Annotated in this window: 55 protein-coding genes (1 of these 55 cut by a window edge); 25 read left to right on the top strand and 30 right to left on the bottom strand. The window is 65.9% G+C overall.

Annotated features, from left to right (window positions below):
* From DMB80_RS12305 to DMB80_RS12275, 7 genes are all read right to left on the bottom strand, one after another.
* Positions 1-446, bottom strand: the beginning of a protein-coding gene (locus DMB80_RS12305; RefSeq protein WP_111510110.1) for an aromatic ring-hydroxylating oxygenase subunit alpha. Its footprint begins 847 nt before the window's first position; only the first 446 of its 1,293 coding nucleotides appear in the window; the start codon lies at positions 444-446; its stop codon lies beyond the left edge, outside the window.
* Positions 447-654: 208 nt separating this feature from the next.
* Positions 655-1,212: a nuclear transport factor 2 family protein gene (locus DMB80_RS12300; protein WP_111510109.1), complete on the bottom strand. Its 558-nt coding sequence runs from the start codon at positions 1,210-1,212 to the stop codon at positions 655-657.
* Positions 1,213-1,247: 35 nt separating this feature from the next.
* Entirely contained in the window at positions 1,248-2,771 is a 1,524-nt protein-coding gene (locus tag DMB80_RS12295) for an APC family permease (RefSeq protein WP_162938510.1), read from the bottom strand.
* Positions 2,738-3,046: a hypothetical protein gene (locus DMB80_RS12290; protein ID WP_111510107.1), complete on the bottom strand. Its 309-nt coding sequence runs from the start codon at positions 3,044-3,046 to the stop codon at positions 2,738-2,740. Before DMB80_RS12290 ends, DMB80_RS12295 begins: the two co-directional genes overlap by 34 nt.
* Before the next feature lie 69 nt (positions 3,047-3,115).
* Positions 3,116-4,417, bottom strand: coding sequence for a flavin monoamine oxidase family protein (locus DMB80_RS12285; RefSeq protein ID WP_111510106.1), 1,302 nt, complete (start codon positions 4,415-4,417; stop codon positions 3,116-3,118).
* A 200-nt stretch (positions 4,418-4,617) separates the two neighbouring features.
* A complete protein-coding gene (locus DMB80_RS12280; RefSeq protein WP_111510105.1) occupies positions 4,618-5,625 on the bottom strand; it encodes a cyclase family protein in 1,008 nt (335 codons plus the stop codon).
* 67 nt (positions 5,626-5,692) lie between these two features.
* A complete protein-coding gene (locus DMB80_RS12275) occupies positions 5,693-6,481 on the bottom strand; it encodes an IclR family transcriptional regulator domain-containing protein (protein WP_205538642.1) in 789 nt (262 codons plus the stop codon).
* A gap of 139 nt (positions 6,482-6,620) precedes the next feature.
* Between DMB80_RS12275 and DMB80_RS12270 the strand changes: the two genes are divergently transcribed.
* Together DMB80_RS12270 and DMB80_RS12265 are read left to right on the top strand one after the other, a co-directional pair.
* Positions 6,621-7,379, top strand: coding sequence for a dioxygenase family protein (locus tag DMB80_RS12270; protein WP_162938509.1), 759 nt, complete (start codon positions 6,621-6,623; stop codon positions 7,377-7,379).
* Positions 7,380-7,402: 23 nt separating this feature from the next.
* Positions 7,403-8,527, top strand: a complete 1,125-nt coding sequence (locus DMB80_RS12265; RefSeq protein WP_111510103.1) for a muconate cycloisomerase family protein — start codon at positions 7,403-7,405, stop codon at positions 8,525-8,527.
* A 27-nt stretch (positions 8,528-8,554) separates the two neighbouring features.
* Here the strand turns inward: DMB80_RS12265 and DMB80_RS12260 are convergent, their stop codons facing one another.
* From DMB80_RS12260 to DMB80_RS12250, 3 genes are all read right to left on the bottom strand, one after another.
* Positions 8,555-9,826 (bottom strand): amidase family protein, encoded by a 1,272-nt coding sequence (locus DMB80_RS12260; protein ID WP_111510102.1) that lies wholly within the window; start codon positions 9,824-9,826, stop codon positions 8,555-8,557.
* A gap of 38 nt (positions 9,827-9,864) precedes the next feature.
* On the bottom strand, positions 9,865-10,188 hold the full coding sequence (locus DMB80_RS12255; protein WP_111510101.1) for a cupin domain-containing protein: 324 nt from the start codon (positions 10,186-10,188) through the stop codon (positions 9,865-9,867).
* 120 nt (positions 10,189-10,308) lie between these two features.
* Positions 10,309-11,742, bottom strand: a complete 1,434-nt coding sequence (locus DMB80_RS12250) for an aldehyde dehydrogenase family protein (RefSeq protein ID WP_338043867.1) — start codon at positions 11,740-11,742, stop codon at positions 10,309-10,311.
* A 207-nt stretch (positions 11,743-11,949) separates the two neighbouring features.
* On the opposite strand from DMB80_RS12250, the gene DMB80_RS12245 reads away from it, so the two are divergent.
* Positions 11,950-13,263 (top strand): flavin monoamine oxidase family protein, encoded by a 1,314-nt coding sequence (locus DMB80_RS12245; protein WP_111510099.1) that lies wholly within the window; start codon positions 11,950-11,952, stop codon positions 13,261-13,263.
* Complete coding sequence (locus tag DMB80_RS12240; RefSeq protein ID WP_162938508.1) at positions 13,260-14,786, top strand: APC family permease; 1,527 nt, start codon at positions 13,260-13,262, stop codon at positions 14,784-14,786. Before DMB80_RS12245 ends, DMB80_RS12240 begins: the two co-directional genes overlap by 4 nt.
* 14 nt (positions 14,787-14,800) lie before the next feature.
* On the opposite strand, the gene DMB80_RS12235 is transcribed toward DMB80_RS12240, so the two are convergent.
* The gene (locus DMB80_RS12235; protein WP_111510097.1) at positions 14,801-15,385 is read right to left on the bottom strand and encodes a TetR/AcrR family transcriptional regulator; all 585 of its coding nucleotides are present in this window, start codon (positions 15,383-15,385) and stop codon (positions 14,801-14,803) included.
* 275 nt (positions 15,386-15,660) lie between these two features.
* Between DMB80_RS12235 and DMB80_RS12230 the strand changes: the two genes are divergently transcribed.
* Together DMB80_RS12230 and DMB80_RS12225 are read left to right on the top strand one after the other, a co-directional pair.
* Complete coding sequence (locus DMB80_RS12230; RefSeq protein ID WP_111510096.1) at positions 15,661-16,767, top strand: aromatic ring-hydroxylating oxygenase subunit alpha; 1,107 nt, start codon at positions 15,661-15,663, stop codon at positions 16,765-16,767.
* The gene (locus tag DMB80_RS12225) at positions 16,764-18,254 is read left to right on the top strand and encodes an APC family permease (protein ID WP_111510095.1); all 1,491 of its coding nucleotides are present in this window, start codon (positions 16,764-16,766) and stop codon (positions 18,252-18,254) included. The genes DMB80_RS12230 and DMB80_RS12225 overlap by 4 nt, the downstream gene beginning before the upstream one ends.
* Before the next feature lie 368 nt (positions 18,255-18,622).
* Here the strand turns inward: DMB80_RS12225 and DMB80_RS12220 are convergent, their stop codons facing one another.
* Positions 18,623-19,033, bottom strand: coding sequence for a YybH family protein (locus DMB80_RS12220; protein ID WP_111510094.1), 411 nt, complete (start codon positions 19,031-19,033; stop codon positions 18,623-18,625).
* A 275-nt stretch (positions 19,034-19,308) separates the two neighbouring features.
* On the opposite strand from DMB80_RS12220, the gene DMB80_RS12215 reads away from it, so the two are divergent.
* Positions 19,309-20,148, top strand: a complete 840-nt coding sequence (locus tag DMB80_RS12215) for an IclR family transcriptional regulator (protein ID WP_162938507.1) — start codon at positions 19,309-19,311, stop codon at positions 20,146-20,148.
* An 87-nt stretch (positions 20,149-20,235) separates the two neighbouring features.
* Positions 20,236-21,138 carry an alpha/beta fold hydrolase gene (locus DMB80_RS12210; RefSeq protein ID WP_111510092.1) on the top strand — a complete coding sequence of 301 codons (903 nt, stop codon included), beginning with the start codon at positions 20,236-20,238 and terminating at the stop codon, positions 21,136-21,138.
* 28 nt (positions 21,139-21,166) lie between these two features.
* Here DMB80_RS12210 and DMB80_RS12205 read toward each other — a convergent pair whose 3' ends face one another.
* The 8 genes from DMB80_RS12205 to DMB80_RS12170 all read right to left on the bottom strand — a co-directional run bounded on the left by DMB80_RS12205 (position 21,167) and on the right by DMB80_RS12170 (position 27,771).
* Entirely contained in the window at positions 21,167-22,189 is a 1,023-nt protein-coding gene (locus tag DMB80_RS12205; protein WP_111510156.1) for an LLM class flavin-dependent oxidoreductase, read from the bottom strand.
* A gap of 49 nt (positions 22,190-22,238) precedes the next feature.
* Positions 22,239-22,736, bottom strand: coding sequence for a GAF domain-containing protein (locus DMB80_RS12200; RefSeq protein WP_111510091.1), 498 nt, complete (start codon positions 22,734-22,736; stop codon positions 22,239-22,241).
* Between the two features lie 69 nt (positions 22,737-22,805).
* Positions 22,806-23,162 (bottom strand): VOC family protein, encoded by a 357-nt coding sequence (locus tag DMB80_RS12195; protein ID WP_111510090.1) that lies wholly within the window; start codon positions 23,160-23,162, stop codon positions 22,806-22,808.
* Between the two features lie 112 nt (positions 23,163-23,274).
* Complete coding sequence (locus tag DMB80_RS12190; protein ID WP_111510089.1) at positions 23,275-25,512, bottom strand: catalase; 2,238 nt, start codon at positions 25,510-25,512, stop codon at positions 23,275-23,277.
* A 102-nt stretch (positions 25,513-25,614) separates the two neighbouring features.
* A complete protein-coding gene (locus tag DMB80_RS12185) occupies positions 25,615-26,016 on the bottom strand; it encodes a VOC family protein (protein WP_111510088.1) in 402 nt (133 codons plus the stop codon).
* The gene (locus DMB80_RS12180) at positions 25,970-26,821 is read right to left on the bottom strand and encodes an AraC family transcriptional regulator (RefSeq protein WP_111510155.1); all 852 of its coding nucleotides are present in this window, start codon (positions 26,819-26,821) and stop codon (positions 25,970-25,972) included. Before DMB80_RS12180 ends, DMB80_RS12185 begins: the two co-directional genes overlap by 47 nt.
* 109 nt (positions 26,822-26,930) lie before the next feature.
* Complete coding sequence (locus tag DMB80_RS12175; protein WP_276131538.1) at positions 26,931-27,347, bottom strand: helix-turn-helix transcriptional regulator; 417 nt, start codon at positions 27,345-27,347, stop codon at positions 26,931-26,933.
* 19 nt (positions 27,348-27,366) lie between these two features.
* Positions 27,367-27,771, bottom strand: a complete 405-nt coding sequence (locus DMB80_RS12170; protein WP_111510087.1) for a nuclear transport factor 2 family protein — start codon at positions 27,769-27,771, stop codon at positions 27,367-27,369.
* Positions 27,772-27,856: 85 nt separating this feature from the next.
* Here DMB80_RS12170 and DMB80_RS12165 point away from each other — a divergent pair, with 85 nt between their 5' ends.
* From DMB80_RS12165 to DMB80_RS12140, 6 genes are all read left to right on the top strand, one after another.
* Complete coding sequence (locus DMB80_RS12165; protein ID WP_111510086.1) at positions 27,857-28,576, top strand: VOC family protein; 720 nt, start codon at positions 27,857-27,859, stop codon at positions 28,574-28,576.
* Positions 28,577-28,607: 31 nt separating this feature from the next.
* Positions 28,608-28,958: a nuclear transport factor 2 family protein gene (locus DMB80_RS12160; RefSeq protein ID WP_111510085.1), complete on the top strand. Its 351-nt coding sequence runs from the start codon at positions 28,608-28,610 to the stop codon at positions 28,956-28,958.
* A gap of 337 nt (positions 28,959-29,295) precedes the next feature.
* On the top strand, positions 29,296-30,105 hold the full coding sequence (locus tag DMB80_RS12155; protein ID WP_111510084.1) for an LLM class F420-dependent oxidoreductase: 810 nt from the start codon (positions 29,296-29,298) through the stop codon (positions 30,103-30,105).
* Positions 30,106-30,249: 144 nt separating this feature from the next.
* Positions 30,250-31,527 carry a sensor domain-containing phosphodiesterase gene (locus tag DMB80_RS12150; protein WP_111510083.1) on the top strand — a complete coding sequence of 426 codons (1,278 nt, stop codon included), beginning with the start codon at positions 30,250-30,252 and terminating at the stop codon, positions 31,525-31,527.
* Positions 31,528-31,567: 40 nt separating this feature from the next.
* Complete coding sequence (thiD, locus tag DMB80_RS12145; RefSeq protein WP_111510082.1) at positions 31,568-32,407, top strand: bifunctional hydroxymethylpyrimidine kinase/phosphomethylpyrimidine kinase; 840 nt, start codon at positions 31,568-31,570, stop codon at positions 32,405-32,407.
* A 120-nt stretch (positions 32,408-32,527) separates the two neighbouring features.
* The gene (locus DMB80_RS12140) at positions 32,528-33,814 is read left to right on the top strand and encodes a S1C family serine protease (RefSeq protein WP_111510081.1); all 1,287 of its coding nucleotides are present in this window, start codon (positions 32,528-32,530) and stop codon (positions 33,812-33,814) included.
* A gap of 2 nt (positions 33,815-33,816) precedes the next feature.
* On the opposite strand, the gene DMB80_RS12135 is transcribed toward DMB80_RS12140, so the two are convergent.
* The gene (locus DMB80_RS12135) at positions 33,817-34,866 is read right to left on the bottom strand and encodes a zinc-dependent alcohol dehydrogenase family protein (protein WP_111510080.1); all 1,050 of its coding nucleotides are present in this window, start codon (positions 34,864-34,866) and stop codon (positions 33,817-33,819) included.
* A 31-nt stretch (positions 34,867-34,897) separates the two neighbouring features.
* Entirely contained in the window at positions 34,898-35,362 is a 465-nt protein-coding gene (locus DMB80_RS12130) for an SRPBCC family protein (protein WP_111510079.1), read from the bottom strand.
* Positions 35,363-35,423: 61 nt separating this feature from the next.
* Between DMB80_RS12130 and DMB80_RS12125 the strand changes: the two genes are divergently transcribed.
* Positions 35,424-35,981 carry an FKBP-type peptidyl-prolyl cis-trans isomerase gene (locus DMB80_RS12125; protein ID WP_240431149.1) on the top strand — a complete coding sequence of 186 codons (558 nt, stop codon included), beginning with the start codon at positions 35,424-35,426 and terminating at the stop codon, positions 35,979-35,981.
* Positions 35,982-35,993: 12 nt separating this feature from the next.
* Here DMB80_RS12125 and DMB80_RS12120 read toward each other — a convergent pair whose 3' ends face one another.
* Complete coding sequence (locus DMB80_RS12120; RefSeq protein ID WP_111510077.1) at positions 35,994-36,287, bottom strand: DUF1905 domain-containing protein; 294 nt, start codon at positions 36,285-36,287, stop codon at positions 35,994-35,996.
* A gap of 9 nt (positions 36,288-36,296) precedes the next feature.
* Positions 36,297-37,028 carry a TetR/AcrR family transcriptional regulator gene (locus tag DMB80_RS12115; RefSeq protein WP_111510076.1) on the bottom strand — a complete coding sequence of 244 codons (732 nt, stop codon included), beginning with the start codon at positions 37,026-37,028 and terminating at the stop codon, positions 36,297-36,299.
* Between DMB80_RS12115 and DMB80_RS12110 the strand changes: the two genes are divergently transcribed.
* Both DMB80_RS12110 and DMB80_RS12105 read left to right on the top strand, forming a co-directional pair.
* Positions 37,022-39,043, top strand: coding sequence for an amidase (locus DMB80_RS12110; protein ID WP_111510075.1), 2,022 nt, complete (start codon positions 37,022-37,024; stop codon positions 39,041-39,043). The genes DMB80_RS12115 and DMB80_RS12110 overlap by 7 nt on opposite strands.
* A gap of 100 nt (positions 39,044-39,143) precedes the next feature.
* Positions 39,144-42,026: an aminotransferase gene (locus DMB80_RS12105; RefSeq protein ID WP_111510074.1), complete on the top strand. Its 2,883-nt coding sequence runs from the start codon at positions 39,144-39,146 to the stop codon at positions 42,024-42,026.
* A 15-nt stretch (positions 42,027-42,041) separates the two neighbouring features.
* Here the strand turns inward: DMB80_RS12105 and DMB80_RS12100 are convergent, their stop codons facing one another.
* Positions 42,042-42,908, bottom strand: coding sequence for a MurR/RpiR family transcriptional regulator (locus DMB80_RS12100; RefSeq protein ID WP_048422435.1), 867 nt, complete (start codon positions 42,906-42,908; stop codon positions 42,042-42,044).
* Positions 42,909-42,913: 5 nt separating this feature from the next.
* Positions 42,914-43,708, bottom strand: a complete 795-nt coding sequence (locus DMB80_RS12095) for a class II glutamine amidotransferase (RefSeq protein ID WP_046362611.1) — start codon at positions 43,706-43,708, stop codon at positions 42,914-42,916.
* A gap of 124 nt (positions 43,709-43,832) precedes the next feature.
* Here DMB80_RS12095 and DMB80_RS12090 point away from each other — a divergent pair, with 124 nt between their 5' ends.
* From DMB80_RS12090 to DMB80_RS12065, 6 genes are read left to right on the top strand one after another with little or no spacing between them, the layout of a single operon-like run.
* Positions 43,833-45,158, top strand: a complete 1,326-nt coding sequence (locus DMB80_RS12090) for a type I glutamate--ammonia ligase (RefSeq protein ID WP_111510073.1) — start codon at positions 43,833-43,835, stop codon at positions 45,156-45,158.
* Between the two features lie 16 nt (positions 45,159-45,174).
* Positions 45,175-46,680, top strand: coding sequence for an APC family permease (locus tag DMB80_RS12085; RefSeq protein ID WP_240431147.1), 1,506 nt, complete (start codon positions 45,175-45,177; stop codon positions 46,678-46,680).
* A complete protein-coding gene (locus tag DMB80_RS12080) occupies positions 46,677-47,984 on the top strand; it encodes an aspartate aminotransferase family protein (protein ID WP_111510071.1) in 1,308 nt (435 codons plus the stop codon). The genes DMB80_RS12085 and DMB80_RS12080 overlap by 4 nt, the downstream gene beginning before the upstream one ends.
* Complete coding sequence (locus DMB80_RS12075; protein ID WP_111510070.1) at positions 47,971-49,146, top strand: amidohydrolase family protein; 1,176 nt, start codon at positions 47,971-47,973, stop codon at positions 49,144-49,146. The genes DMB80_RS12080 and DMB80_RS12075 overlap by 14 nt, the downstream gene beginning before the upstream one ends.
* A 4-nt stretch (positions 49,147-49,150) precedes the next feature.
* On the top strand, positions 49,151-50,605 hold the full coding sequence (locus DMB80_RS12070; protein WP_111510153.1) for an aminotransferase class I/II-fold pyridoxal phosphate-dependent enzyme: 1,455 nt from the start codon (positions 49,151-49,153) through the stop codon (positions 50,603-50,605).
* 3 nt (positions 50,606-50,608) lie between these two features.
* The gene (locus DMB80_RS12065) at positions 50,609-51,094 is read left to right on the top strand and encodes an AAA family ATPase (protein WP_240431146.1); all 486 of its coding nucleotides are present in this window, start codon (positions 50,609-50,611) and stop codon (positions 51,092-51,094) included.
* On the opposite strand, the gene DMB80_RS12060 is transcribed toward DMB80_RS12065, so the two are convergent.
* Positions 51,081-51,518, bottom strand: coding sequence for a VOC family protein (locus DMB80_RS12060; protein WP_111510069.1), 438 nt, complete (start codon positions 51,516-51,518; stop codon positions 51,081-51,083). The genes DMB80_RS12065 and DMB80_RS12060 overlap by 14 nt on opposite strands.
* 37 nt (positions 51,519-51,555) lie before the next feature.
* Between DMB80_RS12060 and DMB80_RS12055 the strand changes: the two genes are divergently transcribed.
* Positions 51,556-52,326 (top strand): hypothetical protein, encoded by a 771-nt coding sequence (locus DMB80_RS12055; RefSeq protein ID WP_111510068.1) that lies wholly within the window; start codon positions 51,556-51,558, stop codon positions 52,324-52,326.
* On the opposite strand, the gene DMB80_RS12050 is transcribed toward DMB80_RS12055, so the two are convergent.
* Both DMB80_RS12050 and DMB80_RS12045 read right to left on the bottom strand, forming a co-directional pair.
* Positions 52,313-52,930 carry a dihydrofolate reductase family protein gene (locus DMB80_RS12050; protein ID WP_111510067.1) on the bottom strand — a complete coding sequence of 206 codons (618 nt, stop codon included), beginning with the start codon at positions 52,928-52,930 and terminating at the stop codon, positions 52,313-52,315. The genes DMB80_RS12055 and DMB80_RS12050 overlap by 14 nt on opposite strands.
* Before the next feature lie 70 nt (positions 52,931-53,000).
* Positions 53,001-54,014: a permease gene (locus DMB80_RS12045; protein WP_240431145.1), complete on the bottom strand. Its 1,014-nt coding sequence runs from the start codon at positions 54,012-54,014 to the stop codon at positions 53,001-53,003.
* 157 nt (positions 54,015-54,171) lie between these two features.
* Between DMB80_RS12045 and DMB80_RS12040 the strand changes: the two genes are divergently transcribed.
* Entirely contained in the window at positions 54,172-55,356 is a 1,185-nt protein-coding gene (locus tag DMB80_RS12040; protein ID WP_240431144.1) for a lycopene cyclase family protein, read from the top strand.
* A gap of 6 nt (positions 55,357-55,362) precedes the next feature.
* Here the strand turns inward: DMB80_RS12040 and DMB80_RS12035 are convergent, their stop codons facing one another.
* The gene (locus DMB80_RS12035; RefSeq protein ID WP_111510064.1) at positions 55,363-56,850 is read right to left on the bottom strand and encodes an HNH endonuclease signature motif containing protein; all 1,488 of its coding nucleotides are present in this window, start codon (positions 56,848-56,850) and stop codon (positions 55,363-55,365) included.
* Positions 56,851-56,992 lie beyond the last annotated feature (142 nt).

Genomic DNA, 56,992 nt, shown 5'->3' with positions numbered 1-56,992 from the left:
GACTCGGTGCGGACCTGACGAAGCCCCATGCCCTCTTTCGTCATCACCCCCTCGTAACCATCGGGGTACGGGATCCCGCGCAGACGACCGTCCAACGCATAGGACCACGCGTGATAGGGACAGGTGAAGCCGTTGGCGGTGCCCTGCCGTTGCTCGCAGACGCTCGCACCGCGGTGCCGGCACCGGTTCAGCAGCGTTCGAACCTCACCCTTGCGGTCACGCACCACGATGACCGGCTGACGCCCGACATGCGTCGACTTGAACTGTCCGGGCGCGGCAACCTCCGATACGTGTGCCACGAAAACCCACGCCTTCTCGAAGATCTTCGTCATCTCTTCTTCGAAGATCGTCGGGTCGGTGTACATCCGACCGGCCACCCGGTCCGGTTGCACCAGCTCGGCGGGAGACAGCTCGTAGATATTCTTACGGTCGAATACAGCGGTCATCGATACTCCACGGTCGACTGGAAACTCCAGATGGGTTGGGAGACATCGAAGCTGGTGTACAGTTCGACGGCTGGAGGTCTCCCAACGTTGCGGTTACTGCGTCATTCGAGCTTAGGGCCACCAGCAGCGCTCGCATATCGGCAATCACCGACCACTTCGTAGGTATTACCTTTAGTTCACTCACCTTGTGCGACGGCGCGGGAGTCGGTCACGGCTTCATGAGATCCATGCGGGCAGGGTATGCGCGAGCGAAACTGTCCGGCAGATCGGCGACGAAGACGTTTTCGGTACGGGTACGTGTGATCAACCAGCGTCCTTCGACGTTTCGGAACGTGTTGTTGAGCCGGCTGGAACGCAACAGAGCGCTGCCGTCTGAAAACAGCCAGGGCTGCATGTGAATCCACTGCCCGCTGGCGGTGTCTCCTTCGACATGGATCTGTTCGGACGTGAGGTAGTGCGCGTTGAGCACCAACGCTGGGTCCGTCTTGTCGCCCCAGAACCGTTGGAAGTGCTGCCGTAGCTCGCCCTTGCCTTCGGCGCGGCCAAACTGATTCTCGTAGTACTCGCCGACGCCTTCCCAGACCGCGTCGTCGGTGTACAGCTCGAGTACCAGCTCGATGCGCCGCGAGTCGTCTGTGACGGCGAACTCGGGACACGGTGTGTCGCACAGGAACATGTATCGTGCCTGGAGCCGACGAATGTCGGCTTCGGCCTCCAGAACACGGATTCGCGCTGCCAGCTGCGCCAGAGTTGGCTCGTCACCCATGGAAATCCCCTCTCGGATCGAACATTCCGCGCCGGTCAATCGACCGAGGCCATCGAGGTGTCGGTTGCCGCGGCCACATGCTCCGTGGTGTGCACGTCGCGGCCCGCCAGATATCCGACCCCCGCCGCGATCGGCACCGTTGCGATCAGTGCCCACATGAGTGGCCCCTGGTTACCGACCAGCGACTCGAAGTTGGTGACGACCGCGACGAGGATTCCTGCCATCGCCACGACCGACAGCGTGGGGGCGACCACACTGTTCCACCGGCGGCCGACATGCGGGTTCTGGCGGAAGTAGCACACAATCGCGACCGAGGTCAGCACATAGAGCGCCACCAGCGCGAGGACCGATACGCCGCTGGCCCAGGTGAAGAGCGTGGTCATCGGGTTCAGTGCGCCAACGGCAAAGATCGTCAGCGTGAGTAGCGCGAATGCGCTCTGTGTCAATGAGGCGACCCAGGGTGCCTTCCACCGATTGGTGAGGGCGGTACGTGACGGTAGGATGCGGTCCTCCCCCAACGCGTGTAGGTACCGGGCCACCATGTTGTGGAAGGCGAGGACACCGGCGAAAAGCGACGTGCACAGCAGTACCTGCGCGATTATCGCCGACCATCCACCGAGAACATCGGCCATCGGGACCAGTACGAACTGCGCGGGGTCTCCTGCTAATGCTTGAGCCGCCGCGTCACGAACACCATCACTCCCGTAGTAGCTCACAAGCATCCACACAATCAGCGTGAAGAACAGCGCGATGATCGACACCGACAAGTACGTGGCCCGCGGCACGGTCTTCTCGGGGTTCTTTGCTTCCGGGGCATAGACTGCGGTCGACTCGAAGCCGAACATCGAAGCGATGGCAAACATGATGCCGATGCCAGGCGCTCCAACGAGCACAGAATGCACGCCGAAGCTCGCTTCGACGTTCAGACCGCTGAGCCCGACCCGGGCCAGGATGCCTACGGCCATGGCAATGAGCAGGGCGAACTCGACCGTCACGAGAGCGGCGAGAATCTTGGCGCCCAGCTCGATGTTGAATGATCCCAATGTCCAGACCAACACCGTGGACACAACCGCGCCCAGCCACCAAGGAACACTCATTGCCAGATCTGACTCGACGAGGTAGCTGATGCTGACGCCGAGTAGTGCATACATGCCGAACTGCACCACGTTGTAGGACAGCAGGGCCAGCATCGACGCGCTCGTCCCGATGGGCCGGCCCAGGCCGGCCCGGACGACCGCGAAGAATCCGCCACGGGTGTTGATGGATCTCGCGATCGTGGTGAAGCCGACGGCGAACAGGATGATGCTCGCACCGACGAGAAGGTAGATGCCCGGGGTTCCTGCGCCGACTCCCATTGCGATGGTGAGCGCTGCAGTGCCGACGATGCCCGTCAGGGGGGCTTGTGCCGAGAAGACGAAGAACAAGATCGTCGGCACGCCGAATGCGTTCTGCCTCAATTGGGTTCGCGAATCGACGTGCGCGACCGTCGGCGGCTGCTGTGATTGGCTCGACTCGACCATGGCGGCTAAGCCATCGGGGTGACGGTGCGCGGCGCGCACATGGTGGTCTCGACGTCGACGTCGGTCAGGACTTTGGCCATCCCCAGGAAGTCGCTCAGACTGCCCGCGTCGGCATTGGCGGTGTCGGCGGCATCTACGGACTCGTAGATCCAGACGTCGATCCACGACCCGTCCGCGCGCTCGCCGCAGAAGGGTACGGCCACCAGCCCGGGATGGGCCGCCTTCACCTGCTTGATCGCCGCGTCCCTCAACTCGAGGAATTCTTCGGCCGGCACAGTGAGGCGAAAGGTGACGAGCTCAGCACAGTACGACATCTGGTTTCATTCCTTCAGTTCGGCGGTTCGTGGTTGCTTGGGGTGGCTCTGTGGAGCTGGTGTGAGATATCAGCTCAGGGCTGTGAAGGCTCGCGCTGCGGCGGTCTTGCCTGATTCGATGGCTCCGTCGATGAATCCGGCCCAGCCCTGCGCGTAGTCGCTACCGGCCAGGCGCACCCTGCCGTGGGCGCGGCCACTGGCGTCCTGAATCGCGGCTAGCTGATTGGGCCGCAGCATCGGCCAGGTCTGTCCGGCGAATTCGTCAGCTACCCAATCGTGCGCGTCGATGGCCAGCACCTCGACATCAGGCAGCCATTCCCGCAGTGCTGCCTCGACAGCGCCGCGGTCGCAGACATCGAGTCGTGAGGCGTCAGAACCGAATGCGACGACGATACTGTCACCGTCGAGTTCGAACTCGGGCAGGAAAAAATTGAGCACCGAACTGCTCGGCCCGAGCGCGCAGGTGCCATCGATGCTTCCCCTGACACGGGCCCACACCTTCAGCCCGGCAGAGGCCTGCCCCTCGCCAGCGACAGACATGAGGTCAGCGGGCAACCCGGGTTCGAACTCGATGGTGGTGAGCACGTTGACCGGCACGGTCACGATCACCTGGCGCGCTGTGAGCATGCGGCCGTTGTCGAGGGTCACAGTCGCTGCCTCAGTCGTCTGCTCGATCCGCCGGACGCGCGTGTTCAGTCGGATGTCGGCCGTGCATTGAGCTGCGATGGCTTCGAGCAGCATCCGGGTTCCGCCGACGATCTTGTAGGTACCGCAGGCTTCGAACATCAGCGACCAATTGCCGCCGGCCAACGCGCCCCACCGCAGGGCTTGGGTGAAGGCCCCTACCGTGGGCCGTCCGCTGAAGTTCAGGCCCCACAGGCCTTCGACGAGATCGTGCTGCTCGGCGTCGAGGCCCAGTCGACCGATCATCTCGTCGACCGTGATTTGGTCCAGCAGCTTCTGCTCGTCGGTGACCGGGGTGAAATCGAACGGATTGGGGAAGACTTCGCGGGAACGCTCCAGCAGCCTGGTCATTCCGTCGTCCAGGAGCCCGAACATCTCGTCCGGCGTTCCGGCATGTACTGATCCATCGACCATCCACAGCGCTCGTTGCGGTTCCGGGCTTGTCACGAGCTCCAAGTCGTAGCGGCCGATCTCGGCCCACACATGCGGCTGGCTCCAATGCACCCACGTCCCGCCCATCTCCAGGTAGTGGCCGAGATGGCTGTCTTTGGTCCAGGTTCGGCCGCCCAAGCGATCACGAGCCTCCACCAGCACGACGCCGGCGCCACGTTGGGTGAGCTCTCGCGCAGCGGTGACGCCGGCGAATCCGCCACCGATCACGACGACATCAGTATCGAAATTGACCACGGGCGCACCTTTCGCGAAAAACCAATGGCGACACCGGATCGGTGTCAGCGATGAGAGAGAACAGCCGGGGCTGACCGTGCTGATGTGGCTCTACTCACATGTCCAGGTGCATACGCTACTGCGCCGCGGCCGCAGGTCAAGGGTAGTAAAGGTTCCCGTACCGGTGTCCGACGCCGTTGCGCCCGAACGACTGTGACGTGTCAGCGGATCGCTGTCGCATTCGCGGGTGATCCTGCGCCGCCCGTCAGATTCATCGGTGAAGCGACGAGCAAGCAGTCCCACTGTCCGTCGGCCGCGCAGCGCTCCGCCAGCGAATCGAGGCTCCACAACTCGCCGAGAACGAAGCCCAACAGTGGTATGAGCACTCGGTGCATCAATCCGCTGTGAGAACTGCGTGCGATGGCCCCAGCGCGTTCGGATTCGGTCACGAAAGGCGAATTCGGATCGGCCGGCCACGCCTCGACCGCGATGTTGTCGGTCGCCACCAGTGAAAACTTGTTGTCCCACAGCCACGCGACGGTATCCGGCTCTGCCTTGAGCCCCGAACAGCGCAGCGGATTGGTGTTGCGCTGCCGTTGCTCTGGCGTCGACTCCACGAGGTGGTGGTGCAGCCATCCGGTTCTGATCATCAGGATGTCGCCGTGGCGTAGCTCCACACGCTGGTGACGAGCAGCCTCCGCGACAATACTGATCGGAATCGCCTCGCCACCAGCGTGATCGAGGCTCCTGTCGATCGACCTCAGGTAACGATCCACGTCGATCAGAACGCCTCGCCCGACGATCCCCCGCTCGGCGAAGCGATTGATTCCCAAGAAGGGGTCGCCTGCGACAAAACGACTCGGGTCTGCGCCGTTGTAGAACCCCGTCTCGGGATGCCCGATGTGTCGGAAGCCGTCGATCTGGGAGGTGTTCTGGGTGTAGAAGCTGTCGAGGTACTCATCCCTGTGATACGGGTTTCCTGCAAAGAGAGTGTGCTGCAGTGATTTCCGAGTCGGTATCAGAGCGGGGTCGAAGGCGTCCAGCGGCAGATCGAGATTGAACGTCTCCCCGGTTCGCACACAGCCGGCCGCTGCGAGAACGCGCTCGGGGGTCAGATGATTCAACGTGCCCAGCTCGTCATCGGGCCCGAAAACGCCCCAGGCTGAACCTGCCGGAGCATCTGTTCTGTCGCAGAGCTCCGCGTAGGTCGGAATCGGTGATCTTCTCATCGGGATTCTCTCCTCACAGTGATCCCGCAGGGGGACAGCGCTATTCGGTCAGAATCCGAGCACGATGTCAACTAGGTCGCGCCAGAGCGCCTGACCCGAGCTCGCTGCTGATGTTCGCCGCTGCCTGCTTCAGCGCCGGTACATACGTGTCGCGGATCGTCGTCATGGCGGTATCCGTGGTCGTCGACATCCCCAGTGCCGCGATGACATGACCATGCGCATCCACCACCGGCGCCGAGGCAGATCGGATACCGTCCTCGAGTTCCTGGTCCACGATGGCCCAACCTTGTTGCCGCACCTGCGCCAACCGGTCTGCGAGTTTCTCGGCTGTGACAATGGTACGAGCGGTAACGCGAATCAGGCTGGCGGCCTCGAGATATGTGCGCAGCGAGGCCGCCCCCAGTCCCGCCAAGAGCACGTGACCCATCGACGTGGCATGTGCGGGCAGTCGACTGCCTGTCGCCAACGTGAGATTGGCGATGCGGTGGGTCGGCACACGGCTGATGTACACGACTTCCGAACCGTCCAGCACGGACAGTGAGCACCCGTGGCCCGTGGCCTCAGCGACTTTCTCCATGTGTGGCTGCGCAATCTCGGTCAGGTTGAGGGAGCTCAGGTAGGCGTAACCCAGCCCCAGAATTTTCGGCGTCAAGCTAAAGGTTTTGCCATCTGATTCCACGTAGCCCGCCTGCTGCAGCGTCAACAGGAGCCGCCTGGCGGTCGGCTTGCTCAGCGCCGCCCCCGCCGCCACCTGGGTCAACGACATTCTCGAACGACGGTTCGAGAACGCCAGGATCACGTCCAAGCCCCTGGTCAGAGCGCGGACGATATCGCGATCCTCAGGGGGTTTGGTCACGTGACGTCCTTGACATGAGATGTGGCGCAGGCTACACAGTGAGTACGCATTACGGACAGAGTGTACGCATAGCGTACGAATTCGCAACCGTAGCCGTACCGGGTCTGACGTACCGGACCCCAGACGAAAGAGAAAGCCCATGACAAACGATCGAGTCGTGGAAGTTGTCGAGGACCTCGAACGGACGCTTGTCGAGTTCATTCGGAAACACCGGATCAATCATCGCGAGTACCGCGCTGCCACGTCACTGGTGATCGACAGCATCAAACAGGGCGAGGAATCTCTGCTGCCCGATGTCTTCTTCGAAGCAGAGGCCACCGATATCGGCAACGAGGATCACGTCGGTAGCAGCGCTGCCATCGAAGGCCCGTTTTACATCGCCGGGGCGCCGCTGCTCGAGGCCCCTTGTGTCATGCCGCAACGCGACGACGAACGCGGCACCCCGATGGTGTTCACCGGAACGGTGACCGGTACTGACGGGAATGCCCTGGGCGGTGCCATCATCGACATGTGGCACGCCGACGCCGACGGCCTCTACTCGGGCATCCATCCGGGGATTCCGGACTGGAACCTGCGCGGCAGGTTCGCCACCGGACCCGACGGAGGGTTCTCGGTGTCATCGATCCTCCCGCCTCCCTATGAGATCCCCAAGAATGGTCCCACGGGTATCGTGTTGTCCGCGTTGGGAAGACATTTCTTCAGGCCCGCTCACATTCACTTGAAGGTGACCGCGGACGGTTACGAGCCGCTGACCTCCCAGCTCTATTTTCCCGGTGGCGACTACGTCGACAACGATGTCGCCAATGCGGTACGCGACGGCCTGATGTTGAAAGTCGAACAGACTGATCGCGATGTGCGGGTGACGTACGACTTCGTTCTGGTTCCGGAAACCCGCTGAATCCACATCGCAGAGGAATTGCCATGGGCGATATGACAATCAGATCCATACAAACGACACTCGTCGACATCCCCTTGATCCGGCCTCATCGCTTCTCGGTGACCTCGATCGATCACCAGAGTGTGCTGATCGTCCGGCTCCTTGTCGACGGTGGTGTCCTCGGCCTTGGCGAAGCGGTGGTGCCCGGTGGCCCTTGGTGGGGAGGCGAGTCGATCGAGGGCATCGAGGCGCTGATCAACAGGTACCTCGCTCCGGCGCTGATCGGACGCGACGCGGCGCGCGTCGAGGAGCTGAGCCGCTACCTGGAGAAGACTGTTGCAGGAGCGGAATTCGCGAAGGCCGCCATCGAAATGGCGTTGTGGGACGTTCGCGGCAAGGCTCTGTCGGTGCCGCTGTACGACCTGCTCGGCGGCCTCAGCCGGGACTCCATTCCCGTCACCTGGGCGATTGGAGTAGAACCCGCGCCCACGGTAATCGACGAGATCGAAGCGAAGCTGGCATCGGGTGAGCACAGCAGCTTCAAACTGAAAATGGGCTCGTCTGAGCCGGCCGAGGATGTGCGGCGCATCGTCGCGGTTGCCGACGCCCTCGCCGAACGAACAAGCCTCCGCGTCGATCTCAACGGATCATGGTCGGAACTGACCGCAACTCGCTGGTTGCCTGTGCTCCAGGAATCGGGGATCGAGCTGATCGAACAGCCGATCAGGGCCTCGAACCTCGACGGTCAGGCACGCCTGGCTGCGTTGCTGTCCATCCCCGTGATGGCGGACGAGTCGTTGCGGACACCTGAGGATGCCTTGAAGCTCTCGCGCGCCGCGGCCGCAGACCTGTTCGCCGTCAAAGTCGCCAAGTCGGGCGGGATCTCGGCGGTGCAGCGGATCAGCCACATAGCCGAAGCCGCCGGCATCGGCTGTCACGGAGGTACCACCATCGAGACCTCCATCGGTGCATCGGCCAGTGCTCATCTGTTCTGTTCGGCACCGGGCATCATCGCAGGATCGGAGCTGTTCGGTCCTCTCCTGCTCGCCGACGACATCGCCATCACTCCGATCAGCTACCGGGACGGCCACATCAGTCCACCCGAAGGCCCTGGTTTGGGGATGGACCTGGACGAGGAGAAGGTCGCAAAGTACGCCCGCTCAAGCTGACCGGGCACTTACGGCCGCGGTCCGAGATCAGTGGTCCGGTATCGGGTCCATACGGCGGAAGACCTCCTCGAGAGCCACGCCGAGGTCAAGCATGTCGAGTTCACGCCCGGGCAGTCCGACGATCTGGATGCCCACGGGGAGCCCGGCCACCGTCCGCACACCGGGAACGACCACTGCGGCGAGCCCGAGAAGCTGCCATGGGTCGCTGGGAGTCGATGCTCCCGAGGACGCCGGGCAGCGCCGGTCCGATCGCAGGGTCGCGGGTCCGACGATGAGCGCGTCACGGCCGAGAAGTTCTTCGAGCATGACTCGAGATCGGTCTCGGCGGACGAGCGCTCCGTGATGATCTCCGCTGTCGAGCCGCAAACCGCGGCGGTAGTGCGTCCGCAACGGTGGGCTCAGCGGGTGGTGATGCCGCCGGAACTCAGGGGCCGGCCGATTGCGGGCCAGCTCGTAGGCCAGTACGACACGGTGATCCTCGGCGAGAGAGTGGACGTGGTCGTCCCACTGCAGAGGCCGGCAGTCGATGTCGATCTCTTCCAGCAGCCCGGGAAGTCGATCCAGAAGCCGGCTGCTCGCCGTCGAGAGCTCGCCGAGACCGCTACCGCGCCACACGAGTGCGCTGCTGACAGTCGGCCGTCGGGTGGGGACGGCAGGTCCGGAAAAGGCGCGATAGACATGGCGGAGATCGTCCACCGTTCGAGTGAAAAAGCCCAAGGAGTCCAGTGATTCGCTGAGTCTCTCCACACCGTCTAGGTCCGCCTCGCCATGTGCCAGCACCATTGCTGCCGAACCACTGGAGGACGCTGGTCGAGTGAGTGCCGCCGAGGTCTGTGTTCCGATTGCAACTGGTACGACATTGGCGCTCACCGCGGTTGCGGATCCGCTGGACAGCTCCCGTCGGCGATCCTGCTCCAGTCGGGGCGAGATCGTCGAGTTGTGGCCGTACTCGGCGGTGACGGTCTTGCCCTGGATCACAGCGCCGAGCTCCCGCAACCGCGCCACGCACCGTGCGTCCGAGACGGTCACCTGCCCGGGGTCAGTGGTGGGGGAAGCCACATCGACTAGATCCTTGACTCCGACCGACACTCCCCGCAGTGGCATCGGTGCCGACGCCGTTTCGATGCGGTTCGCCTGGTGTTCGATATCGGTCGTCAATTCCACCCATGCGTGAAGGCGCGGCTCGAGTCGGATGATTCGATCTCGGACAGATTGAGACAGCGAGATGGCGCTGAGCCGCGACTGCGCAATGGCGCAGACCTGTTCGTAGATCGACAGGTTGCAAGGGTTCGCGGTCACCTCATCCCCGTTCCAGTGGCTTCACGTTGCGGCCACACTCAGCTGTAGACGAAGAATTCGAGAACGGGCTCGATCACACGCCAGCGGCCTACCGTTCCTTTGACGAAGGATGCAGAATCGCCGGCCGCAAGATCGAGAACCGGACCTCCGACGACTTCGACCTCGACCCTGCCCTCGATGATGTAGACCGTTTCGTTAGTCGCAAACGTCGCTTCGTAGACATCGGGCTGCTCCTCTGGTGTGCAGCGCCAGAACCCACTCACAACTTGGTCGTCTTGACGGAGCCAGTTCACCACCCCCGCGTCGAATTCGCCGTACTTTCCTGAGACGGTGGTGTGGTGGGCAATGGGATCCAACGTCATCGGTCCTCTCCTCGGGAAGCTATCGCACTGTGCGGCGACCGAATGGTGCCAGGCCACGGAGCCGGTGCACAACGCTGCAGTCTGTTGAGCGGACCGGCGTTTCCGCGTCTCGACGAGACTTCAGCCCGTGCGGATCCACACACCTTTGGTTTCCGTGAATTCGTCGATGGCGAAGCTACCCATCTCCCTCCCCCAGCCCGACATCCCGATTCCACCCCAACAACCCGCAGGGTCGATCAGAGGTAGCTGATTGACGAACACCGTTCCCGCGCGCAAGCGTTCGGTCAGGGTGTGGGCCACCACGAGGTCACGCGTCCAGACCACCGCCGCCAACCCGAACCGGGAGTCGTTGGCTCGAACCACAGCTTCGTCGATGTCGTCATAGGTCATGATGGACAGAACAGGCCCGAAGATCTCCTCCTGTGCTATGGCCATGTCGTCGGATACCCCGGTGAAGACCGTCGGCCCCAGGTACCAGCCTTCGTCGAGATGGTCGCCCTTGGGTAACCGGCCGTCAAGGACCAGTTCCGCTCCCGCTTCGACGCCCGAATCGATGTAGCCGGTCACCCGCTGCAAGTGTTCGCCGGAAATCAGCGGTCCGAGATCGTTGCCTTCCAACATGCCTGGGCCGATGGTGATCGATCGGGCGGCATCGCTGATCTTGGACACGAACTCGTCCGCCTTGGTGCGGTGCACGAAGAACCGCGTGTAGGCGCCACATGCTTGGCCCGTATTGAACAAGGCTCCCTGAAGGTTGCCGACCACCGCGGCATCGATGTCAGCTTCCGGCGTGATGATGCTGGGCGCTTTGCCGCCCAGTTCCAGGCTCACCTTCTTCAAGTTCGTCTGCGCGGATACCGCACCGATCTGTTGGCCGACCTCAGTGGAACCGGTGAACGACACCTTGTCGACATCGGTATGGGCGACCAACGCCTGTCCGACGTCCGGGCCCCCGGTCAACACGTTGACCACACCCGGCGGGACACCTGCCTCGAGGCAGAGCTGAACCAGGCGGACTGTCGTGAAAGGCGTCTGCTCAGCAGGTTTGACGACCACTGTGTTTCCCGCGGCGAGTGCAGGTGCGATCTTCCAGGCTGCGATTGCCAGCGGCATGTTCCACGGCGTGATCAATGCGCACACGCCAACCGGTTCGCGTCGGGTGTAGTGCAGTGCATTTGGCGCAGACACCGCAGAGACCTTGCCCTCGATTTTGGTGGCCCAGCCCGCGTAGTACCGGAACACCTGGGCCGCCATGGGTACGTTCACTTCGCGTGACATCGCCAAGGGCTGCCCCTGGTCGAGCGTCTCCATGGTCGCCAGTTCGTCCTGATGTCGTTCCAGCAGCTCGGCCACCCGCCACAGGACGCGGCCACGTTCGTCGTTCGACATGGCTCGCCAGACACCGGCCTCGAAGGCCCGCCGCGCCGCCGCGACGGCGCTGTCGACATCCGCAGCTGTAGCTTCGGCGAACTCCGCCAGGATCCCCTTGGTTGCGGGGTTGCGACTGATGCTCGTGCCACCGTCAGAGGCATCGACCAGTTGCCCGTCGATCACCAACTTCGACGAGCGGACAGCAGAATTGATTGCGACGTCGGTCTGTGGTGCGGCGGTCATCCATCCAGAATCACCGAGAAGAGAAGAACCTGGAAGTCCTCGGATCGGTGAGCGAACTCGTGGCCTGATTTCTCCTCAGTCCGGGGTTAGCGTCACGTGATCTACGTAGAACGTCGATGTTGTCGGCAAGGAACCGCAGAGGACCACATGACCCACTTTCACGCACCGTTGCCCGCCACCGCTGACGCCATCGTCGTCGGCGGTGGGATCGCAGGCCTCGTCGCTGCGCGCGATCTCGCCGCGTCCGGAAGAACTGTCCAGGTTCTGGAGGCGCGGCCCCGCCTCGGCGGACGAACTGAGTATCGGACGTTTCCGGGGACGACGCGCAAGGTGGAACTCGGAGGCACATGGGTGTCGTCGAGGAATCATCCGCTGGTCATGGACGAAGTGAATCGATACGGTCTGTCGCTCGTGTCTGAGGCGGAGGCATCGTTTCGCTGGGCGCTGACCGGCGCGCCGTTCACGCCGGCGTTCCCCATCGAAGGTGACGATCTGTATGAACTGGAACGAGCGTGGGTGGACATCGCCATGGCCAGCCGGCGGATCGATCCCACCGTACGGCGGGACGTCCAAGGCGGGCTCGAAGACCTGGACGTGTCACTCGCGCAATGGGTCAGCCAGCTGAAGCTCCCACACCCGGTAGAAGAGTTCATCTTCATGATGGCCTCGCTGGGGATGGGTGCCGACGAAAGTGAGTGGTCGGCCCTGGACGCCTTCTCGCTTCTTGCCGGCATGGGAAACAGCCCCTACGGATGGCTGGCCGTGGCCTCGCAGAAGTTCGCAGACGGCACAGCCTCGCTGGTGGACGGCCTGGCAGCGACGGAATCGGTCGTGATCCATCTGGACACGCCGGTGCACAAGATCGAGTCGTTCGTCGATTCGGTCGAAGTCCAGACCAGTCGTGGAAGCATGCGCGCTTCTGACGTCGTCTTCGCTACGCCCGTGAACACCTGGCATGACGTGGATTTCGGACCGACCCTGTTCGGCGCCAAGCGTGCGCTGGCCGAGCAGGGGCACCAGGGGCGCATGGTCAAATTCTGGATTCTGGTCGATGACGCGCCCGACGGCTTCTTCGGCCTCGGGCGCGGCACCGACCTTCTGTGCCTCAACACCCAGTACCGGGTGCCCGAGGGTGTGATCATGGTGGCTTTTGCCTCGCCCCCCAGCACGTTCCGACCCGTCGACCGCACCGCGGTGGCCACCGCGCTACGCCAGGTTCTGCCGGAGGCAACGCTGATCGACTACGTGGCCCACGACTGGAAGGAAGACCCCTGGTCGCAGGGATCGTGGATCGGCTATCCCCCCGGCTATCTCAGCGCCTCGGCATCCGAGATCAGCGCACCGGTGGGACGTATCGCATTCGCGAACGCGGATCTGGCCACCACCTGGATCGGATGGATAGAAGGCGCGCTCGAATCCGGACGGGCGGCAGCGCGCTCGATCATGGAGGCGCGAGCATGACCTTCAAGGACGACGTTTCCATCCCGGCATCATCTGAAGGGGAACCCGCGCACAGCGCGAATCCGAAAACCGATGGCGAACCGCCGACGTTCCTGCGCACGTTGCGGTGGCATCACACTCTGATCTTCGCGTTCTCCGCTGCCGGCGGACTCTTCATCTCGATGGGATACAGCTACGTCGGGTTGGGAGTCCTCGGCGCTGGAATTCTCTGGGGATTGTCGTCGCTGATCGGAGGTCTGCAGGCGTTCATCTTTTCCGAATTGGCTGCGATGTTTCCGAACAAGGCCGGCGGTGTCGCGATGTACTCACACGAGGCGTTCAAGAAGTACTTCGCCCCCATCGGCGTACTCGCGGCGTTCGGATACTGGTTCGGCTGGTCCATCACTCTGTCGATCACCGGATTGACGGTCGGCTCGCTGATCGAAGCGACCTGGTTGCCCGGTCTGGCATGGCGTGCGGATCTCGGTTTCATCCATCTGTCCAGCGGTGCCATCATCGGTGCTCTGCTCATCGTCCTCGTGTGGCTGTTCAACGTCACAGGCATCAAGACAGCGGTGTGGTTCGGTTACCTCACGGGTACGCTGCTGATCGTCCCCATCGTCGCGGCAGGAGTCGGTTTCTTCATGTCCGACTGGCACGCCACAAACCTGGTCTGGCAGATACCCCCGTTGTCCAGCTTCGATGGCTGGAAGGTGATTCTCGTGTGGCTTTTCGTCATGGGCTGGACCTCATACGGCGCCGAACTGTGTGCTGCATTCGCGCCGGAGTACGTCAACCGACGTGAATCCACGAAAGCGTTGCGTGCGTCGGCTGTCCTCGGCCTGTCGGTGTATCTCGTACTCCCACTCGGACTTGGTGGTATGCAGTCAGTTTCGGATATTGCCGAGGATCCGTCCGGGTTCTATGCGGGCGCTTACGAGCAACTGTTCGACTCGTCGGCGATGGGCAAGTTCGTCATCGCCTGTCTGATCGGCAATCTGGTGCTCGGGATGAACGCCGGCACCGCCGCCGCGGGCCGGTCACTGTACGCACTCGCCAGAGACGGAATGACCATCAAGCAGTTCGGCGAACTCAGCCCTCGCGGAGTTCCGGCGCGCGCCATGACGTTGGACATGGTGGTCAACCTGCTACTGCTGTTCACGCTGGCCTCACCGGTCGCGATCATCCTGGCGGCCAACCTCGGCTACATGCTGGCAATGACTCTCGGATTGGCTGCCGTGCTGGTCCTCCGCCGTGATCGACCGGCATGGCCGCGCCCGATCCGACTCGGAAGACCGTGGATCGTGCTGACCTGGGTGCTACTGATCTTCAATGCACTGCTGATCGCATTCGGTGTCGCATTTCCCTCCGACACCGGATACGGTGGATATTCGAGCGTCGGGGTGGGCGTATCCGTGCTGTTGATCTCGCTGGCACTCTGGGTTTTTCGCCGCATCGTCCAGGATCGCAGACCCCTCACACTGTCAGAGCCGGACACCCCGTTGCCGACCGCCGAAGAACAGCGGCTATTCAACCTGGGATGACTCCCTGCCATCGCTCAGATCTTGCCGGTGGAAGCTACGAATCCGAGAAGGCGTCGAAGCTTTTCGAGAAGTTCTTCTGTTCGCTCGTCATCCTGAAAAATGAAATGCTGCAGGGTTATTCCGTCGACCATTGCGAAAAACAAAGCGGCCCAATGGTTTTGATCGTCGGGAATCCCAAGGCTCTCCATGGTCACCGAAGCCGTCTCGAAATACCGTTCATACACGGCTCTGGCAGTACTCATCAGCCTTTCGTTGCGAGCCGCGGCGAGGATGAGATCGAACTGCATCAACTGCCGACCCGACCCTTCGTCGAGCATGCCCACCAGCCCACGCATGAAGTCTTGCGGGTCGCTGACGGCAAGCTTGGTTTCAGAGATATCCCATTGGGCGGCCATCGTGAACGCCTCATCCAGCATCGCTCCGCGACTACCGAAGTAGTGCCGAACGAGGCCGTGGGTCACGCCAGCCCGTGTGGCCACTGATCTGTACGTGACTGCCGATTCTCCCTGCAGGCCCGCGATCTCCACCACTGCCTCGAGCAGGCGATCACGGGTCGATGGCTCCGGTCGAGCGTTGGACTGCTGATGCGCGCGTCCCATGTGAGTTCTCCCATTCACCCGGAGTCGAGTCCCGGCGGCTCACGCACAGCCGGTGTCGGTTTCGCCGGTCTTCTCTAGAGGGTGAACCGACACCCGGGGGCTCGTCGATGTCGCCCATTGATCCAGTCATCGTATGGCAAGGGCGAGCAAGCCCTCTCTCAGACGACGTGTTTCGTTGAGCGGTCCAACAAAGTGACGTGGGCCGCAGCAAGACGTGAGATCTATCAGGGAGGTCGCGACGAGCGTGGCCATGCATCTCGACGGGAGCTGCGACGATGACTGAGACCGCTGAAGACATCCTGACCAGGAAGGGTTCAGGAGGCCCTACCGCGGGATCCCTCCCGCCAGAGGGGGTGGACGGACTGCCGCCCCAGAACTACTCCGACCCGGATGTCCTGCAGCGGGAGCGGGCCAAGGTCTTCGCCCCAGGATGGCACTACCTCGGGCACACCGGGCAGCTCGACGCGTGTAATCGAATCATCGGCCAGGCGGGACAGACACCGGTTGTGGTGACGAAGGACAAAGACGGTGTGCTGCGTGCGTTTCTCAACGTGTGTCGCCACCGGTGGCATCCGGTTGTCGAAACATCGGGTAATGGCCGGATGTTGCAGTGCGGCTACCACAGCTGGACGTACCGCTTGGACGGCACATTGGCAGGCGCCCCCGGTACACACGGTGACAGCAGTTTCGACAAAGCCAAGTTCGGACTGCAGCCGGTTCAGTTGGAGACGATCGGCCCATGGATCTTCGTCAATGCCGAGCCGTCCGCCGACTCGATGTGGTCGGGCTTGGCGGACTGTGCGCAGTTCGTCGAGAACATCCAGCGTCGCTCCGCAGGCTATGTCTTCACAGGTCGCAGTGAGTACGTGGTCAAGGCCAACTGGAAACTGTTCATCGACAACACGGCTGAGTGCTACCACTGCTCATCCATTCACGCGGACTCCATCTCGCAATGCTTCATGACCGACCGCGACAACTACGACGTGCGGTCCTACCGCAATGCGTGGACGCAACACGGGCCCGCGATCGAACAGCCTGCCGAACTCGGTGGAGAGCCGGCCCAGGGGCTGGATTTCATGATGCTCTTCCCGAGCAATTTCATGGGAGTCGACGACGTGGTCTCATTCTGCGGAACAGCTCTACCCATCTCCGCTGACGAAACGCGGCTCATGTTCGACTCCTTCCGAAATCCGATCATGTCCGACGAAACCGTCGAGCGGCGAGGCGAAATGTATGACGTGACCTTCAGGGAAGACCTCGAAGCGATCAGCAAGATCCAACCGAGCATGCATCTGGCGCAGACGCCGATCAGCCGACTGCTGCCGGCCACCGAGCATCAGGTGATCGGCTACCAGCAACGTCTGCGGGAGGCAATGCAGTGACCGATGCACGAACCGAAGGCATTGGCGCTGGCCAGCAACAGGTTCCCCGCGTCCTCACCACCAGCCGGATCGTGTTCTTGGTGTTGGCCGCCATCGCTCCGATGACGGGTGTGGTCAGCGTCGCCCCACTCGCGTTCGGTTTCGGTGGACCGTCGACGACCTTCATGTACGCGCTCGTGGGTGTCGTCCTGCTGTGCTTCATCGCCGGCTATGCCGAGATGGGCAAGACCATGCCGAGCGCTGGTGCTCTTTACACCTATATCCGCGCAGGACTGGGCAACATCGCCGCGAGCGCAGGGGCCACGCTGGCTCTGCTTGCGTACACCTCGGTGCTGATCGGCGCGGCGGCGGCCAGCACGTATTACATCCGGTACGTCGTCCAGCAGGAAATGGGCGTTGACCTGGCATGGGGTTATTATTTCGCGATACTCGTGCTGACCGTCGGGTTGCTGGCCACCCGGCAGATCGACGTCAGTGCGCGCGTGGTCGGAATCCTCGTGGTCGCCGAGATGGCGGTGGTGTTGGTACTCGACGTGGCCATCGTCGCGGTCAAGGGCCTTGCCGCGTTCACCCCTGATGTTCTTCGTCCTGAGGTGATCGTCAGCGGCGCACCCGGTGTTGCGATCATGTATGCGTTCCTGAGCTTCCTCGGCCTCGAAGCTGCGACCCTCTACGCCCGCGAGGCACGAAACCCCCACCGCACGATTCCGCGCGCGCTCATGATCAGCGTCGGGCTGTTGGCTGCGTTCTTCACCATCTGTACCTGGCTGGCTACCAGCGTGTACGGCGTCGACAAGATCCAGGAAGCGGCGACCGCCTCAGGGGGCGCCCTCTATTTCGACTTGGCCAGACAGTTCGGCGGGAACTATCTCTTCCATGCGGCATCGGTGGTGCTGGTGACCAGTCTCTTCGCAACCACCTTGGGAATGACCAACTTCGCGGCCCGGTACCTGCAGTCCTTGGCCGAGGAGCGGCTGGCGCCCCGCTGGTTCAGCGTGGTCGACGGCCGGACCGGCGCACCGACCCGCGCAACCCTTGGTCAACTGGTGTTGGTGGTCATCATCGTCGGCGGTCTGGGTCTGCTCGGCGCGGACCCCTACCTCGACACCGGGGCGGTGACGTTCGGTCTCGGTGCGCTGTCAGTCGTACTCCTTCAGGCGTTGGCGGCGGTCTCCATCATCCGTTATCTCCGAACCCCTGACCCGACATCAGGTTCACCGGGCGGGCTGCTGATGAGGCGGGTGGCGCCTGCGCTCGGGCTCGTGGGCCTCACCGGTGCTCTGATACTCATCTTGAGCAGCTTCTCGATGCTGACCGGCAAATCCGGCGCGTTGTACGACTCTCTGCCAGCGCTTCCATTCCTGGCGCTCGCCACGGGGGCGGTGGTCGGGTGGCGGCACCGCGAGCCGAGCCAGGCGAGGCCGTCAGCCGGGCAACCCGAAGCTAGCCGTTCTGACCTGACGGAGACACCAAGACCTCCGGAGTGAACTGTGTGCTCTCAGCAGCTCGCGCTCCACTCGGAGGTCTTCGCTCACGCCGCCGCGCCACGCGGTACCTGACGTCCGTAGTCAGAGCGCCTGATGTGCCGAGACGTTCGTCAACAGGGCAGGGTGAGGCGCCACCGGGGAGCGACCCCGACGGCGCCTCGTTGCGCCCTCGGCCAGTCTGTGAGGCGAGCGTGTGATTGGTGACGCGCGGTCAGGGGGATGCACACAGCAGCCAATGGTGTTGCCAGACGCCGCCTCTCACGACTGTCGGACAAGTCCGGGCCGGCGACTCCCTACTCGGTGAACCACGGTGAGTGGGGGCCGCGGCCCGCAACCCCGGATTCCACGTCGGAGATCACCCCTGCCGTCTAGCCAACGATGAGCTGACGGGACTCGTGGCAATGAATGAGCCGCCAGCCGCTTGCGGTGCGGCGCAATCCGAGGCTGAAACGGATCTCCCCGGCGAGTTGGTCTTCGGAATCCTTGAATTCGAAGGCGGTGAGACATGTCCAGTACACCAAGGCGGCGTCGCCCAGCAATGCCACGTCGGCGCCGATCTCGCGCCATTCCACGATTCGGTCGATGACGCCGGGGATGTAGTTCCAATACGCAACGATTTCATCCCACGTGGTGCATGCGGTCGGGTACTCCTCGGGCTGGTAGATCAGATGCCCGTAGCTGCTGTCCCACAGATTTTCCAGCGCTCCGATGTCCATCGCCTGCATGGCTCGACCGAACGCCTCACACACAGTTCGAATCGCACTCTCGTCGTCAGTCATCGGTGTCCTTCGAGGGTCATGAGTCGGTCGGTCCCATAGAAGCTGCGGCACCGATCGGTGACCAGCCGACGATTCACTGAGTGAACCTCTGCCCCGGTCCCGACAGAGGCGGGTGCTCGGCTGCGAGTGAGACGGGCAGCTCGCGCTGCCCGTCTGCCTTCCAACGGTTGCATCGGAAAAGAAGTTTGACACCGAGTTAACATTTGGGCTTTTCTTTGTTATCCAAGTGGATAACAATAGCGGGGATCACAGTCCCGCAGCCCCTGGAGAACCTCATGACCACTTCAGCGCCGGCCACCGAGCAACCACTCAGGACGCCCCCGTATGACAAGTCTGTCCTCGGAAAGGCGCATCTTCTGTTGGGCGCCTTCGGCCCCGGGACCATTTCCCTTGGACTCACCGAGCTGAGCCAGCGAAGTGGTGTCAGCAAGGCCTCCACTTACCGGCTCGCTCAAGAGCTGGTGCACTGGGGATTCCTCGCGCGCCGGGGAGACAATTACCAACTGGGAGTGCGCATTTTCGAGATGAGCCAGCGCGTCCCTCTGACGGTGGCGCTGCGCCAGATCGCCCGCCCGCTGCTCACCGATCTGTTCTCCACGGTGCATACGTCGGTCAACATCTCGATCCTCGATGGATCGGAGCACATCCTCTGCGTCGAAAAGATTGCAGGTCGAGGCAACGTACTCGGGGAGTTCCAGGTCGGCAGCCGGCTGCCCACATCGTGTTCCTCGTCCGGGAAGGTTCTTCTCGCCGATTGGATGGCCGCTCACGGCGGCCAACTACCGCAGGTTCCACTGCCACGACTGACAGCGCGCAGTGTCTGCACACCAGCCGCACTGCACAGGCAACTCCGTACGGTGCAGGCCCGGGGATTTGCTGTCGAGGTGGGTGAGGTGAGGGCGGATTGCGCGGGAATCGCGGCGCCCATCGTCAACTACGCGGGACGTGCATTCGCCGCCCTTTCTGCCACCGTGCCGATCAATCGGGTGGATCCGGAGCGGCTTGCGCCGGCAGTGATGAGTTCTGCCGTCGCCATCGGACGTCTGGTGGACAATTGGTCGATGAGTCACGCACCCCACGCGCTGACTGACCCCGACGACATGATCGTTGCGTGAACGACCATTCGAGGCGCTGATTCCCGCCTGGGTGCCCTACGCCAGCACGAGACGACGGGACCCGACGGCTTCGAGTAGGGTTCCTCGGTGGCGCAAGCACACACCGAGACCGTTCGGATCGGCTACCTGGAAGACGGCGACGTTGACGGTTGGCCTGTGGTGCTGTGTCACGGGTTCCCTTATGACGTCCGGGCTTTCGACGAAGTGACGCCTCGGCTGGTTCGTCGGGGCGCCCGTGTGATACGGCCCTTCGCGCGTGGCTTCGGACCGACCCGCTTCACGACGCCCGACGTCATCCGATCTGGTGAACAGGCGGCGCTGGCCGATGATCTCCGGCAACTGATCGGCGCGCTGCACCTTGTCCGCCCGATCGTGGCCGGATATGACTGGGGCGGACTCGCGTGCTGCGGCGTTGCCGCAGTGTGGCCCGACCTGATCTCGGGACTCGTGTCGATGGCCGGTTACGACGTGATCGACGAGCGACAACGGCACGCGTTTCCGCCATCGGTGGAACACGTGGCGTGGTACCAGCATGTTTTTCAGAGTCCACGAGGTCGCGAGAGCCTGTCAGCGCATCGACACGAGATGTGCATGATGCTGTGGCGGCAGTGGTCGCCGACGTGGCGCTTCGACGAGGCGGTGTACGAGGCGACTGCCTCGTCCTTCGACAACCGGGACTTCGTCGACGTAGTGGTGCATGCCTATCGCCACAATTTCGGCACGGCCGAGGGAGATCCGCGGTACACGGCCGTGCGCGAGGCGCTGGCGCGCAGGCCCATCATCCCCGTACCCACCGTCACGTTGGACGGAGTGCACGACCCTCTCAAACCGGGAGGAACAGCCGATCACGCGCCCATGTTTTTGGGACGACACGAGCACCGTGCTGTCGACAGCGGCCACAATCTGCCTCAGGAGAGGCCTGCTGTCTTCGCGGATGCGGTGCTGACGGTCGCCGGCTGGCTGGGTTTCACGACCAGCCCCACCAGTTGACAAATATGCATCTTGGTCGGGTCGTGCGTTACCGCCACCCGAGCTCTGGTGCAACATGGGTCAACACGCTCTCGATCACGTGCGTGTTGTAGTCGACGCCAAGCTGATTGGGCACAGTCAGCAGCAACGTGTCGGCCGCCGCGATGGCCTCGTCTTCAGCGAGCTGAGCGATGAGCTTGTCGGGCTCCCCCGCATAGGTCTTGCCGAAGCGTGCCTTACCGCCGTCGAGGAAGCCGACCTCGTCGGTGCTGTTGCGGTTGTGCCAGAACAGCTGCTTGTCCAGGTCGTTGACGATCGGAAAAATGCTGCGGCTCACCGAGACACGCGATTCGCGTGTATGCCCGGCTTGTCTCCACGCGTCATGGAAACGTTGGATCTGCTCGGCCTGCAGTTGGTGGAACGGCACACCGGTGTCCTCGCTCAGCAGCGTGGAACTCATCAGATTCATCCCCTGTTGAGCCGTCCACACCGCCGTGGCGCGGGTGCCCGCACCCCACCAGATTCGGTCGCGCAACCCCGGGGCGTGCGGCTCCACCCTCAGCAGGCCGGGCGGGTTGGGGAACATCGGACGCGGATTCGGCTGCGCGAAGCCCTCCCCGGTGAGAATGTCGAGGAACACGCGTGTGTGCTCACGTGCCATCTCGGCACCGTCGGTGTCACCTTCACCGGGCTCATATCCGAAGTACCGGTAGCCCTCGATCACCTGCTCTGGTGACCCGCGACTGATGCCGAGCTGCAGTCGGCCGCCGGAGATGAGGTCGGCGGCACCTGCGTCCTCCGCCATGTAGAGCGGATTCTCGTAGCGCATGTCGATGATGCCGGTGCCCAGCTCGATGCGGCTCGTGCGGGCAGCCGCGGCAGCGAGCAGGGGAAATGGCGAGCCGAGCTGCCTGGCGAAGTGGTGTACCCGGAAGTACGCCCCGTCGGCACCCGCCTCCTCGGCGGCCACCGCGAGCTCCATCGACTGCAGTAGCGCGTCCGCCGCCGAGCGCACCCGCGAGTGTGGGCTGTCCGACCAGTGCCCGAAAGACAGGAAGCCGATCTTCTTCACGGCTCGACCAACCATGTGAGGCCGAAACGCATTCCCGGGCCGTGGGCCATCAGCTGAGCGAGCTGTTGTCCTCGTGAACGATCTGCTCGACCTCCCCTGCCAGCTCCGAGAGCTGGGCGAGTTCCTCGTCGGTGTAGTCACGCGGATTGTCGTCGAGTACATACACGGTGCCTACGACGTGGCCGCCTGCATCGTGGACAGGCACGCCGAGATAGTTGTGAAGTCCGAACTCCACTTCGTCTTCATTACCGGCGAAGGTGGCATCGTCGCGGGAGTCACGAACGAACGCGGCGTGGTCGACGTCGACGACCCGCTCGCAGTACAACGGAACGCGCGAAGCGTCGTCCAGCGCCTTCTTCCCGGCCGCACCGACGGTGTAATGCTGGGTGGCTTGCCCTGCCGTGGCGGCGACCACCATCGAGTCGGCCTCCGAGCGCATCACCAGAACCGATTTCACGCCCAGTCGCTCTGCGACCTTCTCGAGGTGGCCGGCCAGGGCGGCGAGCCCCGCGGTGGTGTCCGTCTTGTGGGCATCTGCATCAGGCATGGATCCACTCTCCCGGTGACCGGGGCGGCGAGCAACCGTTTCGATCACCCGAAGCCATGCTCCTGCGATTCACGCAGACGGCGGCTCATACACCTGGAGATCGTTGCCCTCGGAGTCCTTGAACGAGGCGATCCGACCCCACGGGTGATCGCTGATGCCCCCGACGAACGACACACCTTCGCCCTCCAGCCGAGAGACCTCATCCTCGATGCCGCCGTCCGGTTGGAACGTGAGTAGCGCGCCGCCACTTCCGTCCGCTCCGGACGACTCACGTGCGTTCAGGCCGATCATCAGTCCGTTGGCATCCAGCTCAGACCACTCGTCCGTTTCTTTCTTCACCTCGAGACCCAGTGTGTCACCGTAGAAGCTCAACGCGCGCTTCATGTCCTTGACCGGTAACCACACCGTTGCCACGCCTGACGCCATGTCCCGCCTCTTTCATCTCCGAAGTCGCTGTACACAGGGTGCGGTACCCGGTGACGTCCTCTTGAGACTCGGAAAATTGTGACGTCCGAAGGAACGTCGGTGATCCGACTCCTCAGCTGAGGACGACGGCGCGATCCCACACCCGGTGTTCGCCCATGCTCTCGATCAGGGAGGCTGCCAGCGCTGACGCATCCGATCCGCTGAGCACGCCCTCGGCGCCGTCGGAAGCACCCGCGCGGACGAGTAGGTCGGCACCCTGCGGCAGCACGGCAATTCCCTTGAAGTGTCGGAACACCTCATCGACGAGGATCTTGGCCTGCACTGCTGCCGGCGAACCCGCGATCACCACGGCGTCGAACTCGATCGACCGCGCGGTGGCATACGTCCGCGAGATCGGCACGCTCTGGCCATCATTCGTCAGCGCACCGCCGTGCGGAGCGATCACCAGGGGCACCAGTTTCGCTGCCCCGAGCGCGTCGACAACGGTCGACACGTCGCTGAGGTCGGAGTCCGGACCAACGAGGATGCCGACGTTGCGGCCTTCCACCGGCCAGCGCTCCCCCACTTGCGACACTGCCGGGCTGAGCTGCGACGGCTCAGCGGGCGGCGTGGTGGCGGCAGGCGCCTCCAGACCTAGGCCCGCCGCGACGGTCGCGCACAGATCGGCGTCGATGTTCGCCAGCACCGCCAGCTGGCGCTCCTTGATCGCCTGCTCATAGCATTTGCCGAGCTCGAAGGTGTAGGCATCGGCGATGTGTGCCTGTTCGACGGGAGTGAGGCTGCGGTAGAACAGCGTGACCTGGCTGTAGTGGTCGTCATAGGAGGCCGGTGCCGCACGGACCTTCGTCGACTCGGCCACGACCGCGGGCGCCTCGATGAACGCACGGGTATCTGCGCCGGCGAAGAAGGGGCACCCACCGTCGAGTGAATTCGGTTGGTAGGGAGCCACTCCCGGATGTACACCGTGCTGGTGGAAGCCGTCGCGAAGCATGTCGTTGACCGGTGCATGCGGGCGATTGATCGGAATCTGGCCGAAATTCGGCCCACCCAGGCGGCTCAGCTGGGTGTCCAGATAGGAGAAGAGCCGTGCCTGCAGCAGCGGATCGTCGGTGACGTCGATGCCGGGCACCAGATGTCCGGGATGGAACGCCACCTGTTCGGTTTCTGCGAAGTAGTTGGTGGGGTTGCGATTCAGCTCCATCGTTCCGATGATCTGAACCGGCGCGAGCTCTTCGGGCACCATCTTCGTGGGGTCGAGCAGGTCGATTCCCTCGAACATCTGGTCCGGAGAATCCGGCATCACCTGCACGCCGAGATCCCACTCGGGGTAAGCGCCCTTCTCGATCGCGTCGGCCAAGTCGCGGCGATGCAGATCGGGATCCATCCCGGCCGCGATCTGTGCCTCTTCCCACACGAGGGAGTGCACCCCGAGGCGTGGCTTCCAGTGGAACTTCACCAGCGACGTCGAACCATCGGGGCCGGTCAGCCGGAAGGTGTGGACACCGAAGCCCTCCATCATCCGGTACGAACGCGGAATGCCTCGGTCGGACATGTTCCACATGGTGTGCGCCTGGGCCTCGGTGTGCAACGACACGAAGTCCCAGAAGGTGTCATGTGCGCTCTGTGCCTGCGGGATCTCGCGGTCAGGGTGCGGCTTCGCGGCATGGACGACGTCGGGGAACTTGATGCCATCCTGAATGAAGAACACCGGGATGTTGTTGCCCACCAGGTCGAAAGTGCCCTCGTCCGTGTAGAACTTGGTGGCGAAACCCCGGGTGTCCCGCACGGTGTCGGCCGAACCGCGGGAGCCCAACACGGTCGAAAAACGCACGAAGACATCGGTTTCCGCAGCCGATCTCAAAAAGGCTGCCGTGCAGATCTTCTCGGCGGCGCCGTTGCCGTGGAACACACCGTGCGCTGCCGCGCCGCGGGCGTGCACCGCGCGTTCCGGGATGCGCTCGTGGTCGAAATGGGTGATCTTCTCCCGCAGGTGGTGGTCCTGTAGCAGCGTCGGCCCGCGTTGCCCGGCCTTCAGCGAGTGGTCGGTGTCGTAAAGACGGGCACCCTGCGCGGTCGTGAGGTACTCCCCCTGCTGCCCGCGTGCTGTCTGGCCGCCGCCGACGGAAAGCCCAGTCGCAGTGCGTAAATCAGGCCCACCCTGGTCCGGTTTCGGCGGTAGCGGTTCGCGAACGTCGGTCGGCTCCTCGAACGGCGCCGGCTCCGGGCCGGGTGCGCCGGGGATGTACTTCGGGCTGTGCTGCTGCAGCCGCTCGGCGGCCTCCACCACCTTGTCCTTGGCGTCCTTGACGACGCTCTTGATGGTTTCCTTGGCTCCACGGTCGGCTGCCATCGCATCCCCTCGTCAACGAACGAGCCCGTCGGTCGGGCTCGTTGGGTCGACCGTCCGGCTTCCCGGTACGGACGCACCTAAACGGGATCGCTGCGTCCGGTCTCAGCTCTGTCGCGGTTCACCCGGATAGGTGCCGAAACTCCACAGGTTGCCCTCGGGGTCTCGAACGGCGAATTCTCGCGATCCGTAATCGGTGGAACAGAGCGGTCGCGTGATGTCGGCGTTGTGGTCCTGCACACGCGCATACAGTGCGTCCACGTCGGCGGTGACGATGTAAGCGCCAGCGCTGCCGGGTTCGCGGCACCAGTCGGTGCCCGGCTTGTAGCTGCCCATCATCAGCCCACCGGTGCCCTCCGGCCAGTTCAACTGAGCGTGGTCCACGCGGTCGCCGTCGCCGTATCGCGCGTTGACGACGAAGCCGAAGGTGTCGACGAGGTAGTCGATCAGCGCGGGTGCGTCATGGGCTTGCAGTGTCGGCCACACGGCCGGATTCGACAGGGTCATGTTCGACTGGGTCATGGTTGTCAGGATCGAACATCCGGTGGCCGCCGTCTTGGATGTTTCGGAACTCCGCGCCGATCCACTTCCGCGGCGGCAGGCCGGTGAACGCGACGAACTCGGCGCTCAGATGCGCTTGATCGGAGAATCCCGTGCTGGTTGCGACGCCGGCGAGGTCGACGCAGCCGCCTTCGGCGACCCTTCGAGCGATCCGTGCTGTCGCCGTTTCGAAGCGCATCAACCGGGCGACGGCCTTGGGCGCGAGCCCGACCTCGCGGCGGAACAACGTGCCCAGGTGTCGAGGCGTCAGTCCGACCTCGTCCGCCACCGTGGCCACCGACACTCGTCCACCGCTGCACCGCATCATTCGCCAGGCATGCTGCAGTTCCGGTCGCACTTCGTGCTGGCCATCCGAGCGGCGCTGCACGAAGTCGGCGACGACACCGAAGGCCCGTTGCCAGGAGGTCGCGTCGGCCACTCGATCACTGAGCTCGGTTGCCACGGCGCCGAGGACGGCCGACCCGTCGAAGTCATCGACGCTGAGTTCGGCGGCCGGAACACCGAACAGGGCGCGCGCGGCCAGCGGGTGCACCGCGAGCTGGATGCCGGCCTGCCCGCGACGCTGTCGGACATGGCTGGCGTGTACGTGCAGTCCGCTGAGTATCACGCGCTGCGGGCGAGCCAGCGGCAGCTGGCTGACATCGGCAGCGGCCTCGACACCGTCGTCGGCGCTGACGATGAAAGTCAGGCTCGCCGAGGGCATGCCGAGGTGCGTGCCATCCGGTACGTCGACGGCCCGATAACCCATCATGGAACTCACCCCGGGCAGCCGGTCGCAGGGCGCCGAAGCCATCTCCCAGCACGGCGTCTGCTCGGTCACGCGCCCGATACTAGTGGTCAGAACCGATCCCGCGACGTCCTCACCCGTGCCGCAGCCGGCACCAGCCGACGAACAGCCAGGAGTCGCCCCCGCGCAGCACTTCGTCGACCGGCGCCAACTGATCCTCCCGGCTGATCGCGAGGACCTTGGCCCGCGCCCGTCGTGCTGCCGCCGCATAGGGTGAGGTTTCCAGTAAAGCGAGCCCGGCGAGCACTGCCAGCGATTCGGTGACCGTGAGATTCAACGGCGGCAAGGAATGCTTTCGAAGGATCGAATATCCTCCTGCGACACCGCGATCGGCGTAGATCGGGACGCCGGCGAGTTGCAGCGACTGGATGTCTCGCTCGATCGTCCGCTTCGACACCTCGAACTCGTCGGCGAGACGCGCCGCAGACATGGGTCGGCGGGATCCCCGCAGGAGGTCGACCAGTGCATACAACCTCTCCGCACGCCGCATGGCGCAAGTCTTACCGATCTCAGGGGCGATGTGGCCGCGTTCCGCCCACCGACCAGACCTCTCGGATCAGACCGTCTTCGGTGAAGTCGAAGACGTCGACCCCGCCGGCTGCATTTCCCTCCGCGCGAACATCCCACAACAATTGTCCATGCAGACCATCGTTGGCCCGAGCCACCTCGGTGAACACCACATCCGGGTGCCGTTGGCGATAGCCATCGAGGTACTCCGCGAACTGGTCCGCACCCACGACGTCATCGCCGGGATTCGAGCCGTCCGCCTCGGAGTTCAGAAAGTGAGTTCGGAAGTCGTCACTGCAGATTCGACGGGCGATGTCGCCGTCGCTGTTCCACATCGTGAGCCACACCGCCAGCGCAGCGTCGCCGGCTGCTCCGCTCGTCGTCATCGTGTCTCGGTTCTCGGTCATATCGACAGCATCGGACAGCGGCGCGACAACAGTATGTCGGCATTCGGGCTGCCATTTCAGGACAGAGCGAATTACCGTCGGGGGCGTGGGCGCCAACCGCGTTGCCGTGGTCGTGGAATCGCAGGATCCGCTGCTGCTCGGTGATTTCTGGGCGCGAATGGTCGAATGTCGTCTGACCGTCGACTCCACCACCGGGCGCTGCGCGACGGACCTCGGTGGCAACACCGACGTGCGGTTCGTCCCGGCGGTGCAGTCGCACAGCGACGCGAATCGACAGCACATCGACCTCGCCTCCGACTCCCCAGAGCATCACGCGGCCCTGATCGGGCGCGCCCTCGATCTCGGCGCGCTGCGTGCCGATGTCGGTCAGGGGAACGTGCCATGGCAGGTGATGGCCGACCCCGAGGGAAACGAGTTCTGCATCCTGGAACCGCGCGGTGAATATCGCCAATCTGGTTCTCTCGCAGCGGTGGTCACGCACGCGGAGGCCCCGCTGACCGTCGGACGGTTCTGGTCTGCGCTCGTCGGCGCTCCGATGATCCGGACCCATCCTGAGTACACGTCAGTGCGTTACGGCGGCACAGCTGACCCCGCGCTGGAGTTCGTCAGACATCCGAACCCACCGGAGGGCCAGGGACGATTGCACCTCCAGCTGCTCACCAGGGATGGGTTCGTCCACCCGACGGGTGCTCCCGCTGTGATGAGGCCGTGCCCGGTCTGCGGAGAACCCAGCGCCGCACTGACGGATCCCGAGCACACTCATCTCTGCATGTCTGCCGACTGCTCGCCGGCAGAAAACCCGTAGACGCCTGAGTTTCGGCTCGTTAGCCTGTCGCATGCCAATCGATGTCGCAACGTTCAGCCAGCGATGGGTCGACGCGTGGAACGCCCACGACGTCGAGGCGGTCCTCGACCATTTCGTCGACGAGGTCATCTTCACCTCCCCGATCGCCGCGCAGGTGGTGCCGGCGAGCGGTGGTCGGATCGAAGGCAAGGCGGCGTTGCGCGATTTCTGGAGTCGCGCGCTGAGCCTGCGCCCTGATCTGCACTTCACCGTCGAGGCCGTCTACGAAGGGATCGACGTCGTCGTCATCAACTACCGCAACCAGCGAGGTGACTTCGTCAACGAGGTTCTCTGCTTCGCTGACGGACTCGTCGTCGAGGGACACGGAACATATCTGACGTAGCCGGAAGTGGCGAGGGTCAGCGCCCTTCGTTGGCTTCACCGGGGTGGGGAACGTTGTCGTCGTCGACGTACGCGGAGTGCTCGGTATCTCTCTCCGCACCACTCGCGCGATCGCGCGGACCGTCATTCGAGCCGACCGACTCGACGGAGTCGGTAGCGTCGCTGGGCATCGTCATAAGCGCGGGTCCTCTCTCGACAAGGGTCGCCGCGTCGGCGATCCGTTCCCCAGGGTGCCCCTTCTGCGCGGCGCCGAACCCCGCATCGCCGGGCCGAGCGGAATAAAGTGGGCAGCGTACGGATTGGCTGAAGAGTCGCCCCTCCCCTACCCAGGAGCAGCCATGACCCGTCCCGTCCGCGTTGCCGTGCAGATCCAGCCAGGCGGCGCCCCCGACTATCGCACCTGGCGTGACGCCGTGGTCGCCGCAGACGACCTCGGTGTCGATGTGATCTTCGGCTATGACCATTTCCACCGCCCGGTGATGGACGCCCTGATCGACGGCAAACCCGTGCTGGCCGAGGTTCAGCCCGACGTGGCCAACTTCGAGGGATGGACCGCGCTCGCGTCATGGGGCGAGATCACCTCACACGCCGACATCGGGCTGCTCGTGACCGGCGTGGGTTATCGCAACCCGGACCTGCTCGCTGACATGGCCCGCACCGTCGATCACATCAGCGGTGGCCGGCTGGTCCTCGGCCTGGGCGCGGGTTGGTACGAAAAGGACTACACCACTTACGGATACGACTTCGGCACCTTCGGGTCGCGGTTCGATCTGTTCGACGAGAGCCTGATCCGCATCGAGAACCGGCTTGCTGTGCTGGATCCTCCGCCGGTACGCAAGCTGCCGATCCTCATCGGTGGCACCGGCCCCAAGCGTTCCCTCCCCGCCGTCGCCCGCCACGCCGACATCTGGCACGCGTTCGCCGAACTCGACACGTTCCGCCGGCTCAGTGAACGGGTGGACGAGCTGGCTGCGACGTTCGGCCGCAGCGGCTCAGACATCGAACGCTCGACGCTATGGCAGGACAAGCGTAGCGCCGACAGTTTCCGCGAGGCCGGAGTCACGCTGTTCCAAACCGAGCTCACCGCCGACGACGGATACGACCTCGCTGCCCTCAAGGATGTCCTCGCCTGGCGCGACAACCAATGACGCGAACGTGACATTCGTCCAACTCGACAACTGACCCTCGGTTCGCTGTTATTTTGGCCAGAGCCAGCTCCACCTGCTGGCTAAGGGGAGGAAGTCAAAAGTGCGCATTAGCCACGAGAATCCGGGACTGCGCTAGGTCAGGCGTTGCAGAACCTCGTCGCGGCGATCAACGCGTCCATCGATCCTTCAGCGCTCATGCAGAGGATCGCTGAGCAGATGTGCCTGCTCACGCCGAAAGCTGACGGTGCGGCGGTCAGCCTGTTGACTCCCGAGGACACCTTCGTGGTCGTGTCCGCCCACGGATTGGTGCAGTCACTACTGGGCCTCACGTTGACGCGAGAAGGCACGTTGCAGGGGCGAGCACTTGCCACGGGGCGACCGCAGGTCAGTTCGGACCCGGTGGGGGATCCGGCGCTGACCGACCAGGTTCGGGCCATCGGCGCGAGCTTGGGCGTCGGGTCTCTCGTCGTGATACCACTCATGCACCACGGCACGGGGATCGGCGCACTGAGCCTCGCATCGGTCGACAAGGCCAAATTCACCAACCGCGACGTAGCGGCGATGGAGGCAACCGCACGCTTCATCTCGGCTCTCATCGGATCTCACACCGAACTCTCGTCGATGCTCGACGACTTCCTCGGCGATCCTCGACATGAGGGCCGCGATCTCGCCGCGCAGTTCCTGGCGTCGGTGTTGCTTCCCGACATGGCCCGCGAGGACGCGCTCCACAAACATGTGAACGATCTTCTTGCTGCGCCCTCACCACTGTCGGCCGTCTACCAGCCGATCGTCGACTTAGCGTCGGAAACCGTGGTGGGCTTCGAGGGGTTGTGTCGATTTCCCGGCGGCGCAGAACGATCCCCCGCCTACTGGTTCGAAGTCGCCCGTCGCCTGGGACGCGGAGTGGCACTGGAACTGGCGGCCCTGTCTCGGGTGCTCGTTGACGCCGACCGTGTGCCCGATGACTGCTTCCTCGCGGTGAACGCCAGCCCCTCGGCAGCCACCGACTTGCGGCTACACGAAGCACTGCTGACGGTGCGCACACCGGTGGTGCTGGAGGTCACCGAGCACGAGCCCTTCCCGGACGGCTTGGCCGATGCGCTGAAACCTCTGCGGGAGCGCGGTGTTCGGCTGGCAATCGATGACGCCGGGGCAGGCTATGCGAGTTTCAAGCAGATGCTGCAGCTGCGGCCGGACATCGTCAAGATCGACGGATCGCTGACGTCGGGGATCGACCGCGATCCAGCCAAGCGCGCCCTGGTGACCGCCATCGTGCGGCTCTGCGCCGAGACCGGAGCGACCACCATCGCCGAGGCGATCGAGCGACGTGACGAACAGGCGACGCTGACTGAGCTCGGGGTCGGATGGGGTCAGGGGTACCTCTTCGGCAGGCCGGGCGACCTCCGGCTCGCAGCGTCGTAGAACCGGTCGAGCGTCGCACACCACTTTACAATCACCCGTGATGACAAATCGTCTCCCGCTGACAGCCCCCGGTCAGACGCCGCGTCGCGTGATGACGATCGCGGGGTCCGACTCCGGAGGCAGCGCCGGTCTACAGGCCGATATGCGGACGTTCGCGATGCTGGGCGTACACGGATCCGCAGCCGTCACCGCAGTAACTGTACAGAACTCGTTGGGTGTCAAAGCGTTTCATGAGATTCCGGTGCAGGTGGTCGGTGCTCAGATCAGCGCAGTGGTGTCCGACATCGGCATCGAAGCGGCCAAGACGGGCATGCTGGCTTCTACGGCGATCATCCGGGCGATCGTGGCCACCTGGTCGGCGGAGAAGCTCACCGGCAGGGTCCCCTTCGTGGTTGATCCGGTGTGTGCCTCCAACGCCGGCGAGCCGTTATTGCACCCCAGTGCGCTCGATGCCATGCGCGATGAACTGATTCCGCTGGCCACCCTGGTGACGCCCAACCTCGACGAAGTACGGCTCCTCGTCGGCATCGACGTCGTGGACCCCGAGACCCAACGCGACGCCGCCCGCGCGCTGCATGCGCTCGGGCCTCGATGGGCCCTGGTCAAGGGTGGCCATCTGCGCACCTCCCGCATCAGCTCGGATCTCCTGTTCGACGGTTCGGAGTTCCACGAGTTCGCAGCAGCCCGGGTGGACACCCGGGATGACCACGGCGCCGGTGACACCCTGGGCGCAGCGATCACGGCTGCACTGGCGCACGGCTATTCCGTTCCCGACGCGGTGGCATTCGGCAAGACGTGGGTGACCGAATGCATCCGGGAGGCCTATCCCCTCGGCCACGGCCTCGGTCCCGTCAACGGAATGGCCAGCCTCTACCGGTGAGCGATCTTCTCGGTCTTTGCTGAGTGTGCTCTCAGTCGAGTCTCAGTTGCGGTGGGCAACCTGAGACCAACCACGTCGGACCCGCCGACGTCCCCTGCCCACTCGAAGGGAACACCACCGATGGCGACCCCGCCCCCACCTCCTCCACACAATCACGACTGGTCGCGCGGAAGCTGGCCCGCTCCGCCGAACCCGTTGCCGGGCAACTCCGCACCGTGGCCGCACCACCAACCCGTGCCTGGTGGCCCGGCCACGCCACGCCGAAACAGCCGCTCGCGCACCCCGCGTGGGCTCGTGCTCGCGGGTGCCGCCGCCGTGGCCATTGCCGGCGGTGGCGTCGGAGCCGCGGCAGCGGTAGCTGTGACTGATCACCAGCACCCGGCCGCCACACCAGCGTCAGCAGCGCAGGCCCAGCCGGTGAAGCCGGCTGCCAGCGCCGCGCCCGGTTCGGTGGAGCAGGTCGCCGCCAAGGTGATGCCCAGCGTCGTCAAATTGCAGATCACCGCAGGGCAGGGCATGGCCGAAGGGTCCGGCATCGTCCTCAGCCCGGACGGACTGATCCTCACCAACAACCACGTGGTCGCGCCGGCGGTTCAGGGCGGTGCGGGGGCGCAGCCCGCGGCCTTCGACGGCGGCGACTCCCCCGCGACCGTCACGTTCTCCGACGGGCGCAGCGTGCCCTTCACCGTCGTGGGCACCGATCCGATCGGTGACCTGGCGGTCGTGCGCGCGCAGGGGGTCAGCGGACTCACGCCGATCACCATCGGCTCGTCGAAGGACGTGAAGATCGGCCAAGAGGTCGTCGCGATCGGATCCCCGCTCGGCTTGCAGGGCACGGTGACCAAAGGCATTGTCAGCGCACTGAATCGGCCCGTGACCGCCGGCGACGGTGAGGGCAGTTCCCCCGTCGTCCTCGACGCGCTGCAGACCGATGCCGCCATCAATCCGGGCAATTCGGGTGGACCGCTGGTGGACATGAACGGCGACCTGATCGGTGTCAACTCAGCCGGTGCCAGCATGGGTTCCGGCTCCAGCGGCGGCTCCATCGGGCTCGGTTTCGCGATCCCGTCCGACCAGGCCAAGCGCATCGCCGATGAGCTGATCTCCTCCGGCACCGCCAGTCACGGCTCGCTGGGCGTGCAACTGGGCACCCAGGGCGGTGACTCCAGTGACTCCGGAGGCGCGGACGGCGCGGCCATCGCGCAGGTGGCGGCCGGAAGCCCTGCCGCGCAGGCCGGCCTGTCCAGTGGGGCGGTGATCACCAAGATCGACGGCCAGGTCATCGACGGACCCGAGGCGCTCGCCGCTGCAGTGCGGTCCAAAGCGCCTGGCGATCAGGTGTCGGTCACCTACCGGGACGACACCGGCGCTACGCAGACCACGCAGGTCACTCTCGGCAAGGCGTGATGTCAGATGCTCGGGTCGATGATGGTGACACCCACCGGCGACGCGGTGTCGACGGTGGGGAGAGCCGCTGCCGCCTCACGGAGGCCGATGGTGCGCTCGATCAGGTCTTGCGGCCGGAGGTCTCCCCGTTCGATCATCGCCATCATCGGGGGGTAATCCGCTGCGGCCATCCCGTGGCTGCCCAGGACGGAGATCTCCCAGGCGATCACCCGATCCATGGGTAGGCGCGGATGCCCGTCGACCGGCGGCAACAAGCCCACCTGGACGTGCCGACCGTGGCGGCGCAGGCTCAGGATGGACAGCTCGCACGTCGATTCGTGACCGACCGCATCCACGCCGACATCGCCACCGCCGCCGGTGATTTCGTGAACATCTGCCGCCGTGTCCGCCGCCGTTCGGCCGTCGCCGGCGACCAGAGTGTGGTCGGCGCCGAGCACCTCGGCGGCGGTCAGTGCGGACGGATTGCGGTCCACGGCAATCACGTTGGCGCCCAGCGCTTTGCCGATCATCACCGCGCTCAATCCGACCCCGCCGGCGCCGACCACCGTGAGCCACTGCCCAGGCTCGACACGGCCCACTCCCGTGAGTGCGCGAAAGGCCGTGGCGAATCGGCACCCCAACCCCGCCGCCGCGGCGAATGACACCGACTCGGGAAGACACACCAGATTGGTGTCGGCAGCAGGCAGCGCAACGTGTTCGGCGAACGAGCCCCAGTAGGTGAACCCGGGCTGCTCCTGCCGCGGGCAGACCTGGGCGTTACCGGTGCGGCACCATGAGCACGTCCCGCAGCCGCACACGAACGGTACTGTCACGCGATCGCCGACCGCCCAGTCATGCACGTCTGGGCCGACCGCCTCGACGACTCCGGCAAGTTCGTGGCCCGGGACGTGAGGAAGCGCCAGAGTTTCATGGCCGGCCCATGCGTGCCAGTCGCTGCGGCACAGACCGGTGGCCCGCACCGCGACGACGACGCCGTCGGGCGCAGCTGTCGGGTCCGGGACTGTCCGAACCTCGAGGGGGCCGCCGATGCGGTCCATCACCACAGCACGCATCAGCCCATTCTGACGCGTGCCGTGGGGTACATCAGGATGAGGTTTCGGCCGCCAGGCGAGACAGCGTGTCGCTCAGCTGATCCTCGGTGACCAACGGAAACGTCACCTTCTTGAGCAGATCCTTGTCGGTGACCTTGGACCAGTCGTAGGTGTGCCGAACCAGCGTCGCGTTCGGACCTTGAGCTTCCAGCTCCCACAACCACTTCCAGCCGGGCGGCTCGGTTCCCGCGGGGGCCGTCTGCCATGCCAGCAGCTTGTCCTTGACGTATCCGGTCACGTGATTGTCGGTCTTGTACTCCCCGCCCATGTGATCGCCGGCCATGTTCATGGTGAACACTTCGCCGACCTTCTGGATGCGGTCGGCGTGGTCGACACCGCGCACGAATCCCGACCCGTCGAGGGCAGGGTGGCGGTGAGGATTGGACAGGACATCGAAGACCGCGTCGGCGGATGCATCGATGGTGCGTTCCACGGTCACCTTGTTGTCGTCGCTCATGTTGTCTCCAGTGCCCAGACCCACCACGAACTCAAACCTGTGGGCAGGTAGCGTGGCGCGGGTGCTGCTACGTCGTGTGCCGTCTGCCCTCGCTCTCGCCATCTGTGCCGGTTCCGCTCTGGCTCTGACAGCCTGCGGGTCCTCCGAGGCGCAGGCAGCAGCCTGTCCGACTGCCGCTCCCAGTGCCGCAACAGCTCCCGAATGGACCCTTCCCGGGGCGACCGGCAGCGTCGCCGTCACCGGCTCCACGGACACCGCGGCACCCCTGATCACCGTGACCACGCCGTTCACGGTCACCGAGACGCAGGTGCACACGCTGCAAGCCGGATCGGGCGCCGTCGTCGGCGACGCTGCCACCGTGTCCGTCTGCTACCAGGGCGTCAATGGCCGCGACGGCTCGGTGTTCGACAGCAGCTACCAGCGCGGCACCCCGGTCGACTTCCCGCTGGGTGGCGTGGTGCCCGGCTTCCAGAAGGCCATCGCCGGTCAACATGTGGGCTCCACCGTCGCGGTCGCGATGACGTCGGCGGACGGCTACCCGAACGGTCAGCCCGCCGCCGGCATCCTGCCCGGTGACTCCCTGGTCTTCGCGATCAAGATCCTCGACGCCACCGGCTGAGCCATCGCCACGTCAGCGTCCCACGGCCACGGTCAATCGGATCCGCACCGTGTCGCCGTCGTCGACGTCCTCGGCGCGGCGCAGCGCGACTTTCAGCGGAACCAGGTAGACGTCGTCCCGCGGGATCAGTGACGTCGTCACCTCCGTGCCGCCGATGCGCACCCGGGCGGGAATGACCCCCCACCCGTAGGTCAGCTCGCTTGACCGTGCGTGCAGGAAATCGTCGATGTCCGGCGGTGTCTCGACGAAGAAGTACGGTGCCGGCCCGCGCCACTGGAAAACCTCGGCCACGAACTCCCATTCCACGGCTCGAGCCTAGGGACTCGGTCTCGCCGACGCGACGAGCATCGCCAGTCCGCGCTCGAATGCGCGTGTCGCGATCGGGTCGGCCGCGTCATGGTCTGCCAACGTCGCATAGGCCGCGGTGAAGCGGGGGAACTGCTCCTCCTGTCCGGCCGGATCGAAGATGACGGTGGGGCCGGACATGTCGAGCACGCTGCCGAGGATGAACGACTCGAACGCGGTCAACAGCGGGAGGACGTCGTCGGTGGGCCATCCTGCGGCCTCGGCGGCCACCACGAAATCCTCGTATTCGGCGAGCAGCACCGGTGCCGAGGCCCGGGTGGTCATCAGCAGGGGAATCGCGCGGGGGTGACGCGCGAAAGCCAACCGGTAGGAGCGAGCCCACTCGAGTAGGCCGTCCTCCCAGGTGCTTTCGCGCAACGGGGCCGAGTCGATACGCGCCGACACCAATGCGCGAACGTCTTCGATCATCGCGGCACGGTCCGCAACATGGTTGTACAGCGAGGTGGGGTTCACGTTCAGTTTCTGGGCCACCCGCCGCATGCTCGCGCCCTCGGCGCCATGGCGGTCGATGAGCGCCAGTGCGGTGCGGGCGATCAGATCCCGGTTGAGTATCGGACGGGGTGGGCGTGCGATGTCGGTCTCCTCTGAAGAATCGACGACTGCGTTCTGACGACAAGCATAAACCGACAGTGTATGTTTTAGCGCGTGTCGGTCGAATCCACAGCGTCCTGCCCATGACATCCGGTGATCTCACGGTCGTCGAGGCCGATCTCGACCTGCTGAGCCGTGCTCTCGAGAGTGGTGCCGTGACGAGTGTCGAGCTCGTCGCCCGGTATCTGAACAGAATCGGGCACTACGACCGGTCCGGCATCATGCTCAACTCCGTGCCGGTGCTCAATCCCGCGGCGTTCGACGAGGCGCGGGCCTCGGATCGGCGCCGGGCGAGCGGTCGGTCCCTCGGGCCGATGGACGGGATCCCGTTCACCGCCAAGGCCAGCTACAAAGTGCGCGGCCTACCGGTCACCGCGGGCTCTCCGGCATTCGCCGATCTCGTCGCCGACGATGACGCCTTCGCGGTCGGCCGGCTGCGCTCCGCAGGTGCCATCTGCCTCGGCCTGACCAACATGCCCCCGATGGCAGCCGGAGGTATGCAACGCGGACTGTACGGTCGCGCCGAAAGTCCCTACAGCAGCGAGTATCTGACGGCAGCGTTCGGCTCGGGATCGTCCAATGGGTCAGGAACCGCCACCGCCGCGAGCTTCGGCGCCTTCGGCCTCGCCGAGGAGACCTGGTCATCCGGCCGCGCCCCAGCCTCGAACAACGGTCTCGTCGCCTACACTCCCTCCCGCGGGGTGATCTCCGTCCGCGGCAACTGGCCGCTGGTCCCGACCATGGATGTCGTTGTCCCCCATGCGCGTTCGGTGGACGATCTGCTCCACCTCCTCGACGTCGTCGTCGACGACGATCCGGTGCGGGACGGAGATCTCTGGCGGCTGCAGGACTGGGTCGGCATCCCCGCCGCCTCGGCTGTGCGGCCGGCCTCGTTCACCGATCTCGCACCCCTGCCCCTGCAGGGGCTACGCCTCGCCGTCCCCCGCCTCTACATCAACGGCGATCCGGACAGCGCGCTCCCGATTCGCACCCGCGATTCGGTGATGGCGCTGTGGCGGGCCATCAGCGACGACCTGGTCGCGGCCGGCGCCGAGGTCGTGGAAACCGACTTCCCAGTCGTCGAGAATTACGAAAAGCTGCACCATGATTCGCGCACGATGGTCGAGCGGGGCCTGGTTCCGGCCGAGTTCCTCGCGCGTGAGCTCTCGGATCTGTCGATATGGGCCTTCGACGCATTCCTGCGGTCGGTCGACTCGGGGCCCGGGGCTCTGGCGGCGGTGGACGGATCTCTGATCTTCCCCGAGCCGACCGGCGCCCTCCCGGACCGCTACGGAATCTTCCCGTTCGACCTCGCCTACGACCTCGCGGAGTACGTCGAGCACGCCCGCGCCGGCGTCATTCCCTTCGACCAGATCCCGTCGATCGAAGCAGGGATGCGCGGGCTGGAGGAGACACGACGCGCCGACTTCGAGAAGTGGTTGTCCGACAACGGCTTCGATGCGGTGATCTTCCCGGCTGCAGCAGACGTCGGCCCCGCCGACGCTGATACGCGGGCTGCGTCGGCCGACATCGCCTGGCGAAACGGCGTCTGGGTGTCCAACGGCAACCTCGTGCCCCGCCACCTCGGTATCCCGACGGTCACCGTGCCGATGGGCACGATGGAGGACATCGGCATGCCCGTCGGCCTGACACTGGCGGGCCCCGCGTACTCGGACACGGCGCTGTTGCAGCTGGCCCGTTCGGTCGAGAGCCTGCGGACGCGACGCACCACTCCGTCGCGCACACCCGCGCTGGGTGACGAGGCCGTGTTCGCGGCACCGTGCGGCCCGGCCGACGGTGACCTGCGCCTGCAGGTGTCGGACGTGGACATCCGCCCTGGCGATGACGGTGCAACGCTGACGTTCGGAGTGCTCGTCGAGGGCGGCCCCGCCGTGGAAATCGCCGCCTTCGTGGACGGCGAGCGGGTCCTGGTGGAGGGCTCACAGCACGCGAAGACGGGCACCTCTGTGCTCCCCGCAGGCAAGCACGACCGCGTCCACAGTGAATGGCGGCCGCCCTACGGGCCGCTGATCGTCGTCGTCGCACGCGGTGACGGAGGTGCCGTCGCCGGCGCGGTGGCGACCACCGTCGGTTCGCCACTCTGATGTGCGATCACCTGCGAAAACGGACTCTAGTGCCCGCAAAACCTTCCGTGTATGTTCTAGTCGCCCCAGGTGGGGACACCCCGTCGAGACGAGGCATCTGATGATCGAAACCGAGGTTTTCGACTTCTTCGCACGCACCGAATTGCCCGCCCCGGCTCTCGGTGCCGATGAGGTCCGACGTCACCTGCACGAGATCTTCTCCATGATTGGCGATCTCAAAGAGTTGGGAAGTCAGCAGGACCAGAACTTCCTGGTGACCGATCACGACACCGGTGAACCGCTCGGCGTTCTGAAACTGACCAACCCGGTCTTCTCTGAAGCGGAGATCGAGCTGCAGGGCCTGGCCGCCGACACCGTGGCCGAACGCGAACCCGCACTGCGCATCCCCCGGGTCGTCGTCGGCCCGCAGGGGCCGATGTCCGCGTGGTGGCACACCAGTGCGGGTCGGCTGCACGCCCGCGTCCTCGAGTTCATCGGCGGTGCGACGCTGATGGGATCGGCGTACCTCTCCCCCGCGACGGTCGCACGAATGGGTGAACTCGCCGGGAAAGTGAGCGTGGCCCTGTCCGACATGACCCACCCGGCGTCGACCCGCGTCTTGCAGTGGGACCTACGCCATGCTGACCGGGTCATCGAGGCGCTGCTGCCCGACGAACCGGACTCCCGCATCGCAGAGCTCGCCAGCTCTGTCGCCGAGCGGGCGACGCAACACCTCACGCCCGTCATGTCCCGACTTCCCCTGCAGCTCGGGCACTTCGACCTGACAGACGACAACGTCGTCGCGCCGCACGGACCGTGCGCCGTGCCCGACGCCGTCATCGACTTCGGCGACGTCGCCGAATCGTGGGCAGTCAACGAGATCGCCATCACCGTGTCCTCGCTGCTGCACCATGACGGCTTCACACCGGTCGACGCGTTGCCCGCGATCCGGGCGTTCCATGCTCTGCGCCCACTGACCGAGGACGAGGCCGACGCCCTGTGGCCGCTGGTCGCCCTGCGCGGGGTGGTGCTGGTGCTCAGCGGTCGTCAGCAAGTGCGCATCGACGGGCAGAACGACTACGCCGATTCCGCACTCGACCGTGAACTCCGCATCCTCGAACAGGCCGCGTCGGTGCCTTTTCCGGTGATGACCACACTGATCCGCGACGGGTTGGACATGGCCGTCCGGCCCGGACCGGTGTGGAGCGGAGCCCCCCTGATCGCCGAGATTGCCGACGCGACCGTGCTCGACGCCGGCACGACGGCGCCGCTCAACGACGAGGGCCGCTGGTCGGACCCGACAACCCTGGCCGACGCAGCCGCGGCCGCGCTGGCGTCGGGGAGTTCGGCCGTCGTGCTTCCGGCATGGCATCCGCGCCTCACCGGTGCTCCGATGCGCACCCCTGCCGCCCCGGCGACGGTCCCCACCGCGCTCACGGTGTGGCTGGCGGGCGACACCGACCTCGACGTCCCCGCCGGCGCCGAACTCGAGCCGGCTGATGACGGCGTCACGATCTCGGTTGCCGACCAGGTGGTCCGCCTGACCGGCTTCTCCCCCGACGGAGTGACGCTGCCGGCGCATACGCCGATCGAAATCCAGCTCACCCGTGCGAACGAGGGCCCCGTGCCGCTTCTGGTCGATGCCCGCTACGCCCACGCCTGGCGCCGCGTGGCCGGTGACCCCGCCCCGTTGATCGGACTGCCACCGCTGGCCGCCGAGCGCCGCGACGACACACTCGTCCGCCGGCATCAGGTCCTCGCCGAGGTCCAGGAGCACTACTACGCGGAACCGCCCCGCATCGAACGCGGGTGGCGGGAGTACCTCGCCGACACCGATGGTCGCGTCTATCTGGACATGGTCAACAACGTCACGTCCGTCGGGCATGCCCATCCCAGGGTGGTGGAGGCCACCCACCGGCAGATGCGCCTGCTGAACACCAACTCGCGCTTCAATTATCGCGGGATCGCCGACTTCGCCGAACGCGTCTCGGCCACCCTGCCCGACGAACTCGACACCGTCTTCTTCGTCAACTCCGGTTCCGAGGCAACCGATCTCGCGATTCGGATCGCGATGGCCGCCACGGGCCGACCCGACATCGTCGCGATGCGCGAGGCCTACCACGGCTGGACGTTCGCCAGTGACGCGGTGTCGACGTCGATCGCGGACAATCCCAATGCGCTGGCCACCCGGCCCGAGTGGGTGCACACCGTCGACGCCGCGAACGGCTACCGCGGAGTGCATCGCGGCGCCGACGCCGAGAAGTACGCGCCGGAGGCCGTCGCGGTGATCGACGCGCTCGCCGAGGCGGGGACGCCGCCGGCCGGCTTCATCTGCGAGTCCTACTTCGGCAACGCCGGCGGTGTGGCCCTACCTGACGGATACCTCGAGCAGGTGTACACCGCGGTGCGCCGGCACGGCGGCATCGCGATCGCCGACGAGGTACAGGTCGGGTACGGGCGCCTCGGCGAATGGTTCTGGGGATTCCAGCAGCAGAACGTGGTCCCCGACGTCGTGGCCGTCGCGAAGTCGGTCGGCGCGGGGCAACCCATCGGCATCGTCGTGACCCGCCGCGCGATCGCGGCACGCTACCGGTCCCAGGGTTATTTCTTCTCCTCGACGGGTGGGTCTCCGGTGTCGTCGGCGATCGGCCTCGCCGTCCTCGACGTGATCCAGACCGAGGGCCTGCAGGAGAACGCCCGTATCGTCGGCGCACATCTGAAGAACCGGCTGATGGGCTTGGCCGAAACGCATCCGATCGTCGGCACCGCGCACGGCTCGGGTCTGTATCTGGGGCTCGAATTCGTCCGCGACAGAGAGACACTCGAGCCTGCGACCGAAGAGACCGCGGCGATCTGCGATCGTCTCCTCAGCCTCGGGGTGATCATGCAGCCCACCGGCGACTACCTGAACGTGCTGAAGATCAAGCCGCCCCTGTGCGTGACCAAGGAGTCGGCGGACTACTTCGTGGACTGCCTGGACCACGTCCTGACGACGGGCTGGTGACGGCAGAGCTGCTGCTCAGCGCTGATCCAGCACCTCGCCACGCCGCCGCTCCTCCCACAGCGCCATCCGCGTGCGCGCCGGCTCGCCGATCGTGTCCATCACCAACGGGATCAGCAGCTCGGTGAGCAGGAAGCCCGCCGACATGCTCTGGTAGACCGTGCCGACCGTGCTGGATGCGGCCAGCACGACCTCGGCATCCGGCGCCACCGGGCAGGCCATGTCGTCGGTGATGAGCAACAGCGTCGCGCCGGCCCGGTGCACATCGGCAGCGAGTTCGGCGGCGCTGCGGTGATACCGGTGATAGTCGAAGAGCACCACCACGTCTCGCCGGCTGAGGTCCATCATCGTGCCGAGATCGGCGCCCTTGGGATCCGAGAGCAGCCGCACGCCGGGCCGCAACTGTTCGAGATGGGCGGCGAGATAGACGGCCAGCAGATGAGAGAACCGGCCGCCGTGGAGATGCAGTGGCCGCGTGACATCGGCCAGCAGCGACACCGCGGCCTCCAGCATCGCCGCCGGCAACTGCGCCAATGTCTGTTCGGCGCACTCGTTCTGGGTGCGCGCCTGATGTAGAAGACGATCGAGGTGGCTACCCGCCGGCGGAGCGTCGGCGAGCCGGGTCAGCGGCCCGCTGGACTGCTGCGTCAGTTCGGCACGCAGCGCCACCTGCAGGCCGGCGAACCCGTCGTACCCCAGCGACTGTGCGAAACGCAGCACCGTTGGCGGGCTCACCTCGGCCCTCTCGGCGAGCCGGGCGGCACTGCTCAGGCCCGCACTGGGATAGTCGGCCAGCAGCGCCCGGCCCACCCGACGTTCGGCACGGCTGAGTCCGGCCAGTGCGGCACTGGTCCGCGCCGCCACCGACTCGCTGTGTTCGGTCATGGTGGTCAATCTGCCATGATCGGCCGCACCGTCATCGACAGATCGCTCAGCACGACTTCCACCACACTCTCGGGTGGCAACGGTTGCCAGTCCAGGTCGCCGAATCCGGTGGAGCCGATCACCACGGTGCCGTCGTCGAGACGGGCGACCCGTAACGAGAAGTAGTCCTCGAGGTGTTCGGCGGGCAGATCGGTGGCGCTGATCTCTTCGATGTCCTCGTCCAGCAACACACTTCGGGCGTGGGCGTGCACCGCGATGAGCCGGCCTTCACCCAGCACCAGGGCGTTGAGGCTGGCATCGGCATAGATGCCGCGCAGTTGGGCGACGGCCCGCCGCACGGCCTCGGCGAGGTCGGGAGACGCGGGGCGATGCTGGCGGATCAGTGCGAAGTAGCGCTCGCTGTCGGTGGTCCCCCGCAGCGTGGCAGCGATCGCAGGGTCGAGCAGACCGTCCAGTGCGGCCATCGGCTTGATGGAGCCGTTGTGAGCCATCGCGACCCCGTCGGCGCCGAACGGATGAGAATTCTCCGGCCGGACCGCCAGCCCGTTGGTCGCCCAGCGTAGGTGCACCACCGAGGCGCGCGCGGATTCCTTGACCGCCGTGCCGAAGCGCGGATCGCCGATCGCACTGTCGGGTGAAACCTCCACGCGGGGAACATCATCGGGCTCCGACACCGAGGCCACTCCCCAGCCGTCGCCGTGGATCTTCGTCAGCGCCAGGAAATCGGTGAGCACCGCGTCCCCCACGGTGTCGGCCACCGACGTCGGTTCGGCCGACGCGACACCCAGCAGTCGGCACATCCGCATCCCCGTTCGTCGAATCTAATGAATCAATCATAAACAGAGAAAGTTAAAGACTCTGAAACATTTATGACATAGCGTGAACCCGACCGCCCGCCCACGAGGTTCGAGGAGTGCGCTGCCCATGGGGGATCCCGACCTGTCCGCCGTCGACATCCTGCGTGAGGAAGGCGTTGCGATCATCGCCGGCTCGGTGACGGACCTGGCGGGCGTGACCAGAGCCAAGTACGTACCGGTGTCGCGGCTGGGAGCGTTCACCCGTTCCGGGATGGGAGTCTCCCCCTCGTGGAGCGTGTTCTGCGTCGACAGCGGCATCGCGTTCACCCCCACGATCGGGGTGGCCGGCGATCTACGAATCCGCATCGATGCCGAGGATCTGCGCGTCATCGAGGCCGGGGTGGCCTGGGCGCCCGGCGTACTGACCGACCAGTACGGCGAGCCCGCGGCGCTGTGCACCCGCACCCGGCTCGCGGTGGCCGAACGCGCGGCTGCTGATCGCGGCCTCGCGGTGAAGATGGGCGCGGAGCTGGAATGCACGATGCTGGCCGCCGAAGCCGGCCCCGCGACCAGCGAGCCGTGGTCGCCGTACGGCATCAGGACGTCGCTGGACCGGTCGGCCTTCCTGGTCGACCTCGCCACCAGCGCGGAACGTGCCGGCCTGTCCGTCGAGCAACTGCACACCGAATACGGACACGATCAACTCGAGATGTCGCTGGCGCCGGATACCCCCGTGGCCACGGCGGACGCCGTCATCCTCGCGCGGATCGTGCTCAGTCGCGTCGCCTCCCGTCACGGTCTGCGAATCTCGTTCTCGCCGGTGCCATTCGACGGCGCCGCCGGCAACGGGGCGCACCTGCACCTCTCCCTGTCCGACGCGGACGGCCCACTGCTGTCGGGAGGTGACGGCCCGCACGGTCTGCGCGCCGACGGCGCACGCGCGATCGCCGGCGTCCTCGACACCCTGCCCGACCTGATCGGTGTCTACGCCGGGTCGGTGGTCTCACCCCTGCGACTCAAGCCGGGCAACTGGGCCGGCGCGACCGCCTGCTGGGGATTGGAGAACCGCGAAGCTGCAGTGCGATTCGTCGCCGCCACGCCGGGAAATCCGCACGGAGCCAACATGGAGCTCAAGCTCATCGACCCGAGCGCGAACCCCTACCTGGCCGCCGCGGCCTTACTCGGTAGCGCACTGCGCGGAATCGACCGGGCCATGGACCTGCCGGAGGAGATCCCGGAGAACCCGGCCCAGTCGGACATCGCGACCCGCCCGCTGCCCCTGGCACAGCCGGAGGCACTCGACGCGATGGAGACCTCACAGGTCGCAGCAGAGCTGCTGACCAGCGACATCGTCGACGCCCTCGTGGCCGTGCGGCGATACGAGCAGAAGACCTACGGCGACCAGCCGCCCGCACAGATCTGCGACGCCGTCCGGCTCGCGTGGACCTGCTGAGATGAAGGAGACACCCGTGACCGCAGGACAATCGGATGCACCCGATCAGATCCCGCACCGCCGACTCCCGTTCTGGGTCGCGCTCGCGCTGTCCGTTGCGCTGGTCGGGCCGACACTGGCCATGTCGGGCAACGGGCAGGGGCTGATCGGAACCGTCGGCAAGTCGATCCCGCTGGTGTTCCTCATCGGCCTGGTCGGCGTCTCGCTGGTCGGCTACAGCTTCGTGCGCCTGACGCGGCACCTCAACCACGCCGGCTCCGCGTACGGACTGGTGGGCGGCACCATCGGCCCGCGTGCCGGGTTCTTCTCCGGCTTCGCCATGCTGGGCGCGTACTGGGGGTTCTCCATCGGGACGCTCGCACTCACCGCGGCGTTCGTCAACTCGTTCATCGCCGCGCTGCAACCCGGCACCGACAACCCCTACCAGGTCCTGTGGCTTGTGATCGTCGTCATCGGTGCGGTCATCTCGTTCCTGTTGTCCGGCAGAGACATTCAGCTGCTCGCGAAGATCCTGCTCGCGATCGAAGGCATCGGCATCCTGGCGATGATCGTCCTCGTGGTGGCCATCTTCGCCCAAGGTGGTGCCCCCACCACGGGGATCGACTTCTCCGTGTTCTCCTTCTCCGGTGGTGACGTCTCCGGGTCGGCGGTGCTCGCCGGCGTCGTGGCCGCATTCCTGTCCTGGGCCGGATTCGAGGCATGTGCCTCCATGGGCGAAGAAACCGACGACCCGAAGCGCAACATCCCCCGAGCGCTGGCCGCGACACTGATCCTCACCGGCGTGCTCTTCGTCGTCGTCATGTTCGCCCAGGTCGTCGGATTCGGCACCGACGCAGCAGGTTTGGAGGCGTTCCAGAGCTCCGGCAACACCCTCGGCGATCTGGGCGGTACCTACATCGGCCAGTGGTTCAGCCTCGTCATCATCTTCACCGCGATCGTCTCCGCATTCGGCTGCCACCTCGCCACGTCAGCGACCTCGGGCCGGATGCTCTACGCGTTCGGCCGAGACGGGTTCGGGCCGAAAGCATTGGCCCACATACACGCCGACACCGGCGGGCCGCGGCGCGCCACGTGGCTCGTGGTCATCGTCGCACTCGTCGTCGACCTGATCTGCGGGGCCACCGGCTGGCCGGACATGGGCACCGGAAACGACGCGATCGACGCCTACTTCCTGTTCGCCGTCGCAGGCTCGGTGTGCCTGATGGTGTGCTATTTGCTCGTCGAGCTCGCCGCCGCCTACTTCATCGGGGCGCCGAAGTTCATGCGCGTACACAACGGCGCGGGCAAGATCGCAGGCCTCGTCCTGCCCCTGCTCGGCGCGGTCGTCATCGTCACGGTGCTCTGGTTCAACGTCAAAGACGCCGACAGCTGGTCGGCGGCACCGTTGCTCGGGCTCTACTGGTGTGTCCTCGGCCTGATCATCGCGGTCGCCCTTTCGGGAATCGCCAAGCGGGTCGGTGAATCGCTGGCGCTCGAACTCGACATGACGCCACGCACCGCTGACCCGACCCGATCAGCGTGAGCACGCTCTACGCCCGCGACGAGGCCGTCATCGCCGGCATCGAGAAACTGCGCTTCTTCCCCTTGGAAGTGCAGTCCGGGCACGGCTGCACCCTCGTCACCCCCGACGGCCGCGAACTATTGGACCTGTCGGCGACGTGGACGGCGTCCGGGCTGGGGCACGGCCACCCGGCGATCGCCGACGCGGTCAGCCGCGCCATCCGCACGGCACCGGGATCGGGCGGGCTCTCGGCCGTCCACCCCGATTCGGTGGGGCTGGCCGAAGACCTGCTCGCGCTGGTCCCTGGTGACGGTGAGCGGCGCGTGTATCTCGGCCACGCCGGGTCCGACGCCAACGATGTCGCGCTGCGGGCCTGCCGACATGCCAGCGGGCGGCCCACCGTGGTGGCGTTCGAACACAGCTATCACGGCGGCGTCGGTGTCGCGATGGGCGTGTCCGGTGTGCACGTCGACGCGGGCGTACCCGCCGATCCAGAGGCGGTGTTCCTGCCCTACCCCAACCCGTTCCGGCCCGGACCGGACGGTGTGGACGCCGATGTGGCGCACTGCCTTTCGCTGGCCGAGCAACACCTCGCCGGCGGACGGGTGGCCTGCCTGATCGTCGAACCCATCCTGTCCGACGGCGGCCTCGTGGTACCGCCGGACGGGTTCCTCGCCCGCCTGCACGAGCTGTGCCGACGCCACGACGTCCCGATGATCTGCGACGAGGTGAAGATGGGGCTGGGCAGGCCCGGCACCCTGCACGCCTTCGACCATGACGGCGTGGTGCCCGACATTGTCACGTTCGGCAAGGTGCTCGGCGGCGGCCTGCCGCTGTCCGCCGCAGTCGGACCCGCCGCGATCCTCGACAATCCGCCCGCCGCAGCGCTGCTCACCACCGCGGGCAACCCGGTGTGCACCGCGGCCGGGCGCGCCGTGTTGAAGACGTTGGTGGAGGACGGGCTCATCGACAATGCAGCGACGGTCGGAGTCGTGCTCGCCGACGCCCTCCGCGCGCTCGCGTCGGCCCCAGGCGGCGACCGCATCGGCGACGTCCGGGGTCGCGGCCTGGCGATCGGGCTCGAGCTCGTCGACCCCGCGACCGGCGACCGCGACCCCCGGCTGGCCGCCTCGGTGGTCTACCGTGCGTGGGAGCTGGGTGCGGTCGTCTACTACGTCGGCGGCAACGTCCTCGAGATCACCCCGCCACTGGTGCTCACCGAAGCGCAGGCAGCCAGGGCGGCAGAAATCCTCGGGGCGGCCATCGCCGACGCGGCCGCGGGGAAGGTCGACGCCGAGGAGGTCGCGAAGTATGCCGGGTGGTGAGCTGCACGACGTGTTCGACGGGATCGAGGCGCAGGTGCCCGAGGGACTCGCCGAGCATCTGCGCACCGTGGCGCTGATCGATCACCACGTCCACGGCACGTTCAGCGAAGACATCGACCGGTCCACCTTCGAGTTCTCGATCAACGAGGGGTCCAACGACCCGGTGCCGCCGTGGATGACCAACTTCGACTCCCCGCTGGGGCTGTCGATACGACGTTGGTGCGCACCGCTTCTCGGCCTGCCGGCGCGTGCCGACGCTGAAGACTACTGGAAACGCCGCTGTGAGTTCGGCGCCGACGAGCTCGCCACGACGATGCTGCGCGCCGCAGGCGTCACGCACTGGATCGTCGACACCGGTTTCAAAGGCGACCAGATCACCCCGCACCAGCGGCTCGCCGAGCTCGCGGCGGGACACTCGTCGGAGATCGTGCGGCTCGAGCGGGTGGCCGAGGACCTGCTCGACGGAGGCACCTCGCCCGAGGACTACCCCGCAGCGATGCGGGCGGCGCTCGCGACCGCGGCGGCCGATCCGACCGTGGTGGGCACCAAGACCATCGTGGCGTACCGGACGGGGTTCGACATCGACTGGACCCGACCGGCCGACGCCGACGTCGTCGACCGCGCGCGAGCGCTGGCAGCGCGCCCGGGTTCGGCGCGTATCGACGACCCGGTCCTGATCTCGTTCGGCGTGCACGAGGCAGCCGCGCACGGCCTGCCCATCCAGGTGCATGTCGGCTTCGGTGACCGTGACCTCGATCTGCACCGGTGCGACCCGCTGCTGCTGCTTCCGCTGCTGCGGGCCATGCCCCCGGTGCCGGTCCTGCTGCTGCACTGCTACCCCTTCCACCGCCAAGCGGGTTATCTGGCACAGGCTTTCGATCACGTGAACTTCGACGTCGGGCTGTCCATCAACTATCTCGGCACGCGATCCAGCGGCCTGGTGGCCGAGGCGCTCGAGGTCGCCCCCTTCGCCAAACAGCTGTACTCCTCGGACGCATTCGGTCCGCCCGAGCTGCACGTGCTGGGGTCGGTGCTGTGGCGGCGGGCCATGGGTGTGGTGCTCGGCGACTGGATCCGGTCCGGCGACTGCGCAGAAGCCGACGCCATTCGCATCGTCGACATGATCGGGGCGGCGAACGCGCAGCGTGTCTATGGGATCTGAGGGCATGGGTGCAGAGCACAGCCGGGCGCCGATCGTCGAATCGCTGCGGTCGTTCGTCGAGCGCGATCAGGCACCGTTCTACTCCCCCGGCCACAAGGGTGGCCGGACCCTGGACCCGTGGCTGCGCGACAACATCGCGGCCGTCGACCTGAACAACCTGCCCGACACCGACACATTGCATTGCCCCGAGGGGCCGATCCTCGCGGCCGAGCAACTGATCGCCGACGCCTGGGGCGTGCCACAGAGTTTCGTGATGGTGCAGGGCTCGACCGGAGGCAACATCGCCGTGGCGCTCACTGCACTGCGCCCCGGCGACCAGGTGCTCGTCGCACGCAATGCCCACAAATCGGTATTGGCCGGGCTCGTCCAGGTCGGCGCCAGGCCGGTCTGGCTGGAACCCCGTTGGGACGCCGACTTCGGCGTCGCCCACGGGCTCGATGTCGCCGTCGTGGAGAAGGCCCTCGCCGACACCGAGGCGCGTGCCCTCTGGGTGCTACACCCCACCTACTACGGAACCACCGGGGACATCACCGCCCTCGCCGGGCTGTGCCGCAACCGAGGGGTGCGTCTCCTCGTCGACGGAGCACACTCTCCGCACTTCGCATTCCATCCCGAATTGCCAACTCCCGCTGAGCGATCCGGGGCTGCAGCCACTGTCCAGTCGATACACAAGGTGCTGTCGGGACTCAGTCAAGCCGCGGTACTGCACGTCGACACCAGCCAGCTAGACGAAGCATCGGTGCGGCGGTCGCTGCAACTGATCCAGACCACGAGCCCCCACTTCGCGATCATGGCGTCGATCGACCTGGCTCGCCGGCAGATGATGACCGACGGGCGTGCCCTGCTGGACGGCGCGCTGAGTCGGGCGCGCGACGCTGCGGAGAAGCTCGCCCGAATTCCGGGACTGACGGTGCTGCGGCCTGAGCATCTCGCGGGCGCCGGCACGGGACTGCACCGACTCGACGAGACCAAACTGTTGATCGGGGTGAGCGGCCTCGCCGCCGACGCGCGCGAAATCCTGGCCCGGCTCAACAGCGTGCACGGTGTCCAACCCGAACTGGCCGGCACCGGACATGTGTTGTGCATCAGCACGATCGGTAACACCGACACCGACTTCGATCGGCTCACCACAGCCTTCGCTGAGGTGTCCACGCACGTCGGGCGGCGTCGCGGCGAGGCCGCCGGCACCTTGACCAGCGACCTCCTTGCCGTGCAGCCCGAGGTGGTGCTGACCCCGCGTGAGGCGTTCTTCGCCCCCGCGGAGACCGTCGCGCTGACCGACGCCGTGGGCCGCATCGCCGCCGAAGCCATCACGCCGTATCCACCCGGCATCCCGCTGGTGATGCCCGGCGAGCGACTCGGCACCGACGTGGTCGACCTGTTGATCGCTTTGCGGGCTGCCGGCAACCCGATCAGCGCCTCCGACCCAACGCTCGCCTACGTCAAGACGGTGCTCTGAGCGGTGCGAGACCATGCGGCGATCCTGATCACCGGTATGTCGGGGGTCGGGAAAACAACTGCTCTGGAAGGTCTTGCACGACAGGGATTCGCCACCGTCGACACCGATGAGGGCGACTGGATCGATGTGGTCGACGGTGAACCGCTGTGGCGCGAGCCGCTGCTGGCCGCGCTGTTGTCTCGACCCCGCCCGACGGCGCTGTTCGTCGCCGGCACGGTGGCCAACCAAGGAGTCTTCTACGACCGCTTCGACGCCGTCGTCCTTCTCAGCGCCCCGAGTGCGATCGCTTTCGAGCGCATCGCCGAGCGCACGAACAACCCGTTCGGCAAGAGCGAATCCGAGCGCCGGCAGATCGCGCGGGACATGGCTGAGATCGAACCGCTGCTGCGACAGGCGGCGACGCACGAGATCGTCACGGTGTGTCCGCCGGAGGAGGTCATCGACTCGCTGGTCGACATCGCCACCGCAGTGCGGGTCAGCCGCCGCTGAGTTTCTCCGCCAGCATGACGATGATTCCGCTGGGCCCGCGCAGATACGTCAGCCTGTAGACGTCTTCATAGGTGGCCACGCCGCGGAGCGGATGGCACCCATGCCGTGCCGCAATGGCGAGCGCCTCGTCGATGTCGTCGACGGAGAACGCCACGCGGTGCATCCCGATCTCGTTGGGCTGTGTCGGCTCTGTCGGGGTCGCGGCCGGGTGGATGTATTCGAAGAGTTCGAGCGTGCCGTGACCGTCGGGCGTCTGCAGCATGGCGATCTTGGCGTGATTGCCGTCAAGACCCACCGCAGTGTCGGTCCACTCACCGCTGACGACATCGCGTCCGACGACACTGAGCCCCAGATCGGTGAAAAAGGCGATCGCCGCCTCCAGGTCTGCCACCGCGATACCGACGTTCTCGAGCCGAATGGGCATGGTAGGCATGCTAAGCCACCGGACGGAAGGAGTGTGCGTGCGGCGCATCGCATGGCTGAGCGCTACGGCACTCGTGCTGCTCGCGGCATTCCTCTTCGCTCCGGCGCTGCTCGTGGGCGACGGGTTGGCGACCATCGGCGGAAACGCCGCGTTGACACGGGCTTTCGAGGCCAACCTCACCGCCTTCTGGAATGCGGGCACGGCCGAGCCGACGCCCGGTCTCGCAGATCTGGTGGATCTCTGGCGACGCTGGCACGCGCTCAAGATCGCCATCTCGCTGCTGTTCGCGGCGACGACGGTCGGCCTGTCCGCGGCACTGTGGGGGCGGTTCCTTGCTCCCGATCGATCACGGGCCGGCCGCGTGCGCACCGGATCGGCGGCCGTGGCAGCTATGGTGTCGGTCCTCGGTGGGCTGGTGGCGATCGCGGCCAACATCCAAGCGACCGCAGCTCCACTGTCGGCGCTGCTTCCGCTGCTGCCCACCGATCCGCCTGCCGGTGACCTCCGGCGGGCCGTGAGTCAGATTCACGAAGGAATCGTCCACGCGGACAGCGCATTTGCCGCGAGGCCAGCGCTCGCGGTCCTGATCGACAGCCAGCGCACGTATCTCACGGCGCTCGCCGTCACCACCACAGTCATGGCGATCGGCTGTGCAGTGGGCACGGGGTGCGCCGCGCGCCGGTTCCCGCGCGCCTTCGGGATCGCCGGGGCAGTGATCACCGCTGCCGTCGTGGTCGCGGCGGTGGCGGCGTGGATGTCGGCTGCGGACCCGGTCGGCTCGCTGCTGGGGATTTTCAGCCTCGAATGACCCGAAACCGGAGGTGGGCCACCCCCGGTGCTTCGAGCACCCGTTCGAGATGCATGTCGGGCCGGCCGGCCTCGAAGCCGTCGAAGAGCCTCTCGCCGGCGCCCAAGAACACCGGGTTGAGCTGGATGTCGATCTCGTCCACCAGGCCGGCGCTGATCGCCTGCCGCGCGCACGATGCACCCCCGGCGATCGAGATGGCCTGATCGCCGGCGGCCACTTGGGCCTGTGCGTGGGCCGCCTCGACACCGTCGGTGACGAAGAGGAATGTGGTGCCGCCCTCCATCTCGACGGGTTCCCGGGCGTGATGCGTCAGCACGAACACCGGGCAGTGGTACGGCGGCTCGTCTCCCCACCACCCCCGCCAGCCGGAATCCGCCCAGGCGCCGCGTATCGGGCCGAACATGTTGCGGCCCATGATTACCGCGCCGATTCCATCCATCATGTCCGACACCACCTGCCGGTTCACCGGATGGTCTTTCTCCGGCCCGAGATGCCACGCGTGCAGCCGCTCGCCACCGATACCGAGCGGATGATCGCTGCCCTGCTGTGGACCCGCGACGAAGCCGTCGGCGGACATCGACATCGACAGATGAGTTCGAGGCACAGCTCCTCCGATCAGAGTGGGGCGGACGTCATGATGACTCTTCGGCGCGACAGAACTCATCGACACCGGCTCATGCGATGCTCAGCGCCAGAGCGCCGACCAACCCGGCGCCCACCACCACCGCACTGATCACGGCGGTCGCCCGTCTCCCGAACGTCCGCACCACCATCGCGATACCGGGCAGACTGACCGCCGGCAGCGTGATCAGCAGTGCGCCGAGCACACCGGACGACACTCCGAGAAGCGCCAACCCCTGCAAGATCGGAATCTCCCCGGCTGTCGGTATCACGATCAGCGTGCCGACGATTGCCACTGCGACGAGGACCAGCAGGCTTCGGTGCTCGGGAGCAGTGATGGTCAGCAGCCATCCGCGGAATGCGCCGATCGCCAACACCATGACGAAATACTCGGGAATCAGCACCACACAGAGCCGCGCGAGTGAGGCCAGGAAGCGGACACCTGCCGGTCTGGTATCGGAAAGCTGCTGTGCCGCAGCACTGTTGGGTTGAACGAACGCGGGCGTGAGACGCGCCACCAGCACCGCCGCGCCGATCACCGCGCCCACACCGACGACGAGACGGGTCACCGTCCACTGCCAGGGCGCGACCAGAGCGAGAAACACCACCACGGCAGGGTTCAGCAACGGGTTGCCCAACCAGTAGGCCACCGCAGCCGCCTGATCGACACCGCTGCGCCGCAACGTGACGGCGACCGGAGCCGAACAGCAGGCGCACATCATCGACGGCATTCCGGCAGCGGCGCCGACCGCCGCACTCGACACCGCCCGTCGCCGGTTCAGTAGCCCGGCGAGCCACGATCGAGGGAGGAACGCCTGCACGCACGCACTGAGCACGACCGCGACCACCAGGGCCGGCCAGATCGCACCGACGTACGCGATGAAGAACGTCGTCGCCGCATGCCAACTCGGCCCGTCACCCGCCGCCACCCCGCCGGTGTGCAGGATGTCCGAGCCCGACCACTGCCCCGTCCGCGCCGCGTGCATGGCCTTGCCGACATACGGCACCCACTTGGCCCACGTCAGACCGGCCACCGCGACGAACAGTGTCACCACGATTCCGGTCACGGTCGCTCGTCGGGAGCTCGGCATCCGTCCAGAGATACCCGATCGCGCTGCCATCACGCCGAACAGGACACCGCGGTGATCGACAGCATCCCGATTTCGGGGACGCGTCACGGGTTGCGGCTGACAGCGCGGTGGCCGGACCGGCACGATAGGACCAATGGACGTGTGCGTGGTCGGGGCCGGCCCGGCAGGAGCGGCATTGGCCGGGGCGTGCCAACGCCTGGGGCTGACCACGGCGCTGGTCGATGTTGCTCCTGAGCGGCCGTGGTCGGCGACCTACGGCATGTGGACGCCGGAGCTGCCGCCCGACCTCCCGGCCGGCGTCGTCGCCGCACGCGCAGCGGGCAGGGTGGTGGCGCTGACCGACCGCCTGCTCGGGTGGGAGTACGCGGTCCTCGACGTGCCCGCCCTACAAGCCCATCTGTCCGAGGGGCTGAGCGGGGTGCGCGTGTATGCCGGTCGCGCCGTGGGATCGCCCCGACCGGGCGTGCTGGCGCTCGCCGACGGCACCGAGCTGCAGGCCTCGATCATCGTCGACGCCGGCGGCCAGGCGCGACCGCTGAACCTGCGGCGCAGGGGTCGCGAGCGGGCCGCCCAGACCGCCTACGGGATGTTCCTCGACGAGCAGCTCGCTGCCCCGCTGATCGAGGCCGGCGAAGCCCTCTTCATGGACTGGCGTCAGGAGCACGGCGAAGACGGTTGGCCGACGTTCCTGTACGTCATTCCGCTCGGTGGCGGCCGCGTCCTGGTCGAAGAGACCTCGCTGGCCCGCAGGCCCGGCCTGCCGCTACCCACCCTGCACCGTCGACTGTGCACCCGCCTCGCCCGGTACGGCATCGTGCCGCCGGCTGACGCCGCGGTGGAGCGGGTGGCGTTCACCGTCGACCATCCGCGCCACCGCGCGTCGGGCGTCCTCGGGTTCGGTGCCGCCGCACCGCTGATCCACCCGGCGACCGGCTTCAGCCTCGCCACGTCACTGCGCCTCGCGCCCCAGGTGGCAGCCGCGCTCGCAGCCAACCTGCCGCGGGGCCCACAGCATGCGCTCACCGCTGCCCACGACACGGTGTGGCCGCGAAGCGCCCGGATCGTGCACCACCTCCGCCGCGTCGGGCTCGAAGCCTTGCTCCGGATGCCACCCGCCGATGTGCCCGCATTCTTCGAGCAGTTCTTCGAACTCCCCGAGCGGCATCGCTGGACCTACCTGACCGCGCGCGACGACGTCGCCGGCAACGTCGCCGCGCTCACCCATCTGTTCAGGGCGTCGAATCGCCGCCTCCGCGGACACCTCGTGCGACCTGCGCTGCTTCCGCCGTTGCCCAGCAACGAGCGCGTCCTCAACTAGAGGCGCTCAGGCGACCTGGTTGTCGGGTGGTGCGGGTCCGCCGGGTTCTGACGGATCGCCGGTCGAGGGCGACTGCCCCTCGGTCTCGCCGACCGGATCGGTCGGCGCAACAGCGCCACTTTCTGACTCGTCCTCGGGGCGGAGGAGTCGTTCGGGGGTGTGGTGGGTGTTGATCCGGGTTTGGCCGGTGTCGAGGTTCGGTGGTGGGGTCCATTCGACGTCGTGGCGGGCATTCATGGCGGTACTCCAGCCGCCGGGTGCGACGGCGCGGTTGTCGGGTGGGCAGGCCAGGCCGAGGTCGTCGATGTTGGTCAACCCGCCCTCGGCCCAGTCGGCGGTGACGTGGTGGACCTGGCAGCCGTAGGCGCCGACGGGGCAGCCGGGTTTGGTGCAGCCGCCCTCGCGGGCGATCAACATGATTCTTTGCGCGGCCGAGGCCACTCTGCGGGTCCGGAACAGGTCGAGGGCGGAGCCGGTGGCGCGGTCGAATACCGCCAGATAGTGGCTCGCGTGGGAACCCATGCGAATCACGTCTTTGATGGGCAGCCGGGTGCCGCCGCCCGTTGTCCCGATCCCGGCGCGGGATTCGAGGTCTTGGAGGGTGGTGCGCACGATGACGGTGACCGGTAACCCGTTGAGCTGACCCAACTCGCCGCTCATCAACGCGATCCGCCCGACCGCGACCAACGCATCGTGCTGGCGTTGGGCGAGGCTGCGGTGATCGTTGTCGATCTGCTCTTGGGTCGGGGTGCCGGAGATGCAGGGTTCGGGGTCGTCGGGGTTGCACATGCCCGGGGCGGCGTATTTGGCGAAGATGGCCTCCCACACGGCTGCCGCTTCCGGGGTCAGGTTGGCTCGCCACTGCGTCATCGCATCCTGACCCTGCCGAGATTTCGTCAGCGAGCGTTTCCGGACGCGTTCGGCATCGTCGGGTTCGGGCCCGTCCTGATCGAGCAGGAACCGCTCCAATTCCGCGGCGTCGCGGGTGGCTTTCGGGCCGGCACCGGTGGCGATGCGCACCACGTCAGCTTCGAACTGCTCCCGCGTCGCGGCGTCGACAAAGCTCGGGAGTTTGTCGACCTCCTTGCGAATGACGTCGACATGTTCAGGGGTGATGCGGCCCTCGGCTTGCGCTTCGGCCGTCGCGGGCAGCGTTGGCGGTAGCGGGGCTCCGGTCATCGACTGCCGCGGCGCCAGCAGCGCGGCCTCGGTCAACCGGCGGTTCGCTTCCGACCCGCTGATCCGGTAGCGGATCGCCAGGACGTCTTTCCAGTTCTTCGCGCCCATCTGCACCGCAGACGTCTCCACCTGCAACCGCGCCAACGCCCGATGCCAGGCCGCCGGTAACCGGCACCCCGCGTTTTCGAGCTCGTCGAGCAACTCCACCACCTCGGCAGCAGTGGATCGGTCGAGGCGGCAGGCCAGCACAGCATCGACTGCAGCGCGTAACCCCGCGACCGCCTGCTGCACCTCCACCATAGTTCGAACATACATTCGACCACCGACAACTCCACTGACTCAAACTTTCTGTCAGGGTCGCCGGAGAATGATGGTGACACGTCCAGAAGGAGTGTCAGATGGCCAGATCGCGAAAGGCGAAGGTCAGCGCCGAGGAGAAGACCCGTTTGGTTCTGGC

This window comes from Mycobacterium kyogaense (assembly GCF_003254575.1).
In the GTDB taxonomy this organism is placed as follows: domain Bacteria; phylum Actinomycetota; class Actinomycetes; order Mycobacteriales; family Mycobacteriaceae; genus Mycobacterium; species Mycobacterium kyogaense.
The sequence above is the reverse complement of the archived record's forward strand: the minus strand, read 5'-3'. Positions and strand labels throughout refer to the sequence as shown.

Excerpts from the sequence above, each read along its gene's own strand:
- DMB80_RS12110 (WP_111510075.1), top strand. The coding sequence starts at position 37,022 with ATGACATCCGGTGATCTCACGGTCGTCGAGGCCGATCTCGACCTGCTG.
- DMB80_RS12255 (WP_111510101.1), bottom strand. The coding sequence starts at position 10,188 with ATGACGTTGGATCCCATTGCCCACCACACCACCGTCTCAGGAAAGTAC.
- DMB80_RS12140 (WP_111510081.1), top strand. The coding sequence starts at position 32,528 with ATGGCGACCCCGCCCCCACCTCCTCCACACAATCACGACTGGTCGCGC.
- DMB80_RS12300 (WP_111510109.1), bottom strand. The coding sequence starts at position 1,212 with ATGGGTGACGAGCCAACTCTGGCGCAGCTGGCAGCGCGAATCCGTGTT.
- DMB80_RS12220 (WP_111510094.1), bottom strand. The coding sequence starts at position 19,033 with ATGACTGACGACGAGAGTGCGATTCGAACTGTGTGTGAGGCGTTCGGT.
- DMB80_RS12240 (WP_162938508.1), top strand. The coding sequence starts at position 13,260 with ATGACCTTCAAGGACGACGTTTCCATCCCGGCATCATCTGAAGGGGAA.
- DMB80_RS12160 (WP_111510085.1), top strand. The coding sequence starts at position 28,608 with ATGCCAATCGATGTCGCAACGTTCAGCCAGCGATGGGTCGACGCGTGG.
- DMB80_RS12200 (WP_111510091.1), bottom strand. The coding sequence starts at position 22,736 with ATGCCTGATGCAGATGCCCACAAGACGGACACCACCGCGGGGCTCGCC.
- DMB80_RS12280 (WP_111510105.1), bottom strand. The coding sequence starts at position 5,625 with ATGAGAAGATCACCGATTCCGACCTACGCGGAGCTCTGCGACAGAACA.
- DMB80_RS12175 (WP_276131538.1), bottom strand. The coding sequence starts at position 27,347 with ATGCGGCGTGCGGAGAGGTTGTATGCACTGGTCGACCTCCTGCGGGGA.
- DMB80_RS12035 (WP_111510064.1), bottom strand. The coding sequence starts at position 56,850 with ATGTATGTTCGAACTATGGTGGAGGTGCAGCAGGCGGTCGCGGGGTTA.
- DMB80_RS12195 (WP_111510090.1), bottom strand. The coding sequence starts at position 23,162 with ATGGCGTCAGGCGTGGCAACGGTGTGGTTACCGGTCAAGGACATGAAG.
- DMB80_RS12185 (WP_111510088.1), bottom strand. The coding sequence starts at position 26,016 with ATGACCCTGTCGAATCCGGCCGTGTGGCCGACACTGCAAGCCCATGAC.
- DMB80_RS12290 (WP_111510107.1), bottom strand. The coding sequence starts at position 3,046 with ATGTCGTACTGTGCTGAGCTCGTCACCTTTCGCCTCACTGTGCCGGCC.
- DMB80_RS12245 (WP_111510099.1), top strand. The coding sequence starts at position 11,950 with ATGACCCACTTTCACGCACCGTTGCCCGCCACCGCTGACGCCATCGTC.
- DMB80_RS12060 (WP_111510069.1), bottom strand. The coding sequence starts at position 51,518 with ATGCCCATTCGGCTCGAGAACGTCGGTATCGCGGTGGCAGACCTGGAG.
- DMB80_RS12075 (WP_111510070.1), top strand. The coding sequence starts at position 47,971 with ATGCCGGGTGGTGAGCTGCACGACGTGTTCGACGGGATCGAGGCGCAG.
- DMB80_RS12235 (WP_111510097.1), bottom strand. The coding sequence starts at position 15,385 with ATGGGACGCGCGCATCAGCAGTCCAACGCTCGACCGGAGCCATCGACC.
- DMB80_RS12265 (WP_111510103.1), top strand. The coding sequence starts at position 7,403 with ATGGGCGATATGACAATCAGATCCATACAAACGACACTCGTCGACATC.
- thiD (WP_111510082.1), top strand. The coding sequence starts at position 31,568 with ATGACAAATCGTCTCCCGCTGACAGCCCCCGGTCAGACGCCGCGTCGC.
- DMB80_RS12180 (WP_111510155.1), bottom strand. The coding sequence starts at position 26,821 with ATGATGGGTTATCGGGCCGTCGACGTACCGGATGGCACGCACCTCGGC.
- DMB80_RS12090 (WP_111510073.1), top strand. The coding sequence starts at position 43,833 with ATGGGGGATCCCGACCTGTCCGCCGTCGACATCCTGCGTGAGGAAGGC.
- DMB80_RS12100 (WP_048422435.1), bottom strand. The coding sequence starts at position 42,908 with ATGACCGAACACAGCGAGTCGGTGGCGGCGCGGACCAGTGCCGCACTG.
- DMB80_RS12230 (WP_111510096.1), top strand. The coding sequence starts at position 15,661 with ATGACTGAGACCGCTGAAGACATCCTGACCAGGAAGGGTTCAGGAGGC.
- DMB80_RS12040 (WP_240431144.1), top strand. The coding sequence starts at position 54,172 with ATGGACGTGTGCGTGGTCGGGGCCGGCCCGGCAGGAGCGGCATTGGCC.
- DMB80_RS12270 (WP_162938509.1), top strand. The coding sequence starts at position 6,621 with ATGACAAACGATCGAGTCGTGGAAGTTGTCGAGGACCTCGAACGGACG.
- DMB80_RS12170 (WP_111510087.1), bottom strand. The coding sequence starts at position 27,771 with ATGACCGAGAACCGAGACACGATGACGACGAGCGGAGCAGCCGGCGAC.
- DMB80_RS12095 (WP_046362611.1), bottom strand. The coding sequence starts at position 43,708 with ATGTGCCGACTGCTGGGTGTCGCGTCGGCCGAACCGACGTCGGTGGCC.
- DMB80_RS12115 (WP_111510076.1), bottom strand. The coding sequence starts at position 37,028 with ATGTCATGGGCAGGACGCTGTGGATTCGACCGACACGCGCTAAAACAT.
- DMB80_RS12130 (WP_111510079.1), bottom strand. The coding sequence starts at position 35,362 with ATGAGCGACGACAACAAGGTGACCGTGGAACGCACCATCGATGCATCC.
- DMB80_RS12135 (WP_111510080.1), bottom strand. The coding sequence starts at position 34,866 with ATGCGTGCTGTGGTGATGGACCGCATCGGCGGCCCCCTCGAGGTTCGG.
- DMB80_RS12105 (WP_111510074.1), top strand. The coding sequence starts at position 39,144 with ATGATCGAAACCGAGGTTTTCGACTTCTTCGCACGCACCGAATTGCCC.
- DMB80_RS12215 (WP_162938507.1), top strand. The coding sequence starts at position 19,309 with ATGACCACTTCAGCGCCGGCCACCGAGCAACCACTCAGGACGCCCCCG.
- DMB80_RS12155 (WP_111510084.1), top strand. The coding sequence starts at position 29,296 with ATGACCCGTCCCGTCCGCGTTGCCGTGCAGATCCAGCCAGGCGGCGCC.
- DMB80_RS12190 (WP_111510089.1), bottom strand. The coding sequence starts at position 25,512 with ATGGCAGCCGACCGTGGAGCCAAGGAAACCATCAAGAGCGTCGTCAAG.
- DMB80_RS12070 (WP_111510153.1), top strand. The coding sequence starts at position 49,151 with ATGGGTGCAGAGCACAGCCGGGCGCCGATCGTCGAATCGCTGCGGTCG.